This window comes from Brevundimonas sp. GN22, assembly GCF_054824005.1.
In genome coordinates this window covers 1-57,384 of sequence record NZ_JSYD01000008.1, presented here as the reverse complement: position 1 = coordinate 57,384, position 57,384 = coordinate 1, and the positions used below count along the sequence as shown (strand labels likewise).

The following is a 57,384-nucleotide window of genomic DNA, read 5'->3' as shown; positions in this document are numbered from 1 at the left end:
GAACGCCTCTTGTTCAGGAGTGTAGGCGAGATGCATCAGAACTTCGCCTGCTTGCCGGCGTCGACGAAGGCATCGCGGGCCTTCTGGCTGTCTTCGTGGGCATACATCTCGAGGGTGAAGCCCTGCTCGATACGATAGTGGTCGCTGGGGTTGAACGGCTCGATCAGGTTCAACGCCTGTTTGGCGATGACCAGAGCGGCGCGGCTCTTGGCGGCGATGGTCTCGCAGAAGGCGCGGGCTTCACGTTCCAGATCGGCCAGTGGCACGACCTTTTCAATCGAGCCCATGCGGTGCAGCTCCTCCACCGGAATCTTGCCACCGGTGAAGAAGGCCGCGCGGACCTTCTGAACCGGAGCCATACGCGATAGATAGGCCGCGCCGCCCATGGCACCACGGTCGATTTCCGGCAGCGACAGATAGGCCCCTTCGGCAGCGATCAAGGCGTCACAGGCACCGGCGATGTTCACGCCGCCACCGATGACAAATCCGTGCAGCGCACCCACGACCGGAATCTCGGCATCGCGAATGGCTTTGAAGGTGAGGAAGTTGTCGCGGTTCAGCTTGGCGATACGTTCCGGATGGGCCTGCATCTCCTTGATGTCCACACCACCGCAGAAACCGCGCCCCTCGGCACGGATCAGGATGCAGCGGACTTCCGGATCGGTGGCGGCTTGTTGGATAAGACCCGGAATGGATTCCCAGCCCGTGGTGTCAAACGCGTTGACGGGCGGGTGGTCGAACAGGATTTCAGCGATCCGGTCTTTGACGCTCAGGGTAATCGGCATCGGAACACACCTATGAAAGGTTAAATCAAGGGCGCAGGGCGGCGACGGCATCCATGCGGGCAAGCGCCTCTGACATGATGCGGTCGACCAGTTCGGCGCAGGTCGGAATTTCTTGGATGCGGCCACCCACAACGCCCGTGGCCATCACGCCCTCGACGATATCGCCATGCACGACAGCCTTCTGGATCAGCGTCGGCATGGTGGCGGCCATAAGAGCCTGTTTAAGGGGCTGGTCACCGTGGGCGGTCATGCCCTTGGCGGATTTGATCAGGTCGCCGAGGCTGGCACCGGTCTGGCGCTTCATGATCATTGCAGTTTCGAGGGCGCGGACCCACATGGCCAGCGGGCCGGACTTCTCGATCTTGTCCATCAGCGGGGTGCGGATCATCCGTTGCGGAATGCCGTCCAGCTTGGTCGTGACGACGATCTGGTCGGTGCCTGCCTTGAGATATGCGGCCTTGGTCGTATCCGGCACCGGGCTTTCGGCAGTCAGCAGAAAACGTGTCCCCATGGCGATACCCACGGCACCGAACGACAAAGCAGCGGCCAGTCCACGACCGTCGGAGAAGCCCCCTGAAGCGATGACGGGGACTTTGACGGTATCCAGTACCTGCGGGAGCAACACAGTCGTCGGCACGGAACCAGTGTGGCCACCGCCTTCACCGCCTTGGACATTCACCATGTCGACGCCTAGTTGTTCCATTTTTTGAGCGTGTTTCAGTGCGCCCACAGTCGGGATGCACAGGATGCCAGCGTCTTTGAAACGACCGATCATTTTGGCGTCTGGGCCGCGGCCGAAGGAAACGGCGCGAATCTGTTCCTTGTTGGCGAGGATGAGATCGACGATCTGTTCCGCACCCGGCTGGAACATGTGGAAGTTCACACCGAAAGCCCTGTCGGTGCCGCGGCGCACCTGAAGAATTTTCTCGCGGGCTTCGTCCGGCGTCATGACCGCTGCGCCGAGGAAACCGAATGCGCCAGCGTCTACGCTGCCGATGACCAGCGAAGGCTCGGCCACCCATCCCATTGCTGTTTGGATGATCGGGGCCTCACACCCCAGCCGTTCCGTCAAAACAGTAGAAATATTCCCCCGAGCCACAGGCTACTCTCCTGACTTGGCAGCGGCAGCCTTGTTGGCCGCTGCCATGGACTTGGCATCCATGCCGCCGAGATTATTTCCCATCACCAGATCGGACTGGGCGTGGGCAAAGTGGTGCATGTGGAAGTGGGCGTCGGTCGCCGTGCGCTTGCCGCGCAGGTCTTCCACGTGGTTGAGCGCCTGCTTGGTCAGCCAGTTGCCCAGACGCGGACGGTTGGCGATCTCGTTGGCCATCGCCATCACATCGTCCATCAGCGCCTCACGCGTGGACAGGCGGTTGACCATGCCGAAGTTGTAGGCGCGCTCGGCCGGCATACGCTCGCCGAGCATGATGAACTCCTTGGCGATGCGCGGCGGGAGTTCGAAACCGTGGGCGAAATACTCGACCCCCGGAATGCCCATGCGGTTCACCGGATCCTGGAAGAAGGCGTCATCGGTGGCGACGATGAAATCGCACACCCACGCCAGCATCAGGCCACCGGCCACGCAAGCCCCCTGAACAGCGGCGATGGTCGGCTTGGCAATGTCGCGCCAGCGACGGCACATGCCGATATAGACCTCGTGTTCACGGGTATACAGAAACTCGGCAGCGGGCTTGTTGGTGTGATCGGCCACCAAGAGCTGGCGGTCCCAGCTCTTGGTGACGTCACGGCCCGGTGTGCCGATGTCATGACCTGCAGAGAAATGCTTGCCAGCGCCTGCGAGAACGATGGCGCGTACGTTGTCGTCGTCCACCGCCTGCCGGAAGGCAGCATCGAGCGCATAGGTCATCTGACTGTTCTGGGCGTTGTTGAAGCCCGGACGGTTCATGGTGATGACCGCGACGTGACCCTTGACCTCATAGAGGACGGGAGCGTCGGTTTCGTAGGTGATGTCCGCCTGGCGCGGCTCGGCAAAGCTGTGCAGGTCCATGGTTTTTAAGCCCTCGCGCCCGGCGGGTTGTCCTTCAGAATTTTCGACCGGACGTTCTTCGGATCGACCTTGTTCATGGCCTCCAGTTCGGCCTCGGTCGGTGCTGCCGTCACAGGAAGGTTGTCGAGACGTGCCAGTTTAAAGCCGGTGTTCTCCTGAACTTCCTCGAACGTCACGCCCGGATGCAGCGAGATCACGCGGATGCTGTTGTCAGGACCGCCGAAGTCCATCACGCACAGGTTGGTGACGATACGGCCCAAGGCCAGCCACGACGGTACCTTTCCGCCGAAGCGCTCGGGGTTGAAGCCCGGCGAGCAGACATAGTCCACTTCACCCGACACGAAGCTGCGCGTCGAGTGGTTGGTGAACATGAAGCTGTTCAGGTGGCTTGCGGTATTTCCCGGGAAGCCACGAGCACCCAGCATGGCTGACTTCGGCTTCTTGTGATCACCGATGACGCTGATGTTGGTTTGGCCAAAGCGGTCCATCTGGACGGGCGCGACCATGGCGTGGCGTTTACCGCCCCACAAGGTCGAGAACACGCGATCGTAGGGAATCCAGCCTTCGATTTCGACATCAGCGCTGGACTGGCCCGGACCGAGCGGTTCGGTCGTGTACCAGCATTCGCCATCGGTCGTGGCCAATTTGGGGTTATAGAGGGTCTTGCAAACGCCAACGGCTATGCGCGGCAGCGGACCAATTCCGGTGCCCATGATCTCGCCGTCATCGCGCCACGATTGGGCGGCGGCAGCAATCATCAATTCGGCCAGAGAATAGCTCATATCCGGTCCCCGATCAGTAAACAGGCTTGCGCTGGGCGCGGATGACGTCAGGTCCGCCGACAGCTGCGACATAGACCTCGTGAGGAACATCGACGAAGCGATCGTGATATTCGCGGTAGGCCCCCGGTTGGGACGCATCGACGTAGGTTTTCAGATGGCCCATATCGATGTGGTAGTCTGGCTCCGCGCTGGTTGGGTGGGCACCAAGTTCGACCTCTGCGACACCGGCGATCAGCGGGCGCTCGATGATGTTGAAACGGCTGTTGGCGCGCAAATCGAGTTCCGCGGTCGAGACCAGCTTTTCGGTGGTCACGAAGGTTTTCTTTGCGGCACGGGCCAGCAGTTCATCGAATAACGGATCGGGTGATAGGGTCAGCACATTTCCGCGCTCGTCCGAGCGGTGGACATGCAGCAGGGCTGCGTCCAGATGGATCGCCGGCATGGCCAGCAAGGTTTCACTGTCCTCGAACGGGCTCTGAACGGTCTTGGACAGTTCCGGCTGTTTCACCAGATCGGTACCCAGTCCGATGCGGCTCGGCAGGAAGGGCACGCGCATGGCGGCGGCGCGCAGCCCCAGTTGGTACAGGCCTTCGTCCAATTCCAAAACGTCAAATTGTCCGTTCTGGCGGGCGGCACGGAAGTGCGGCTCCAGCGGGATCTGGTCCATGCTGACGAAGGAGAAGATCAGCTTCTTGATCTTGTTGTTCGCTGCGAGCAGGCCGATGTCCGGACCACCATAGGCAACGACCGTCAGGTCTTTCAGCTTGCTGCGGGCAATGGCACGCACCAGTGCCATGGGCTTGCGGCGGGTGGCCCAGCCCCCGATGCCGATCGTCATGCCGTCTTGGAGTTGGTCGACGATCTCGTCGAGCGTCATACGCTTGTCAGCCATAACTTAGTCCTCGGCCTCCCAGGCCCATTTATGACCCCAGGCGCTCACAGCCATGCTGGTGGTTGGCACCCAGGTTTGCGGATCGATCGCAAGACCGTTCCAGCCGTATTCGAGATCGAAACCGCCCGGCGTCTGCACGTAGAAGGACACCATCTTGTCGTTCACGTGCTGTCCCAGAGTGGCCGAGATCGGGATCGCACCCTTGCTCTTCAGCGCGCGGTCATAGGCGCGACCGACATCGGCCAGATTGGCGACTTCGAGCATGATGTGGACAGCGCCGTTCGGGCTTTCCGGCATTTCGCCGAGGGCCAGCGAATGGTGACGGCCGTTTTGGGCGTGCATGAAGGCAAAGCCGACGCCCGGATCTTCACGGCCACCACCTTGCAGATAGAAGCGGCCCAGATCGGTGTCACGGAAGCCCAAAACGTTCTTGTAGAACTCGTGCACGGTCGTGAAGGAGGGGGCGGTCAGAACGACGTGACCCATGCCCAAGTCGCCATTGTCGCCGGTCACAAAGCCGCTGGTGCCAGCCTTGGAGCTGAACGGCGCATAATCCACAAAACGACCGTGGTAGATTTCGAAAGCGTGACCGTCCGGATCGGTTGAACGCACGATTTCGTAGGTCTGGCGGGCGCGTGCTTCCAGAACATCCACGCGCTCGACAGGACGACCGGCGGCTTCAAGGGCGGCGACAGCAGCGTCGAAGCTGGCCTTGTCTGCGAATTCCCAGCCCGGAGCGATGAAACGGTCCTGATCGCCCTTCTGGATCCAGAAGCGATAGGGGCGGTCATCGATGCGGAACAGCGCGACATCCGGGTTGGGGGAGGCAGCCTCCATCATGCCCAGGAAGTCGACGGCAAAACTCCGCCAGCGGTCGAGGTCTGTCGCCTCGACAACGATATATCCCAAAGAGCTTACGGCCATGCGTCGAACCTCCCCGTGGTTTGATCGGCGATTTTTCTACCGAACACTTGCTTGACGATTTGCGTATTAAACAATATCGCTTTTTACGCAATATGAAAGTTCTATCCGCTTTTATGCAGAAGGATGCAAGTCAGATGGTCAATAACTCTGCACCTGTGACAGCCAATATGAATGAGGATGCGGCAGCGGTGCCGACGGCGGCAGAGTTGGTCGAGCGTGCTCGCGCTCTGATCCCGGCCATCAAATCGCGTGCCGCCCAATGCACGGCGGAACGCCGCGTCCCCACCGAGACGATTCGCGATATCGAAGCGGCTGGCCTGTTCAAGATTCTCCAGCCCAAACGCTGGGGCGGCTATGAGATGGAACCGAACGTCTTCTTCGACGTGCAGAAACTGCTGGCGCAGGGCTGCATGTCGACGGGTTGGGTCTATGGCGTTGTGGGTGGCCACCCGTATGAACTGGCCCTGTTCCCGCATCAGGCTCAGGTCGATGTGTGGGGCGAAGACAACACCGTCCTGATCTCGTCGTCCTATCAGCCGGTGGGCAAGGTCGAACGCGTCGAGGGCGGCTATAAGCTGTCCGGCCACTGGGGCTTCTCGTCGGGCTCGGAGCACTGCAACTGGGTGCTGCTGGGCGCAATGATCCCGCCGGCCAATCCGGGCGATGCGCCGGACATGCGTACCTTCCTGCTCCCGCGCAGCGACTATCGTATCGAAGATGCCTGGTACACTTTTGGCCTTCAGGGCACGGGCAGTCAGGACATTGTTGTCGAAGATGCCTTCGTGCCGGAGCACCGCACGCACAAGTCGGTCGACGGCTTCCTGTGCACCAACCCCGGTCAGGTCGAGAACGACGGCCCGCTTTACCGCCTGCCTTGGGCGCAAGTCTTCTTGCGTTTGGTCTCGACCTCGGCGCTGGGGGCCACGACCGCTGCACTCGATGCTGCGACCGAAATCATGGAAAGCCGCATCTCAACCAATACCGGCAAGGCTTCGAAGGCCGATCCTGTGCTGCAAGCCGCGATTGCCCGCGGCCGTGCGGAAGTGGACGAAATGGAAACCGTCCTGCGCCGCAACATGGACGTGCTCTACGGACGCTCGGTGGCTGGCGAGGAAGCGACCATGGAAGAGCGCGCGCGCTTCCGTTACCAGTCGGCTTCGGTGGCCCGTCGTTGTGCGGACATCGTGGACACGCTGCTGCCGCTGCTGGGTGGCCGCGCCATCTATATGCACAGCCCGCTAATCCAACCGTGGCTCGACCTGAACGCAGCCCGGGCACACGTCGCCAATGATCCGGGCAATATGGCTGCAGACGTGATCGGCACCCGTGCCGGTCAGCCGCCATCATTCATGTTCATCTGAGGACAGCCATGACGCGCGCAGCCATCACGCGTGCCGTCCACAAAGTCAGTGGCGGCTATGAAATCTGTATTCAGGAAGCTGGCTCGGGCCCGGCCGTGGTGTTCATCCACGGCAGCGGTCCCGGCGCCTCGGGCCTGTCGAACTTCCGCCAGAACGTGGACGCGTTCGTGGACGCCGGTTTCCGCGTCATTCTGCCAGACATGATCGGCTACGGTGCATCGTCGAAGCCGGAGGGTCTCGACTATACGCTGCACCTGTTCACCGACACCCTGTTCGAGGCGCTGAAGGCCCACGGGATCGAGAAGGCCACTCTGGTCGGAAACTCGCTCGGCGGCGGTGTGGCAATCCAGATCGCTCTGAATGATCCGGCATTTGTCGATCGCCTGATCCTCATGTCGCCGGGTTGTATCGAAGAACTGCCCGTCTACTTCGCTATGCCGGGTATCGCGAACATGCGTAGCGCATTCGGCAGCCCCGAGTTCAGTATCGCAGACCAACGCCGTCTGGCCGAAAGCCTTGTTTTCGATCCGGTGCATGTCACCGACGAATTGGTGGCAGAACGATTCGAGGTGGCCCGCATCCAGCCCAAGGATGTGCTCGCCCGTATGAAGACGCACAATCTGCGCGACCGTCTGCACGAGCTGAAGATGCCGATCCTCGGCTATTGGGGCTTCAACGACCATTTCATGCCGCTGTCGGGTATCGACTACTTCCTGGCCGACTGTGACGACGCTCGCTTCATGACCTTCAACAAGGTCGGGCACTGGGTACAGGTGGAGCGCGCAGAAGAGTTCAACCGCTATTCCATCGAGTTCCTACATGGGTGAGCCAGCGATGACTGCGGACCAGCTCTCGGGCGGCCTCAAAGAGGCGATGCGGCGACTGGCTTCGGCGGTGGCGGTCGTCTCGGCCCGCAGCCGTGATGGAGGTTCGGTAGGCATGGCAGCCACGTCGGTGACGTCGCTGTCGATGTCCCCGCCGTCGCTGCTGGTCTGCATCAACCGTCAGGCCGGATTGCACGCCAGCATGTTTATCGGCGCACGGTTCAACGTGAACCTACTGGGTGTTCAGCACCGCGAAGTCGCCAACGCCTTCGGTGGCTCCATGGCGCGGGAACTGCGCTTTGGTGTCGGCGAATGGAGCAATGACATCCAAGACCTACCGGCTCTGAGCGACGCGCAGGCCGTGGTCGGATGCGAAGTCGATCGCATCGTCACCTATGGCACGCACTCCATCGTGATCGGTGCGGTGCGGGAGGTCCGCGTTTGCGGCGAATGCCACCCCCTGATCTATCAGGACGGACGTTATCTATGAGTAAGCATCTTGATTTCGCAGGACAGCTTCACAAGGCACTACGCGACGGGGACGTGATTACGCCCCTGATCGAACAGGACCCGTCGCTGACGATCGATGACGCCTACGCCATCTCGCTTGAGGTGCTGAAGCGCCGCACCGCCGAGGGCGAGAAGGTCATCGGCAAGAAGATCGGCGTCACCTCCAAGGTGGTGCAGGACATGCTGGGCGTGAACCAGCCTGACTTCGGCTTCATGACCGACCGGATGTATGTCGAGGGCGATATCGATATCGCCGCGCACAAGCTGATCGCACCGCGTGCCGAGGCCGAGATCGCCTTTGTGCTCAAGTCGTCACTGAAAGGTCCGGGCATTACCGAAGCCGACGTTCTGGGCGCGACCGAGAAAGTGATCGCCTGTTTCGAGATTGTCGACAGCCGCATTCAGGACTGGAAAATCGGGATCGTCGATACGGTCGCGGACAATGCTTCGTGCGGTGTGTTCGTACTAGGCGATGAACACAATGATCCGGCCTCGCTGGACCTGCCCAACCTCAAGGTTGTGGTGAAGAAGAACGGCGAGTTCCTGTCTGAAGGTTATGGTTCTGCGGTGCAGGGCTCTCCCCTGACGGCAGTGGCATGGCTGGCCAATACTCTAGGCCGATATGGCGTCACGCTGGATGCAGGCGATGTGATCCTGTCGGGATCGCTGGTGCCGCTGGCAGATGCCGTGGCCGGTGATGAATTCGAGATGGAATTGGACGGAGTCGGGCGCTGCGTCGCCCGCTTCCGCTAGGGGCTTAGGCTCGAGGGGATAGTTATGAGCAGAGTTAAATGCGCGATCATTGGATCGGGCAATATCGGCACGGATCTGATGGAAAAGCTGATCCGCTATCCGAACAATCTGGAACTGGCCGCTGTGGTCGGTGTCGATCCGGCCTCTGAGGGTCTGGCCCGCGCCCGCGCCCATGGCGTGTTCGCCACCCACGAAGGTCTGGCCGGTCTGGTCGCTTCGGAAGTGTATCCCGAGATCGGTGTCGTGTTCGACGCCACCTCGGCCTACGCCCACAAAGAACACGACGAGCGCCTTCGCGCCGATGGCAAGCTGGTGGTCGATCTGACGCCTGCGGCTATCGGTCCGTTCGTCGTTCCGGCTGTGAACGGTGGCGACAATCTCGACAGCGGCAACGTCAACATGGTGACCTGCGGCGGTCAGGCGACCATTCCGATGGTGGCGGCTGTCAGCCAGGTCTCAAACGTGCGCTACGCCGAGATCATCGCGTCGGTGTCGTCGCGTTCGGCTGGTCCGGGTACCCGCGCCAATATCGACGAGTTCACCCGCACGACCGCCCGCGCGATCGAGAAGGTCGGCGGTGCCGAACAGGGTAAGGCCATCATCATCCTGAATCCGGCCGAACCGCCGATGATCATGCGTGATACCGTCTTCACCCTGTCGGACGGGGCCGATGAAGAGACCATCCGCGCCTCGGTCGAGGCCATGGTCGCCAAGGTCAGCGCCTATGTGCCGGGCTATCGCCTGAAACAGCAGGTCCAGTTCGAGCGCTATGGCGACAACAACCCGCTGACCATTCCGGGTCGCGGCCAGTTCAAGGGCATCAAGACCTCGATCTTCCTCGAAGTCGAAGGTGCCGGGGACTATCTGCCGCCCTACGCCGGTAACCTCGACATCATGACCGCTGCGGCCAAGGCCACGGGCGAGCTTCTGGCCGCGCGCCGCCAAGAGAAGGAGGTCGCGTAATGGGCTTCGACGTCAATAAAGACGCTCTGTACATTCAGGACGTAACCCTGCGCGACGGCATGCACGCCATCCGTCACATGTACGGTCTGGACGAAGTGCGCGCGATTGCCCGCGCTTTGGACAAGGCTGGCGTTCACGCCATCGAAGTCGCCCACGGTGACGGCCTGTCGGGTGCAAGCTTCAACTACGGCTTTGGTGCCCACACCGACTGGGAGTGGCTGGAAGCCGTGGCCGAGGTTCTCGAGAAATCGATCCTGACCACCCTGATCCTGCCGGGTGTCGGCACGGTCGAGGAGTTGAAGCGCGCCTATGACATAGGTGTGCGCTCGGTCCGCGTGGCGACCCACTGCACCGAAGCCGACGTGTCGAAACAGCATATCGGCATCGCCCGCGATCTGGGCATGGACGTCTCGGGCTTCCTGATGATGAGCCACATGATCGAGCCGGACGCTCTGGCCCAGCAGGCCCTGCTGATGGAATCCTATGGCGCGCAATGCGTCTATGTGACCGACAGCGGCGGCGCTCTGGACATGGACGGCGTCAAGGCCCGCTTCGAAGCCTATGACCGTGTGCTGAAGCCGGAAACCCAACGCGGTATCCACGCCCACCACAACCTGTCGCTGGGCGTCGCCAACTCCATCGTCGCGGCCCAGTGCGGCGCCGTGCGTATTGACGCCAGCCTGACGGGCATGGGTGCCGGTGCGGGCAACGCGCCGCTGGAAGTCTTTATCGCTGCCGCCGACCGTAAGGGTTGGAACCACGGCTGCGACGTCAGTGCCCTGATCGATGCGGCAGAGGACATCGTGCGTCCGCTGCAGGACCGTCCGGTCCGCGTCGACCGCGAGACGCTGAGCCTTGGGTATGCAGGGGTCTATTCTTCGTTCCTGCGTCACGCCGAGAAGGCCGCCGAGGACTATGGCCTGTCGACCAAGGACATCCTTGTCGAGCTGGGGCGCCGCCGCATGGTGGGTGGACAGGAAGACATGATCGTGGACGTGGCGCTCGACATGATCAAGGCCAAGGCGGACGCCTGAAGACTGGCTCTCGAATAAGCCAAGGGGAGGCTGGTATGCGTGAACAGGGTTGGTGGCCAAAGACTATCGAGGCCGCCGTAAATGCTAACGCACTCCAGCCTTCCGACTGGACGCACAGCGCAGACGTCGTTGTCGTCGGTTATGGTGGCGCAGGGGTATGTGCCGCGTTGGAGGCTGCTGAATCCGGTCTTTCAGTCATTGCGCTGGACCGCGGTAACGGTGGCGGGGCAACCACCATCAATGGCGGTGTTTTCTATGCTGGCGGTGGCACAACCACCCAGAAAGCAGCCGGCGTCGAGGACAGCGTCGACGCTATGTACGAGTATCTTAAGATCGAGGCTGGGGGCGTCGTCTCTGACGAGATGGTCCGCCGTTTTTGCGAGAACAGCGTCGATGATCACGACTGGATGGTCGCGCACGGCGTGAAGTTCAGGCCTGTTCTTTACGAGAAAAAGACCTCGTACCCGCCGACGACCTACTACCTCTACCACTCTGACAGCACGCTGGCGAAACGCTATGCGGACCAGATAAAACCTGCCGCGCGGGGGCATCGTGTCGATCTGCCACCGACGCGCGGTGCGCATGGGTATGGCGCGGGGTTGTATGACCCCTTGAAGGAAGCCGCCGATCTGGCTGGTGTGAACCTTCTGACAGAGACCATTGTCGAGGCGATGATTCTGGATGCATCGGGGGCGGTTGTAGGCGTCAAGGCGCGGCGTATCTCTGAAACGAAGCCAGCGCTGGCGCAGTGGCGAAAACTGCAAGCCCGTATCACCAAGATGGCCGCCTATCCTCGAACCTGGCCGGGTGCGAACTGGTTCGATGCGCAGGTGCTGAAGCTGTCCCGCAAGGCATCGGACATGATGCGTGAGCATGGCGAGACGCAGTACATCAAGGCCGCAAAAGGCGTGGTGATCACTGCGGGTGGCCATGTCTTCAACCGCGAGATGGTGGCCCATTTCTCGCCTGACTACATAAAGGGTTTGCCTCTGGGCACACCGGCAGATGACGGTTCGGGCGTCTGTCTTGGCGTGACCGCAGGTGGTGCAATGGTCGGTATGGACCGGATCAGCGCATGGCGGTTCATCAACCCGCCTTTCAGTTGGGCGCGGGCTCCGCTGGTGAACTCTGCGGGTAAGCGGTTTATTGATGAAACCCTGTATGGCGCTGCCATCGGCAAGGCCATGTGTGATGGCCGCGACGGCAAGGCGTGGGTCATTCTGGATAAGTCTCTGGTCAAGCAAGCTAAGGCTGAAGCCAGCGCAGAGGGCGTTCTGGACTTCCAGAAGTGGCCGGCTCTGATGGCGATGGTGCTGGGCGCGAAAAAGGCTTCAACGCTGGAAGCTTTGGCTCAGAAGATCGGGGTTCCGGCAGAGGCCTTGAAGCATTCGATCCAGCAGCACAATGCCGTCGCTAATGGCGAAATAGACCCGTTCGACAAGCGCAGTAGCGACGCAGTGCAGTTGGGCAAGGGGCCGTATTACGCGGTCAATGTATCGATTGATGCGCCGCTGTTCCCGCTTCCCACGCTGACCCTGGGCGGTTTGAGGGTGGATGAAGAAACAGGGCAGGTGCTGAATGAAAACGGCGAGCCGGTCGAGGGCCTTTACGCCGCCGGTCGCAGCGCACTCGGCATCTGCTCCAATCTGTATGTCAGTGGTTTGTCGGTCGCGGATTGCGTCTTTTCAGGCCGTCGTGCTGCGAAATCTCTGGCTTCGACCGGCAAGTGATCGCAATTTCGACAGGAACGCATTATGACCGCTAGGGTAAAGCAGGCCACCCGGCGGAGCAAAATGCAGATCAAAGACGGCAGCTCTTCCAACATTCCGGTGTTGGATGATCTCGATAACGGCATCATCAATATGCTTCGCGAGAATGGTCGTGCGACCAACCTCGAGATCGCCGAGAGCCTTGGCATCACCGCAGCGACGGTTTCAGCGCGCATCAAAAGACTGGAAGAAAGCCGCGCCATGCGCGTGGTGGCTGTTTCGGACTTTGCTGCACATGGCTACGAGGTCCTGCTGGCTGTCGGTATCAAGGTGGCAGGCCGAGACGTCGACGATGTTGCAGCAGAGCTGGGTGCTCTGCCGGAAGTCTTTTCAATCAATATGATGAATGGACGTTTTGATCTGGAGCTTCTGGTCGCGCTAAAGAATTTTGACGAGATCAGTGTCTTCATGACGGATCACGTGGCGCGTATCAAAGGCATTGCCGCCATGGACTCGGCGGTGGCCTATGATGTCGTGAAATTTGAATTCAATGTGGCCCCCCTATGAGCAAGCCCAGTCTCGACGATCTTGATTTCCGCATCATCGACGCATTCAGCCGTGATGCGCGTGTATCCAACCGTCAGATTGCCGCCGAACTCGGAGTGACCGAGGGAACTATCCGTACCCGTCTGCGCCGTTTGCAGAATGACGGAATGATCCAGTTCACTGTCGTCACCGACTTCCGCATGGCCGGTTCACCCAATCTGGTGATGATGTGGATTCAGGCCGAGCCGTCCAAGGTGCCGCAGCTTTCCAAACAGCTCTCGGAAATGCCGGAAATCGGCTCTGTCGTACTTTTGTTGGGCCGTTGCAGCCTTATGGCTACAGGTTTGTTCACCACGGTTGAGGCTGCTGACAGCATCGTCCGTCGTAAGATACGTCCACTGGATGGCGTGATCGATGTCGAGCTGTCGTGGTCCATCGGTACTCCCAAATACGATGCCCGATTGGCACGGATCACAAGACCCAATGTGAATTAATCCAAACAAAAAGGCCGCCAGATCTGCTGGCGGCCTTTTCTTTATTGTGTCGCATGGCCGGCAGCGGCCCATGCAAATGTCATGGCGGGACCGAGTGTCGAACCAGCGCCGGGATAAGAACCGCCCATGACCGATGCGGCAGTGTTGCCTGCCGCATACAGCCCTTCGATGGGGGCACCATTAACATCCACAACGCGTGCGTGCTCGTCCGTAGCCAATCCGCTGCACGTACCGATGTCTCCGGCATAGATCGGCACGGCGTAATACGGGGCTTCGTCCAGCGCGGCCAGTGTGGGGTTGGGGCTCACGCGCGGGTCGCCGTACATGCGATCATAAGCGCTGTTTCCGCGGCCGAACGCGGGATCATTCCCGGCAGCGGCATGGCTATTGAAGCCGGTCACCGTCTGTTCAAGACGCTGCGGGACCGCCCCGATCTGATTGGCCAAATCCGACAGGGTTCTCGCCTTTTTGACGGTTTTGGTGACGCCGGGAAGTTGTAGCCAGTCGGGAAGCAACGGGTAGAGGGGCCCCATGGGATAATGTCGACGATAGCGGCTGTCGAAGATCATCCAGAAGCGTGGTGCCGACCCGATCTTGGCCGCGTGGGCCATCATCTGCTCGCCGGCGATGTGATAGGAGCTGGCCTCGTTCATAAAGCGCTCCCCGTTTTGATCGACCATGATGCATCCGGGCAGAGCACGTTCGATGGTGCATAGCCGACCGCGTTGTTCTCCTGGCACGCGGAATACGGGCGCCCACCATGCGGCATCCATGCCCCGTACCTGTGCCCCGATGGCTGTTGCGGCCTTTATCGCATCGCCCGTATTGTTGGGTTGTGAGCCCGAATGGGTTGGGTCTGGCAGGTGCGGCAAGTGCTGCTGGCGTAGTTCGGTGTCGCGCTCCCATCCACCGGCTGTCAGGATGATGTTTCGCGCAGCGATGTTGATTGTGGCTCCGTCATGCAGGACCGTCGCGCCAATGATGCGCCCGTTTTCGGCCTTTAGATCCTTCAGCGAGGTGTCGGTATAAATGGCGACGCCCGCATCACGTGCTGCAAGGACAAGAGCTCCGACCAGTGCATTGCCTAAAGTCAGGAAGCGATCACGCGTCGATGTCAGCCTATAGGGCAGATCGAAGGCGTAGCGGGCCAGCATCTTCGCGAGAGTCTTGATCCAGCCTTTGGGGCGGTAGAGCAGGGCCGTCGTCTCGTCGAATGTCCAGTTGATCACACCGCCGAGGCTGGCCGCGGGAGAGGCTCTGCGCAAATTTCGGATGGATGTGTTGCGCACCCGCAGGTCAAGCGGCAACGGCAGGTGTGTGCGCCATCCCGTTTTACCCCCCTCTGCCTCGGGGTGATAATCGGGGTAGGGTAGAGGGATGTATTGGATGGGTGCCGATGCCATCAGCCAATCCAGCATGGCGGGGGCCTGATGGATATAGGAGCGGATCAGGCTGTCATGGCTCCAACCGGCGGCCAGGGCCCGTATGTAACGGAACGCTTCGTCATCGCTGTCTGCATGGCCTTCCACGCCTTTGGCAAGATTGCTGCACGGTATCCAGATGCCGCCGCCCGAGGTCGCGGAAGTGCCCCCGATTTCGGACGACTTTTCGATGAGAACTACACTCGCTCCTGATTGCGCGGCGCGTAAAGCGGCGACCAGCCCAGCAGCACCAGATCCGACGATTAAAACATCCGCTGCGTCGATGGTATCGATTCTGCGCATATGCCCCCCCTGCGGCTGTATAAATCTGTGGTTTGCAGACTTAACATGAGATCGAATACGCACTCGATCAATTTTCTTTTTTCTTGATCGATAGTGCGTATTTCTGCGGCCTGCGACGGTTTGCTGGTTAAATGTCGTTGATTTTTGAACGAAATTTCGCTGAACATCGTGATCGCGTGGGGTGGCTGAAGAGCCCGGATTTGCAATTGACATATTGCGCATAATTTCGGACTTTATTTTACGCATAACAAAAATAAAAATGCGGTTTGGGATTGTGTTTGCGATTTCAGGCGCGGCGACGGTTTTACCACTTGACGTTTTGGGAGCATGTCATGGCGGGCACTGAGGATTACGGTTTGGGACCCTTCACCTTTCCGCGTGGGTGGTTCGTAGTGGCCGAAGCCAAAGAGGTTACCAATAGGCCTCTGGCTGTGCGTTACTTCGGTCAAGATCTTGTTCTGTACCGCGGTGAGAGCGGCAAGGTGTACATGGTCGATGCCTATTGCCCGCACATGGGAACGCACCTCGCCAAGAATGACAGCTCCTATGTGGTTCAGGATCATGTCCACGTGGAGGGTGACAATATCCGTTGCCCCTATCATGCGTGGCGTTTCGGACCGGATGGCCGTTGCAACCAGATTCCGTATTCGAAAGCGCCCATTCCGGCAGCTGCGAAAATCCGCACCTGGAAGGTCGAGGAAAAGTACAACTGCATTTTCGCATGGCACGACCCCGAAGGTGGCGAGCCGGATTTTGACCTGCCAGTAATCACGCAGTGGGATGATCCCGCCTTTGTTCAATGGGATTTGGATCACCTGGGCGAACTGCCCTGCCATCCCAAGGAGATCATCGACAATATCTGTGATGTCGCTCACCTAGGCCCGACGCATGGCGGCCCGTGCGAGTATTTCCACAACGTCTTCAACGGCATTGAGGCGCGCCAATTCCAAGGCAGCTATCACCGCGATCTGGCACCGGGCGTCATGCTGGAAACCGACACCTTCTATACGGGGCCGGGCATCCTGCTGTCCTATTTCAACGGCGGATATCAGGTCATGTTCATCGCCCACACTCCGGTCGACGATGGCCGCGTGAAGGCTTGGCATGGCCTGCTGGTCAATTCGGGCAAGGAAAAGGCTGCGCCCGAGGATAAGGACATGCAGATTGCCTATCAGGCCGGCAGTCTGAAAGCCTTCGCTCAGGACTTCGATATCTGGAGAAACAAGGCACCGTGCATCACGCCGATGGCCGTGCCGGGTGACGGCCCCTATAGCAAGGCCAAGATTTGGTACCAGCAGTTCTACAATCCGCGCTCAGAGGCGGCCTCGTTCCAGGCCCGCGCAAACGGTACCTATAAGGTTCACGGTATGCCCGCGGTTCGCGAGGACGTCGCCTAACCCAAAACCCAAACCATCAGAGTGCTTTAGGGGGCTACGGGCCTCGATGATTTCGCACGCCTGTATCCCACCTTTTCGGGGCATGCGCGCAAGCCATTTTCGTCAAAAGCAAAGCGGTGATCAGCCGCGAACCAAGGCCAAAAATAAGGCCAACCGGAGGGATGAGATGACGACCAGGAAGCAGAATAGAACCTATTTGCTCGGAGGCGCGGCAGGCATTGCCGTTCTGTCGGCACTCCCTGTTCAGGCCATGGCGCAGGAAGAACAGGATACGGCCACGGTCGCTGATGTGGTGGTGACGGCGACCCGTAACGCACGCTTGCTCAAGGATGTGCCAATAGCGGTCGATGTGGCGACAGGCGAGAAACTGGAACAGCTCACCATTCTCGATGTGAAGGATGTCCAGCAGCTTTCGCCGGGCCTGGAAATGAGCAACCGCGACGGTCGCTCGAACACCGCTTCGCTTCGCGGCATCGTCTTTGACCCAGACTCCGGCACGCAACCTTCCGTTGACGTCTATATGAACGAGGCTCCGGTCGATCCGCAGCTGATGTTCGCGGCCATGTATGATCTGTCCCAGATCGAGGTTTTGCGAGGTCCGCAGGGTATCTTGCGTGGCCGTACAGCGCCGGGCGGTGCCATCACCATGATGACGCGTCGTCCTGATCTTGCCGAGGTGGAAGGCTACTTCCAGGCTACCGCTACGGATCAGGAAGCCTACAATCTGCAAGGTGGCGTCTCTATCCCGCTGGTCGAGGACCGCCTGGGCCTGCGTCTGGCGTTCGTTGAAGATCGTAATGCGGTCAACTACGTCCACAACGTCACGCGTGACGACTCCTCCGAGGGGGAGGCCAAGAGCTTCCGTGTCTCGTTGTTGGCCAAGCCGACTGAATATCTGACCGTTAACCTCAGCTATCAGCATCTGGAAACCGAACAGCGCCAGTATCTTCAGGTCATCGGCTCGGGTGCGGATCTGCCTGCGGGCGCGCTTCCGGAAATGGGTCTGGTTCGTAACGGGCCAATCGCCGGCGTAGAGGACCGGATCGCAGTCTCTGACGGCCCGTCCTCCTTCGGTCGCGATGTCGATCTGCTGACCTTCTCTGTCGATTGGCAGATGGCGTCGGGTACTTTGTCGCTGGCGGGTGCCAAGACGGACGCCTTCCTGAACCAGCGTCTCGATTTCGACAGTGGCAATGCCGTGCCGGGCTATGACGAGCATCAGGCCGTCCTGTCACCAACCGACTCCAAAGCCATCGAGTTGCGCTATGCGTCCGAACTGGCCGGCCCGTTCAACTTCCAGTTCGGTGCGGGCTACAGCAGCCATAAACAGGACCCTGCTGTCGTTCTGCAGCGTACAGACTATCTCATCAGTGGTTTTGGTGACGGGGCAGGGGGCGTAGCCTCGACGTTCCCGCACTACACCATCAGCCCGGTCAATGTGTATATCGAAACACCGAACGATGTGGCCAGTAAATCGGCTTTTATCAGCGGTGTTTATGATGTAACCGATCGCCTGCAGGTGAATGCTGGCATCCGCTATGCTTTCTACAACCTGTACCAGCAAAGCATGCTGACCGTGAACGCTGGCGGTCTGGTGGTGATGGATGCTTTCCCCACCCTGCCGGCGGACGATGCCCGCCGCTCCGTCGGGGCGACCACGGGCGGTGCGAGCGTCGTCTATCGCTTCAATGACGATATCAGCGGTTACGTCAGCTATGGCCGATCGTTCAGACCGGGTGTGGCTGCCGTTGGTAACACGGCGCCGCTGGAAGACCGTCTGGTTGTGACCAAGGACGAGACGTCCAACGCTGTGGAACTGGGTGTAAAAGGCACTTTGTTCGACCGTCGCTGGAGCTTTACGGCCAACGCCTTCTATCAGGTGTTTGACGACTATATCGGTCGCACCCCCGGCATGATCCGGATGGCCAGCGGTCGTAACGGCGTGATCGATAGCGTGCTAAAGGTGAATTATAACGCCGACGCCATCGTGAAGGGCTTCGAGACGACAATCTGGGGCAAGCCTACCCCGGACTGGGATGTTTCCGTCTCGGCCAGCTATTCCGACGCAAAGTACGATGGTGCCCAGATCCCGTGCAACGCCGTGGACGGGTCAGGCAACATCATCGTTCCGGTCGGTCAGCAAGCTACTTTCTGTGATGCTGACGGAAAGATGGGTGACCAGTCGCCGTTCCAGCTGTCGGCCAATACCGAATACCGTTTCCAGCCCATCGGCACGGTTGAGCCGTTTGTCCGTGCCCTTGCACAATATGCGACCGGTTTTGACTCCGACATTATCGACTACAGCTACGACGACTTCACCAATGTCAGCCTCTACCTGGGCCTGCGCGGTGAGGCCGGTTGGGAACTGTCGGTGTTTGCCAAGAACCTGTTCGACGAAGCTGTGGTGCGCTCGGCCAGCGACAGCATCCACGCCAAACAGACCAATGTCCTGAACCCCGACTACAGCTTCTCGGCTGGTCCGTCGCTTGTCTCGGGATATCGCAATGTTGTCGTCAACCCGCCGCGGGAGATCGGTGTCTCGCTACGGCTCCGTTTCTGACGAAACCCCTTCAACCCAGGGCCCGATCCTTTTCAGGATCGGGCCTGCCATTTGAACCAACAACCATGCCTCAAGTAACCTTCATCGAAGCCGACGGAACCGAACGGGTAATAGACGTCAGCGAGGGCGCAAGCCTCATGTCCGCTGCGGTTCAGAATAATGTTCGGGGCATTGATGCCGAATGTGGCGGAGCCATGTCGTGTGCGACCTGCCATGTTCACGTCGATGCGGATTGGATCGATCGCGTCGGCCAGATCGAAGGCGACGAGCGCGAGTTGGCCAGCTTCTCAGACGATTTCGATGAGGGGTGCTCGCGTCTGTCCTGCCAGATCACGGTGAGCACGGCGCTTGAGGGATTGAAGGTACGGATTCCGTCGTCGTGATGGATGTCGATCAGCGTACAGGTCAGGACAATGGCACAATGACCCGCTTCAAGCGCGAAATCCTGCCGCGAACCATTCCAGAGGCCGTGCAACGTGCTTCTGCCCTATGGGGGGACTTTCCGGCCATCATTGAGAACGGACAAACCCATAGCTTTAACGAGCTCTGGGCTGAGGCACGACGATGTGCCGCCGCCTGCATGGCGCATGGGATAGTTGCTGGCAGTCGCGTAGCGATCTGGGCTCCGAACTCCCGCCAATGGATCGTAGCGGCTGTCGGTGCGCAAATTTGTGGTGCGGCCATCGTTCCTCTCAACACCCGTATGAAGGGAAAAGAGGCAGGTGATATCCTAAGACGCGCGAGGGTTTCGGCGCTGTTCACGGTCAGCGGTTTTTTGGGCTTTGACTATCCGGCCCTGCTGGCGGACGAGGAAACACCTGATCTGAAACATACCGTCCTGATTCAGGACGGTATGTGGGAAGAGTTCCTTTCAAGCGGAGACGGGGTTGATCGGCAGGTGATCGACAGGGCTCTGAACGCTGTCACGCCCGGTACTATCAGCGACATAATGTTTACGTCGGGGACCACTGGCGCACCAAAAGGCGTGCTCACCGCTCACGGGCAGGTCGTGCGCATGTTCAGCGACTGGGCCGAACGCGTGGATGTGCGCGAAGGTGACCGGTTCATGATCGTGAACCCGTTCTTCCATACCTTTGGGTATAAGGCTGGATGGGTGGCCAGTCTGGTGCGTGGGGCGACCATCCTGCCGATGGCGGTGTTTGATCCGGCCAAGCTGGCGGACATTATCGAAACCGAGCGCGTGACCTTTATTCCCGGTCCGCCGACCATCTATCAGATGTTGTTAATCGAGCAGGAGAAAGCTGGGCGCGACTTCTCTTCGCTCCGCGTGGCCGTGACCGGTGCCGCGCCTGTACCGCCTTCGCTCATCTATCGAATGAAGAACGAGCTGGGCATGGAGCGTGTGGTCAACGGTTACGGCATGACCGAGCACGGCTGCGTTTGCATGACCCCAGCGGAGGCCTCGGTCGAGCAGATATCCGCCTCGATCGGCACGCCCATTCCGGGCGTTGAAGTCATTTGCGCCAACGAGAATGGGCAGGAGGTTCCGACAGGTGAATCCGGTGAGTTCTGGGTGCGCGGCTATGGGGTGATGCGCGGTTATCTGGATGATCCACAGGCGACGGCCGAGACGATCACCACTGACGGTTGGCTCAAGACCGGCGACATAGGTCACAAGGATGCGGAGGGCTATCTCTACATCACCGACCGAATGAAGGACATGTACATCTCGGGCGGGTTCAACTGCTATCCCGCCGAGATCGAAAAACTGCTGAACGACCACCCCGGTATAGAGATGTGCGCGGTTGTCGGCATGCCGGACGAGCGTCTGGGCGAGGTGGGCAAGGCGTTCGTCATCCCACGCGCCGGTGTCGCGCTAGACCCGCAGGACGTGATCGGCTGGGCGCGGAATGCGATGGCCAACTACAAGGTGCCACGAAAGGTTGTGATCGTGGATGATCTGCCTAGAAACGCCGCCGGTAAGGTCCTTCGCAATGTGCTGAGAGATTTGGGCGCATGAGCGGGGGGCAACAGGACAGCAGCGATCTGTTGCGCCGTATCGATCGGTTGGAGTCTCTCGACGAGATACGGCAGTTGGTCGCTAAATACAGTCTGGCCCTCGATATGCGGGACTCAGACGCGTGGGTGACGCTGTTCCCCGAGGACGTGCAGGTTGGCGGTGGAAAGTCAGGTCGTAAAGCCCTGCGGGACTGGTTCGATGAAACCATGGGCCAGCAGTTCGACGGGACGTCACATCACATCGGCGGCCATGTGATTGAATTTATCGATCCCGATAATGCACAGGGGATCGTCTATTCCAAGAACGAGCACGAGACCGGCGCGGAATGGATCATCATGCAGATGATGTATTTCGATCGCTATACGCGCATCGATGGCCTCTGGTACTTTCAGCGCCGCCTGCCGCTCTATTGGTACGCAACCGATCTGAACAAGCCGCCGATCGGCAGCCGCAAGATGCGCTGGCCGGGCCAGCCGCCCTATGAGGGCAGTTTCCACGACCTTTTCCCGTCATGGAAGACGTTCTGGGAACGGGCGGGCAAACCCCACGATGCGCCTGTCGCCGATCCCGCGCCGCTTGAAGGTTTTATCGACGCTATGCGCAAGGACCATCCGCTGCCACGTCCGAGGGTAAGATGATGGCTGGTCTGTTTGATCCGGTCGATCTTGGTGCGATCCAGCTTGCGAACCGCATCGTTATGGCACCGATGACCCGTGACCGTGCGGGGGATGGTGATGCACCGACGGATCTGATGGTCGAGTACTATCGCCAGCGCGCTTCCGCGGGTTTGATCATAACCGAGGGCACTCAGCCATCTGCCGCCGGCAAGGGCTACTGGCGCACACCCGGCATTTACACGCCCGAACAGGTAAAGGGATGGTCGCGCGTTGCCGATGCCGTTCATGCTGCAGGCGGAAGGATCGTCGTCCAGCTCATGCACGTCGGTCGCGCGGCAGTAGCGGCTAACAAGGATGCGGATGCCGAGACGGTGGCTCCATCGGCTGTACGTTGTCCTGACATGATACCGGGGCCGGATGGCGTGCCCCAGCCGTGCGTGCTGCCGCGCGCCTTGGAAACTGCGGAAGTGCCGCAAGTGATTGCCGAATATGTCCAGGCAGGGCGCAATGCCATTGATGCAGGGCTGGATGGCGTAGAACTACACTGTGCCAGTGGCTATCTTCCGATGCAGTTCCTGTCTTCGAACACCAATCTTAGGAAAGACCAATACGGCGGCAGCGCCGAAAACCGCGCCCGCTTTGTCGTGGAAACCCTGACCGCACTGTCTGAGGCGATTGGGGCGGAGCGTATTGGCTTTAGGATATGCCCCGGAATCACGCTGAATGGCATGGCCGATGCCAATCCGGCGGAAACGTACGCTGTACTGCTGGATGCGGTGAATGGACTAGGTCTGGCTTATTTGCACTTGATAGACTTGCCGCAGCCCGATCTCGACGCGTTGGCCCTCGCCAAACGGCACTGGACCAGACCGTTGATCCTGAACAACAGCCGGGGGATTGAGGATAATAAGGCCCGCCTGGCAAGCGGCGAGGCCGATGTCATTTCACTGGGGCGTGGCTTCATCGCAAACCCTGATCTGGTGCAGCGTCTGAAACATAACCTACCGCTCGCCAAGCCGGATCGCGCAACACTGTACACAGGCCTGGGCGATGATGCGCGGGGCTATACCGACTACCCGGGGGCGAACTGATGACGGGTAGACTGCACGGCAAGGTCGCGGTCATTACCGGAGGCGGGCAGGGCGTCGGGGAAGGTATCGCCAGAACCTTTGCTGCGGCGGGTGCCAACATCGTCATCGCCCAGCGCAGTGAGCAGCAGGCGCAGATGCTATTGGGCGAGCTTGCCTCAGCCCATGGTGCCAGAACGCTGTTTGTCCCGGCGGATGTCACGGTGCGCCAGCAGGTCGAGGACATGATCTCCCGTACCACTGAAGCCTTCGGGCGGCTGGATGTTTTGGTGAACAATGCGGGAGCCAGTTCACCGGAGCGGCTGGAGCGCATGACGGATGAGACGATGGACCGTTCGTTTCGCCTGAACTATTGGGCCGTCTTTTGGGCCATGCGGGCAGCCTTTCCAGTGATGAAGGCGCAAGGGGCGGGCCGGATTATAAATATGGGATCGTTGAACGGTGTGAACGCACACATGTTCACGGCTGACTACAATGCATCCAAGGAAGCTATGCGCGCGCTCAGCCGCACCGCTGCTGTGGAATGGGGGCCGCACGGGATCACAGTCAACGTGATCTGCCCGTCTGCCACAAGCCCTCAGGCCAAGGAGTATTTCGAGCAGAACCCTGAAATGATGGAACATCTGGTATCGCAGATACCGGCAGGACGCTTGGGTCATGCGCATGGTGATATTGGCCCACTTGCACTGTATCTGGCCAGCGACGAAAGCGGGTTCCTCACAGGCAACACACTTTTTGCAGACGGCGGTGCCCACATCAATGGATTGCCGTGGCGTCCGGCTGTCGCGGACTGAGGGACTAAGCGGGACCCTGCTAAAAAAAGGCTGCGGACCGAAATCCGCAGCCGATAGTCGAGGGGAGGAAAGTCAGAACGCGTAGCGTACGGTGGCGTAAATGCGCCGCGGCGGGTTGTAATAGGCCTCGATGAAGCCAAATGATCCCGAGCCGTCATAGCCTTCCTTGATCACGCGCTCATCGGTCAGGTTCTGGCCTTCTATGCCGAAGGAAAGGCCGTTGTCGGCGCGAAAGTTCAAGCTGGCGTTGAGCAAGGTGTGGGCTTCACCCTTCAGCAGCGGCTGATTTTGGGTGTCGCTGTATTGCTCGTCCATATAGGCGGCATCGACGCGGAAAGTGGTATCGAACTGGCCTATGCGGCCTGTAAACACAGCGCCGAGGCTGGCGGTCCACGGTGTCGTGTGCTTCAGCTCGAGGTCGCTGTAGTCGAGGACGTTACCGTCTGCGTCACGGCTGAAATATTCCTCATAGGCGGCATCCAGATAACCAACAGCGCCTTCGAAGGTCAGCCAGTCGTTCGCGATATAGCGGCCTTCGGCTTCGATACCCCAGATGCGGGCCTTACCGGCATTCTCGGTGCGAACCACGACGCCACCCAGCACCGGATAGGACACGTTGACCTGCATGTCTTCGTACTGGTTGTAAAAGGCGCTGATGTTCAGGCGCAGGCGACGGTCGAACAGGTCGTTCTTCAGACCTATTTCGTAACTGGTAAGGATTTCGGGGTCGAAGCTGCCGATCTCGGCCTCCGAGGTCGGACGGCCGTTGAAGCCACCCGAGCGGAAGCCTTGCGAGACAATGGCGTAACCGCGCACCTCGTCGCTGAACTCATAGTTCAGGCTGGCCTTCGGGGAAAAATTGGTCCAGCTTTCATCGAGTTGATAGCCCGGTACGCCCGGGATGAGCGGAACCTGCGCGAAGATGCGCCGGGCTGTTTGGTCAAACTCTTTGGATTCGTAGGTCAGGCGGCCGCCGACATCTAGCGAGAGTTTGTCGTTCAGGCGGATGGTCGCGTTACCAAACAGGGCGGCGTTGTCGGTTTCCTGCGTCTGATCGAAGTTGACATTGAAATCGAGTCCTGCAGCCATTTCCGGATCAAACTGGGCTTCCAGCAGACGCGGATACAGGCCCCATGCGGTGACCAGAAGCGTTTTCTGGCGCGAGCGTTCGTGGAAGAGATAAAGGCCGCCCAGCGTGGTGACCTTGCCGTCAAATAGCTCGTGAGACAGCTGGAATTCCTGCGAGAACTGGCGGCTGGTGATGTCCTGACGGTCGCCAGAATAGTTGGTCAGCGACGCATCGCCGTCACGAGCGAAGGCCACACGGCTGTAGCGTGCGGCGGAAATAGACTTCAGATCGCCACCGAATGCCGGGAAGTCGAGTGTCAGCGTGACCGAGCTGGCATCGGCATTATCGATATTCAGGATCGGAGTAACATCAGCCCGATCAATGTTGGATGGCACATTGCAGCAGGGTTCGACAAACGTGGAGTAAAGTTCCGAGAAGAAACCCGGATAGAAGGCGATCATATTGTTCGGCGCTGCATTTTGGCGCTGACGATAGCCGTCAACGCTCAAGACAGCATCGAAATCGCCCTTGGTCCAGCGCAGGGCGGCGCGACCGGCGATCTGGTCGGTGTTGCCCTTTGTGCCGCCGCTGTCCATCTCCTGCCAGCCGTCGCCCCAACGGCCCAGCGCCGAAACCGACATGGCCAGATCGTCGGTCAGTGCCAGATCGTAAGACCCGCGCAACTGGACGTGATCATAACTGCCGACCTTGAGGTCAGCTTCGCCGGAGTTCGAACCTGTCGGCTTTTGCAAAACGACGCTGATGGCACCGCCGATGGTGTTTTTGCCGAACAGCGAGCCTTGTGGACCGCGCAGGACCTCTACGCGTTCGATACCCATCAGCGAGGTCAGCGCGCCGAACGGACGGCCTTGATAGACGCCATCAAAGAACACAGCCACAGCGGGATCGGACGTGACGATATAATCGTACTCGCCAACACCACGGACGTATGCCGACATTTGCCCCGATGACCCGCCCGTGCCCGGCGTAAAGGTCAGGTTCGGCGTCATTTGCTGGATATCGGTAATCGAGCTGTAGCCTCGTGCGTCCAGTCCTTCGCCGGTTACAGCGGTGACGGCGATCGGAACATCCTGAAGATTTTCGGAGCGGCGGCGTGCGGTAACGACGACGTCGTCAACGATGGCTGCGGCCTGGGGATCGCTTGACGCTTCTTGGGCGATGGCGGGTGCCGTCATAGCGAGCATGGCTGCCGGCGCGGCCGTTACGAGACGCAGTCCTACATTGAAACGGGTCAACATGATGATATTCCCTCCCTATCCCATGCGTGTTTTGTTATTGCGTTTTTTGTGTCTCTTATTGTGACGCATATCAACAATATAATTTAGCTCCAATGTATGTATGCGTGGTAATCCGGTTCAAGTCATCTGCATGTGAATGGCCGCGGAGACCGATAAGAGGAGGAAAGTATGGGGTCGGGTAAGGTAGCTGTCGTAACAGGGAGCAGTCGCGGAGCGGGCGCAGGTATCGCGCGGGCTTTGGGGCGACAGGGTTATACGGTCTATGTGACGGGCCGCACGGTCGTCGAGGGGCAGGCACCGCTTCCTGGCACTATCGGCGCAACGGCGCAGGCAATCACAGAGTTGGGTGGCAAGGGGATTGCCGCCGCTGTCGACCACCGCGACGACGCACAGGTGAAAGCGTTGTTCGAGCGGGTTGAAGCGGAGCAGGGGCGACTGGATCTGCTGGTCAACAATGCCACAGTCATCGATGATGAACTGATTACCCCCGGTGGCTTTTGGGAGCGCCCGCTCAGCCTCGTCGATATCCTCGATGTCGGTCTTCGGTCGTCATACGTGTCGAGCTTCTATGCTGCGCCGCTGTTGATCCGTACCGGTGGCGGATTGATCGCGTTTACGTCGTCATTCGGATCGGTTTGCTACATGCACGGTCCGGCATACGGCGCGCAAAAGGCAGGCGTAGACAAGTTCGCCGCAGATATGGGCGTGGACCTCAAAGAACACGATGTTGCGGCAGTTTCTTTCTGGATGGGACCACTGGCGACGGAGCGTACTGCCAAATCCTTGGCGGAGCGGCCTGACCAATACGAAGGCTTTATGGTCAAGGCCGAAACACCAGAGTTCACGGGCGAGATCATCGGCGCTGTTCACCGCGATCCAGCTAGAATGGAGATCTCAGGCCAAACGCTGATAGTGGCCGAAGCCGCCCTCAAGTACGGCATCAAGGACAGTGATAACCGCCAGCCGCCCTCCTACCGCGAGATGCTGGGCGAACCCCGCATCCCTCATCCGGCCATCGTTCGATAATCAGGCTGCAGGGGCAGGCGGCGGTACCAGCAATGCGCCGGTGACGCTTCCTGCTTCAAGCCTGCCCTCGACTACAGTTCGTGCCTCGGTACAGGACACGGAAATACGCCAACCGTCACTCGTACGGCGGTATTCGTCGTAGTAGAACATGGACATCACGCGGAAGCTGTTGCCGCGCGGGTCGAATGTGCTGAAGCCCAAATTCCATCGTGCTTTTGCGCTGTCTGCGGACAGGACTTCGATCTCTGCGTTATGGCCATGATGGCTGTCTGCAATCTGGGTTGTAACGGCCAGTTCGGTGAAAATGCCGATCAACTGGTCGAGCGTGAACTGCCCCATACCCGTGAAATCGATTTTGGGATCTTCGGTAAAACAGGCGCGGACGGCCGCGACATCCTTGGCGTCGCAGGCATTTAGATAACGGGCTTTGAGCTTGCGGATTTCGGACTCCGCTTCCAGCCTGGCCAAACGCTCTTCGATAGACATTTTCCCTCACGACGCACTGCGCCGTTATGGGCGCTATGAAGGGATATAGCACTTCACTAGTTGATTGCGTAGACCGGAAGTAATTCTGCTACGCAACTAAGGGCGCGTCATCGCAGAGTGCCAGAGTACGACCAGTTCGTCGATCAACTGGCTCTTGGCCACAGGCCAATTACCGTTCACTGTATCCATCATCGCACGTTCCAACTGCACGATCAGCAGGCGAGCACGAAGAAGCGCGGTTTCTTCCGAACAGGCGAATTGGCTGCCATCGCCCACCAGAACACGCGCAAACTCTTCCAGCTGAGTGAACTGTGGGCTGCGGAAGAAACCGGCAAAATCGCGTACCAGAGAGCTGACTTCGGCCTGATAGGCCTTCCACTGTTCATAGGCTTCGGAGAGCCAGGCCCGTAAGGTTTCCGGTGTGATTTCCTTAAGCGTGTGGATGCTCTGATAGAGTTGCGAGGCGCGCTTGAACATCTCGTCCACCACGGCGCGGGTGGCATCGTTCTTGTCTGTGAAGTGCGAATAGAAGGTCGCCCGTGCAACGCCGGCCTCCTGCAGGATATCCTCGACCGTCATGAGGTTCAGTCCGCGCTCTGAAAGCACGCGACTGGTGGCGGCCAAGATCATCTGGCGAGAGCGTGCGCGTCGGGTGTCCGTCGATTGCCGTTTTTCAATCGCCATGAATTGAGTGTCTTTACCTGCGTGATCCGGAGCGAGGTGACTTAAGCGATATTTTTCTAGACAGCTATATGAAAACTACATTTACATACAAATGTATAGATGTGTGCTGCCAAGGCATTCGCAGTTGAAACGGGGTAGGGATGGATTTTACCAACAAGGTCGTACTTGTGACAGGGGCCGCATCGGGTATCGGCAGAGCGACGGCAGAACGCTTCGCGAAGGCGGGGGCGGTGTTAGCGCTGGCCGACATCAACATGGAAGGGCTGGCCGACACGGTCGCCCTGTTGGGTAATGGCGTGACATCCAGTCTGCATGAAGCGGATGTATCCGATGCAGGCCGTTGCTCTACGCTGGTCGAAGAGGTGGTTGCGCGTCACGGCAAGCTGGATGTGCTGGCGAATGTGGCCGGTATGCTCGACTGGTCACCGCTCGGCACCTACACGCCAGACCGTTGGAACAGGATTATGGCCGTCAATGCGGCCAGCGTCTTTTTCCTCAGTCAGGCGGCTGTCCCGCATCTGAAGTCTAGCCAAGGCAACATCGTCAATGTGGCATCGGCCGCCGGACTCGTCGGCATCGCCTATAACTCGGCCTACTGCGCCAGTAAGGCGGCGGTGATCGCGATGACCAAGGCTATGGCGATTGAGCTGGCCGCCGATCAGGTGCGGGTGAATGCGGTCTGTCCGTCAGGTGTGTCGACGCCTATGATCATGGAGGCGGGCCTGCCTGAAGGGGCCGAGATGTCCCTGATCGCCCGTTCGGCTCCCAAGATGGGCCGTTTCATCGAAGCGGACGAGGTTGCGGCTTCGATCCTCTATCTGGCTTCTCATGATGCACGGTCCGTTACCGGAGCGGCACTGCCCATAGACAGTGCCCAGACCGCAGGTTGATACGAAAAAGGCCCGGAGCAATCCGGGCCTTATGTTTATTTGACCAGCTTGAAATGGTCCGGGTCCGGCTTGCGGGACGCGTTCCAGTAGTCGACCAGTCGGTACGGCCAGGACATGAAATTCCGGCCCTTGGAGTTGTTGTAGTAGCTGTTGGCCTTCGGATGGGTCCAGATCATTTGCTGCATGCGTTCGTCGATCTGGTTGTTCCAGTTCTCGAACGCCTCATAGGTCGGCTCGATACCGTCAGCCCCTTCGGCGACCACGCGATCCAGACATTCGATGATGTAGTGGATCTGCGCTTCCGACAGCATGTTCTGGCCAGCGGCATGGTTCGGAGCACTGTTCGGTCCAACCGTCAGGAAGAAGTTCGGGAAGCCGGGGTGCGTGACGCCAAGGTATGAGCGCGGATCTTCGTCGCCCCAGATCTCGCCGAGGTTAGCACCGTTCGGACCGACAACTTCCAGCGGGCCAAGCGCCTTGGCGGTGATGAAGCCAGTCGCGAAGATGATGATGTCCGCCTCGATCGACTGGCCATCCTTGGTGACCACGCCGGTTTCGGTGATTTGGGTCACCTCGGTGTTGATCAACTCGGCTTTGGGATCACGCAGCGCATCGAAATAGCCGGTATCGAGCAGCAGGCGTTTCGAGAAGATCGGGAAGTCCGGCAGCAGCTTGTCGAACAGATCGGGTCGTCCCTGATCGGTCGTCTTGGCCTTCAGATAGCCGACGGCGATGTTGTACATCATATCGTTGACGGCCGAGACCGAGGTCGGGTGGTCCTTCCACTCGGGGTCCTTCAGCACATTGATGAACAGGCCATCGCCCGCGAACCAGAAGACGCGGAAGCGGAACCACTCGCGGTATTTTGGAATGTGACGCATGGCGAACAGCACGCCATCGTTCACTTGCTCGGAGATTTCAGGATTGAGCAGCAGCCAGTGCTTGTCGCGCTGCAGGATCGTCAGGCTCTCGACCTTGTCGATGATGGCTGGCGTGATCTGGATGGCGCTGGCCCCCGTACCGATCAGCACAACCTTCTTGTCGGTCACATCGATCGAAGGGTCCCAACCGGCCGTATGCACGGCGATGCCCTTGAACTGGTCCAGACCTGGGATTGGTGGCAGACGCCAGCGGTTCAGCGGGCCGTGGGCGTTGATGACGGCCTTGGCGGTCAGGGTCTCGCGGGTGCCGTCGCTCTTTTCGACAAAGACATTCCAGCGCTTGGCGGCCTCATCCCAATGGCAGGCGAGAACCGTGGTGCTGAAACGGGTCTTGGAACGGATGTCGTATTTGTCGGCCACGCGCAGCAGGTATTCCTGCATCTCGTGGGCCTTCGGATAATAGGTCGTCCAGTCCGGATTGATCTCGAACGAATAGCTGTAGAAGTGGCTCGGCGTATCGACACCGCACCCCGGATAGCGGTTCTCGTACCAAGTGCCACCGACGTCCTCGTTTTTCTCGATAAGGACGTGGTCATAGCCGGCTTCGGTCAGCTTGATCGACGCGGCAATGCCTGTGAGGCCCGCACCGATCACCAGCACATTAAAGTCTGCCGGAGGGGCTTTTCGGCCCGCGGTCTGCAGGCGCGGAGCAGGGCGCTCAAAACCCATCTGCTCGATCAGCATCGGCACGCTTTCAGCATCCACCGGCTCGCCAACCGCGACCGACATCATGCGGCGCATGGTTTCGGCATCGAGATCCTTGGCCTGCGGTGCATCCTTGGACGTCAGTACCGTAAACAGGCGCTCTCTCAGGTCGCGCGCCATATCATCGGGAACAGGCTTCTGGTCCGGCGCATACGGCGTGGTGATGTAGGGGCTGAATTGATCCAGTAGCGACAACTCGCCGGTCAGATGGACATAGACCATCAGCAGGGTCGGCAGATGGGCAGCCTCCAAGCTGGCGCGCAGTTCTGGAGTCGCAGCCAAAGGCAATTTGGGTTGGTTGTCGGCAGTCATGTGAGTCTCCCCGAAACACTAACTGAACATTTGTATGAATTATGTTTGGGGCGCAAGCGATCATTGCGGCGATGCCGCTAGTTCAGATTGCGCCTTGCGGTTTAGATGTGGTCGGGTCTCATCAGGGCGTCGGTGCCGCCGTCGCAGTAGAGTATCTGACCCACCACATAGTGGCTCTTGATCGTCGCCAGATGCACAATGGCCTCGGCGATTTCTTCGGGCTCTGCATAGCCTTCAACGGCCATCGGATTGGACTGCGCAACAACGGCGGACATATTCTCGTCGGCCAGAAGCGGGGCCGTCATAGCTGTTTTGACGACGCCGGGCGCGATTGCGTTTAAAAGCACACCGGAGCCGGCCCATTCTGCAGAGACAGCCGCCTTGCGAAGCCATTTCGCCAGCGCCAGTTTGGATGTCAGATAGACGGTCCATGGATTGTCGGCGAGGCGCTGTTTGGCCAGTGTTTCGTCGCCCGCGAGACAGGCTTCAACCACGGCTTCATCTCCGCCCAGCAAGGCCGAGGTCGAGCATAGCGCGACGGCACGGCCACGGCCGCTGGAGGCGAGCAGGGGACGCAGTCCTTCCAGTGTCGCCACTGCACCGAAGTAGTTTACGGCCAGTGTCGTCTCGGCAATATCGGGCCGTGACAGACCGGCGGCAGCGACGACGCCATCAAGGACACCGCCTGACAAGGAGGTCGCCTTGGCTACCAGCTCCTCACGTCCTTCGGAGGTCGAGAGATCGGTGCCAATGTCAGCGTTGGCCAGATCGGCGGTTATGACCTTGTGGCCCAAGGCTGTGAGTGCCTCGGCGGTAGCCCGCCCGATACCAGAAGCCGCGCCGGTGACGAGATAGGTACCCATTAGCCAAACTCCACGACAGAAAGGATGTGGTTGGTGACGTCCGGCCAGATGTAGTCCAGCTCGATCACCAGTGCGTCGCCGGTCGGGCCGTTGATCAGCAGATCGGTCTCGATGAAGGCCTGAACGCCGTTGCGGCCATAGGCCTGACGGGTGACACCCTTGAACACGGGCGATTCATCGAGGCGACCATCAACGGCCTCGTCACCGGCCAGCGGACGGTTGTAGGAAACGGTGATGCGGCCCTTCAGCAGCGGATCATTGCGGGCGGCATCTTCCAGCGTGGACATCGTCTGTTCGATGTCCTCGAGGCTGTCGGACAGTACGCCAACATGGAAGGCATATTCCGGGTCCTGGACCATGGCGGCGCGCAGTTCGGCCACGACCGGATTCTCGTCGGGCTGGCCAAAACGCAGGGCGCTGTGCATGGCATCGAAGAAGGCGCGCTGGGCCGGCGGGCAGCACGACAGATAGACAATACCGTCGCCGCGGGCGTGGTGTTTTTCCGAAATCACGAAGCGGTAAAACGGTCCGGTCGGCAGCGGCAGTTCCTGCGTCTGGACGAAGCCCAGAAGCCTCAGAAGATGGCCCGCAGCGGCGGCATCTTCGGGCTTTGGATAGTGCAGTGCCATATGGCCAAGCGTGCGTGCCGCCTTTTCCTGAGTCGTCACAATCCGTCCCCTCGACTTATTTGAACATTTGTATGATCTTTGCTTGATCGCGCGTTGTTCGGCAAGAGTGGCTGCGCAATTTCTGAGCGTGCCGTAGGCTTTATTGGAGAGTGGGATGCACCTTGCGCTGGACCATCTGACGGTCACTGACGCCTATCCGTGGGAGGTCGCCGCACTGGCGGGCCAGAACGGCTTGCAAGGGTGCTGCCTGTTTCTGGAGTCCATGAGCGTTCTGCCGCTTATGCCGACCTACAGTCTCATAGAGGATACGGATGCCCTGCATCGCACCCGTGAGGCGCTGGAGACGCATCAGGTCACGCTTGATCTCGTCTATCCCTTTACGGTGACCAGCCGCACCCAGACGCAAGATTTCGACAAGGCGCTCAAGACCGCCGCAGCGTTGAAGGCGCGGGCGATAAACCTGTTGGTCTATGACCGCGACAGCGAACGCGCCGCGCGCTCGGTGTCCGCCTTGGCCGAGGCTGCTGGGCAATACGGCATGGAGGCCGTGATCGAGTTCTATCCGGCCTCGGCCATCAAAACCCTGCAACAGGCCCACGAACTGGTCGAAGCGGCAGGGCAGGGCAATCTGGGCATCAATGTCGATATTCTGCACCTCTATCGTTCCGGCGGCGCGATAGAGGACCTGACCCGTTTCAACACCCACATCCGCTTTGCCCAACTGGCTGACGGCCCACTTTTACCTCCAGAAAACCTTGAGGTGGAAGCAGCGCAATCGCGTCTAGATCCGGGGCAAGGTGAATTCGATCTTGTAGGTTTTGCACAAGGGCTGCCACCAGTGCCCGCCAGTTTTGAATCACCAGGGCAGATGGAAGCGGCTCAATCCAGTCAGCGTCTGCAAACTATGACAGAGTTTGGCCGTTCACTTGGAGTGAACAGCTAAGGTTATCATCCGGTTAGGGCGGGTGATGCAGCCCTGCCCGAACCGGATGACGTTAGCCCCCTATAAGGGGGCTCTCTTCCGCCAAACGAGACTGGCGCGCTCGTATTGGTGGGGGAGATCTTCATGACCCGTCAATTCTGCAAGGGTATGATGGGGCCAGTTGGGGTTATCGAGAACAGCCCGCCCGACAGCGACCAGATCAGCGGAATGATTATCGATCACTTCAGCAGCGGCCTCAGCGTCTTTGATCAGCCCTACGGCGATAACCGTTGTATCAGGATTTTTGCTCTTCACCGTTTGTGCAAACGGGATTTGGTAGGCGCTCTGGGCGCTGATCTTAGCCATCGGATCATTGCCACCGGATGATATGTGCAGCCAGTCATAATCTACGGCCGATAGTTGCTGACCAAAGATTGCTGCCTCTTCGGGCGTAATGCCATGCTCCGACCAATCCGAGCCATTCAGCCGCGCGCCAAGTGCCTTGCTGTTCGGCCAAACATTGCGGACAGCCTGCGCAACCCTAAGCGGGAACCGCATACGGTTTTCGAGACTGCCACCGTATTCATCACTGCGTGTATTAGCGATGGGCGACAAGAAACTGCTAAGCAGATAGCCGTGCGCAGTATGAAGCTCGAGAGCGTCAAAGCCAACTTTATCGGCACGGCGAGCGCAGTTTTCAAAATCAGACACCAATCTGTCCATATCGCTATCGGTGATAGCGTGAGGCACTGGCCAGCCTTCGGAGAAGGGAGTGTCGGTGGGGCCTAGAACTGGCCATGCCCCATCTTGCCTCGAGAGTGGCTTGCCGCCGTTGATCCAGAGCGCCGAGGTTGAGGCCTTGCGGCCAGCATGGCCAATCTGGATACCTATGGGCGTTTGGCAATAACTCCGCGTCGCTGAAAGCAGGCTGGCAAAAGCCGCTTCCTGCTCGTCATTCCACAGGCCAAGGCAACGGTCGGAAATACGGCCCTCTTCGCTAACCGCGGTGGCTTCCATGATAGCCAACCCTGCACCCGATAGTGCGAGCCTGCCGAGATGCTGAGCATGGAATGGCCCAGGCACACCGTTTTTAGCAGAATACATGCACATGGGGGCGACGATGATCCGGTTGGATATCGTGAGCGGGCCGATCTGATAGGGTTGGGCAATCTTGGACATGTTCTCTAGCTTACCTAGAAGATCAACCAGCCTTCAGGCGGGCCAGTTCATCGGCTGACAAGACGATAGCCGAGGCGGCGATGGTTTCCTCAAGCTGCTCGATCGACGAGGCACCGACGATCGGCACCGTCTGGAGCGGCTGGCTGGTCAGATAGGCCAGAACGACATCGTTGACGCTGACGCCCTTGGCCTTGGCGATCTCCTGGATGACCGGCAAGCGGGCGCGGTTCGCATCGTTCAGATACATGGCCTTGAGGTCGTCGCGCAGAGCATCCTCACCGGATTGGTCCAGCTTGGCGAACACGCCACGGCTCTGGCCCGCATAGGGGACCATCGGCAGATCGGCAGAGTGAACCTTTTGAAGTCCATCCTCATAATAGAAGCCGTAGCCAGCGGCGGCAGCACCTTCGGCGTTCGGCGTGGCCAGACCCCAGAAGGGCTGGACGGCGGCAAAGCCGTCATGGCCCAGCGACTTGGCATAGGCTTGGGCCGCCTCGATACGTTCCGGCGACCAGTTCGAGGCACCGAAGTAGCGGATACGGCCTGCCTTCTGATGGGCGATCAGGGCATCGATGATCGGCTCGACCGGAACGGACGGGTTGTCCGCGTGAAGCCAGTAGAGGTCGATGGACTCGACGCTCAGATGCTCCAAGCTTTCGTTCAGGTCGGCGGCGATATCTTCCGGCGTGATCCGCGGACGCCAGTCACCCACGCGCATGTCGAAAAAGCCGCCCTTGGTGGCGATGACCAGTTTCGAACGGTCCTGACCCTTCAGCCATTCACCGATGGCGCGTTCCGAGGCACCCTTCGGGGCGTCGGGGATCCAGTCGCCATAGGAGCGGGCGGTGTCGATGAAATTGCCGCCCTTGGCGACGAAGGCGTCCAGCAGGGCGGTCGACTTGGCCTGATCATAGGCGGTGCCGAACATATTGGTGCCGAGGCAAAGGGCGCTGACGGTCAGATCGGTGCGGCCGAGTTGGGTTTGTTTCAGCATGGTTGTCTCCGAAATCAGGCCTTGAGGCGCGGGGTTTCGACACCGGCCAGACGGCAGGCGTATTCAAGAAGCGAGGAATAGTCTTTGTCGTGCAGGTCGCTGGCGCGCGCGCCGCCGAACACGGCATGTGCCGCCGAACCGACGGGCAGGCCGACGCGGTTTTCCGCCGCCGCATTGATGGCTAGCGTCATGTCCTTGAACGCCAGATCGACGGTGAAGCCGGGCGCGACATCGCCGGTCAGCACCTTGGTCGCCAGCGCGATCTGGAACTGGCCGTTGGTGGCGGTGGTGGCCCCTGTGACGTTCTTCATGGTCTCGATGTCGAGACCCAGCTTGGTGCCGAGGGTCACGGCCTCGGACACGACTTGGGCGGTCGTCAGCAGCATGAAGTTGTTGATTACCTTCATGCGCTGGCCCATGCCCACGCCGCCGCAACGGTGGATGGCAGTGCCCATGGCGTTCAGCAGCGGCTCGACCTTGGCGAAGGTCTCATCATCGCCGCCGACCATGAACAGGCTTTCGCCGCGCTCGGCGTGCGAGACCAGACGACCAACCGGCGTGTCGATGAAGTGAATGCCCTTGGCCGCGCAGGCCTCGGCCAGCCGGTCGGTGCCCTTCGGGTCGATGGTGCTCATGTCCATCAGTACCTTGCCCGCAGGCAGGATCGACAGAACCCCCTCGGTGCCCAGAACCACAGCCTCGACATGCTGCGTGGCGGGCAGCATGGTCACGACGATGTCGGCCTGTGCGGCGGCATCGGCAACCGATTTGGCAGCGCTGGCACCCAGTACGACCAGACGTGCAACCTTGGCCGCGTCGATATCGTAGGCGACCAGATCAAAACCTTTGCGGGCGAGGTTCGAGGCCATGGGAAGGCCCATGGCACCTAGACCGATAAAGGCAACTTTTCCAGAAGCGGACATCTCAAACCTCCCCGTGGTTGGTGTAGGTTGTCTTCATTTCGGTGAAGAACTCGGCGGCAGCCGTACCTTGTTCGCGGCCACCGAAGCCTGACGGCGCTCGTCCGCCGAACGGGGCGTGATATTCGACGCCCGCGGTCGGGGCGTTGATCATCACCATGCCAGCCGGAGACTGGCGGCGGAAACGCTCGGCAGCGCGCAGGTCGGTTGTGCAGATGCCCGAGGACAGTGCCAGTTCGCAGTCGCGTGCCGTTACGATGGCTTCGTCCAGATCGGCGACCTTGATGACGCCTGCGACCGGACCGAACACTTCTTCACGGTTCAGGTGCATATCGTTGCGGGTGCCGATGAACAGGGTCGGGGCTAGATAGTGACCGCGATAGCCGGTCTCGACCTGCTCGCCACCGGCCACCAGCTCGCAGCCGTCGTTCAGGGCCGATGTGATGAACTCCATGTCCTTCACCAGCTGTGATCCCGTGGCGACGGGGCCAATCTGGCTGCCTGCCTCGAGGGCGTGGCCAACCTTCAAAGCCTTCACCTTGGGGATCAGCTTTTCGACGAAAGCGTCGTGGATGCCCTCGGTCACGATCAGGCGCGAGGAGCCGGTGCAGCGCTGGCCTGTCTGGCCCCATGTGCCTTGAAGGGCGACTTCGACGGCCAGATCGAGATCGGCATCGTCCAGAACGACCAGCGGGTTTTTACCGCCGAGTTCGAGTTGGCATTTGGTCATGGTTTCGGACGCCTGTTTCAGCAGGTCCTGACCTGCAGGCGTCGAGCCGGTGAAGCTGAGCGCGTCGGAACCGGCCAGCAGCGGCGGCACCAGAGAACGGCCCGAACCATTCAGCAGGTTGATCACGCCCTTCGGCAGGCCGGCCTGTTCCAGGGCTTGGCACAGCAGGACCGCACAGCCCGGCGTGAAGTTGGACGGCTTCAGGATACAGGTGTTGCCATAAGCCAGCGCTGCCGCAATCTTCCATGCCGGAATGGCGACCGGGAAGTTCCAAGGCGTCACGATCAGGCAGACACCGACCGGCTCATAGTCCACGCGGATGCTGTGGCCGGGACGAAGCGAGGGCAGGGTGGCACCCGGATGGCGCAGGCATTCGCCCGCAAAATATTGGAAGACCTGAGCGGCGCGGATCGCTTCGCCGACAGCCTCCGGCAGGACCTTGCCTTCTTCCAGAGCCAGCATGCGGCCCATGTCGTCAGCAGTCGCCAGCAGGATGTCGCCGGTCTTGCGCAGGATGTCGGCGCGGGTCTGGATATTGGAGCGGCTCCAGCCTTCCAGCGCGGTGCGGGCGGCGGCCAGTGTTTCCTCGGTGACACTCGTGGGCGCGGCGTAATAGGTGCCGACGTGGTGGTCCAGATCGGACGGACTGAAGGTCTCGAAGGCCGTGCCGTCATCGCGCCACTGACCATCAATCAGGTTCAGGCCGATAAAGGGTTTATCGCTCATCGGGCGGTTTCCTCGACTATGCCTTGTGTGGCAAGTTCTCTTATTTCTTCGTGGGTTAGTCCAAGGTATTCGGACAAAACCTTAACCGTGTCGCTGCCGCGCACGGGCGGGGCATGGCGGTAGGTGGCCGGCGATTTCGACAGCTTGGCCGGGAAGGCGAGGGTGCGCACTTCTTGTCCGTCGCGATCGAAGGTTTTGATCAGATCGCGGGCCTCGACCTGCGGGTCGGCCAAGGCTTCGGGGATCGAGTTCACCGGACCGCCGGGCAGGCCGTTTTCCTTCATGGCCGCCAGCAGTTCGGCACTGGTCCATTTGGCGATGGCAGGACGGAACAGGTCCTGAAGCGCACGGCGGTTGACGCTACGCCCGCTGTTGGTGGCAAAGCGCTCGTCGGTGCCCAGTTCCGGCAGGCCAATGAGTGTGCAGAAGTCGCGGAACTGTTTGTCCGTGCCGACGGCGACCAGCACATGGCCATCGCTGGTGGCGAAATCCTGATAGGGCACCACGTTCGGGTGCTCGTTAGCCAAGCGCCCCGGCACCATGCCGCCGTTCAGATAGTTGGAGGCTTGATTGGCCAGCAGGGCCATCTGGGTATCCAGCAGGGCGCAGTCGATATGCTGGCCTTCGCCGGTGCTGTTGCGATGGTTCACTGCCGCCAGAATGGCGATGGTGGCATAGAGCCCCGTGAACAAATCACTGACCGGAATGCCCACCTTGGTTGGCGCGCCGCCTTGGTCGTCAGGGAAGCCCGTGACGCTCATCAGGCCGCTCATACCCTGCACGAGGAAGTCGTAGCCGCCACGATGGGCGTGCGGACCAACCTGACCAAAGCCGGTGATCGAGCAATAGATCAGATCCGGCTTGATGGCCGACAGGGCAGCGTAATCCAGCCCATAGCGCGACAGGGCGCCAACCTTGAAATTCTCGACCACGATATCGGCCTTGGCGACCAGTTTGCGGATGATGTCCGCGCCGCCTTCGGTAGCCATGTTGATGGCAATGCCGCGCTTGTTACGGTTTGCCGCCAGATAATAGGCGGCGTCACCCGACCCGTCGTCGAAGAAGGGCGGGCCCCAGCGTCGGGTTTCATCTCCGACGCCGGGCAGTTCAACCTTGATAACCTCGGCACCGAGGTCGCCCAGAATCTGGGTCGACCACGGTCCGGCCAGAACCTTGGACAGGTCCAGCACAGTCAGCCCGTCGAGCGGGCCCTTGCAGCCCGTTGCGGTCATTTGGCGCGCTGGTTGAAGCGACGGCCGGCCAGTGCGGCGGCAATGTTCACCTTCTGGATGTCGATCGAGCCACCGGCGATGCCCCAGCCCCATGCGTCACGGAAGCGCTGCTCGGCCTTGTATTCCTTGGAATAGCCATAGCCGCCCATCAGCTGCATGGCCTTGCCGGTCACGTCGCGTACCATCTCGTTGGCGAAGCATTTGGCCATAGAGCTGCCTGCAACATCCGGGAAGCCGGTGCCGATGTCAGCGACAGCCTTGTGGATCAGCAGGCGCGAGGCTTCGACCTGCATGGCCATTTCGGCGATCTTCATCTGCACGGCCTGGAAGTCGATCAGCGACTTCGAGAAGGCCTTGCGCTCTTGGACATATTCCAAGACCTCTTCATACGCGGCGGCAGCGATGCCCAGAGACATGGTCGCGTTGCCGCAGCGCTCGAGGCAGAAGGCCCCCATCAGGCTGCCGAAACCGCCAGCGGGCGCGACGAGGTTCTCGATCGGCACCTCGACATTATCCAGCATGATGTCGGCGCTATAGACGCCGCGGAAACCCATCAGTTCCTCACGCTGGCCATAGGACATGCCCGGCGTGTTGTGATCGACATAGACAGCGCCGATGCCCTTTGCACCCGGGGCATCGCTGAGCTTGCAGTAAACCAGATAGCCGTCCGAGCGACCGCCACCAGACGACCAGCGCTTCAGACCATTCAGGATGATCTTGTCACCCTTGATCTCGGCGCGGGTGGTCAGGTCGGTCAGGGCCGTGCCCGCATCCGGTTCGGACATGGCGATAGCCACCACATGCTCGCCACGGCAGACAGCCGGCAGGATACGCTGCTTCAGCGCTTCGGTGCCCAGATGCTCGATGGCTTTGACCGGACCGACGCAGCTTTCAAAAATAGGGAAGGCCATGCCCGAATGGACTTTTGCGAACTCTTCCAGCACCAGCAGGGCCTCGAGCGCGCCGAGGCCGAGACCGCCGTATTCCGGCTTGATGTTAATGCCCATGAAGCCCATTTCGCCGAGCTTCTTCTTCCAGTCCTTGGAGAGCGGCTCACTAGTGCGCTCGATCTCAAGGGCGACGGCTTCCATTTCGCCTCTGGCGAATGCAAGGGCCGTGTCACGCAGTGCGGCCTGATCTGGCGTCAGCTGAAAATCCATAAAACCCCTCCTTGAAAACCACAGGTAGGTTTAAGCGGAGAAGATTCAGGTTTCTAGAGACAATTTGAACAAATGTGCAGTTTTATGCGTAGCCTTATAGCTCGACGCTAGCCAGAAACTCGTCGATGGCCTCTTGGGAGAAGCCAATACCGCGCGCGCAGAAGCGGACCAGATCATCGATTCTCGCCTCCGGCGTGCCGGAATAGGCTCCTATGCCGCCATTGGCGCTGGCCAATGTGACCGACGTTCCAAGGTGCTCCAGAAACATGATGATGTTGTCGGCCGATACGTCATCATTCTGAAGGTGGCCATCGGCCTTGGCCTGAGCGATGGCCGATTCCAGCGGTGACCGCCCAAGACGCACAGCTCTACGATACGCGAGGCGTGCATAGTCTCCGTCGGCTGTCAGGTTTGCGGCCAGAATGCGGACTCGTTCGACATGGTCGTTCTCGCCGTTCACGCACACAGTGAAATAGGCCTTCAGCATGGACAGGATACCGAACGCTCCGGAGCCCTGTAGACCCATGGAGGCATAGGCCGAGTTCTGCTCCAGGATAAGGTTGCGTAGTACTTCGCGATGTAGCGCAGCCTTGCTGCCGAAATGCCTGAAAATCAGCGCGTCCGAAATTTTGGCCTCGGCAGCGATCTGCATGGAGGATGCTGAGAGGCCGTGGCGCGCATAAGCACGTCGTGCGGCGGACATGATCTCGGTTCTTCGGTCGGCGGCGCTCAGGCGTTTTCGGGACATTTGTTCAGGATATCGACGCGAGCTGCTCGCGCATAGCCCTCATTGTCATGAAGAATAATGTTGCGGGAACGCTGATACCTTGATTACAACATAAGTAAGTAACCACTTACTAAATAGGGAGAGCGTCAATGGCTTTTGATCCGAATGCCGTGCTGCGGCCGGTCTCAGAACCGAGAATTCTGGAAAACGTCTATACCGAGGACCAGCACCGTCGTTTGCTGGAAGTTGCGCGTAAGGAAGGGCCGTGGAGCCTTATTCTGGCGCAGCACTTCAAGTCGCCCGAAGAGGTTATCGCCACCATGTCCGGCAAGCTGCCTGAGGGTGTGACGCCGACGATGGATATGTTCCTGACGCCATGCTTCCGTGGCCACTTCGCCGAGGGCGGCGTGGTGCTGCATGATGGCATTGAGGACGCGTTCTACAACAAGAAATTCCTCGACTACGCCAAGTCATACTGGAACGCGCAATATGCCCATCCGACCCTGATGCTATTCAATATCCAGGGCGCGTGCCACTCGGAAGATCCGGGGCACCTAGACGGTGTGTCGTTCCGTGGCATGTCCTATCAGGACACTCCGGTCTGGCTGCTGAACATCATGGGCAAGTCAGGTCTGTTCAAAAACTATATCCGCAAGATGGCTCAGGTCATTACCTGGTATTATCAGGGTTCGGAAGGCGGCGGTTTTACCTACTGGCCTGACGGTCCGCTGAATCAACCCAAGCGTCTCGCGGCCCCGATGTGGAACAAGGGCGTCGTGGTGCAGAACGAGCTGATGTACCATCGCGGCGAGGCCAATGGCCCGATGGAATTGCGCCGTCCCAAGGGGCTGGCTCTGCACTCGCTGTTCGGTGCCGATCCCGATGTCGCTGATGGTTGGCAGATCACGACCGACGGCGAGGTCATCCAGAAGGTGCCGGCGTCCGAAATGCGCTTCCTCGTTCACTGGAACGGCGAGGTGTTCATGGACATCCAGGACATGCGCCGCACGCTTGAACACAAGGATGACCTGACCCGCGATCAGGTGTTCGACACCTTCATCAAGGATCTGCGCAGCCGCGGTGTCGAGATCGAGGTTCCGTCCGATCCGCTGACGGATCAGGTCTTTATCGGCACGCTCATCGCCAACTACGATGTCGGTGTGCCGCGCATCTATCCGCCGGAAGCTCCGGGTCCGATGCAACTGGCCGCTTAATAGCGGCCAGTTGGCTCAGGTGGTCACGCTTGATGAGGTAAATGCGTGATCACCTGGGTCGTATGGATATTGGAATATGGAGAGCTGACCGACTTGATCTGGTTGTAGAAAAAGTGGCCGCAGGCTGCCCAGATGCCGATGACGATCAGGATGAACAGCACGACGGCGGTGGCGCGCACGGATGCTGGCTCGCAAGCGTAGCTTTTCATTTTTAATCCTCCCTGGGGCCTCTGATGGGCCCATTCAGAAGGGTACGACACTTCAAAAACGTGGTTCTGTAAACAGAAATTACGAACATTTGTATTTTTCTGTACATTTATATGGTTTTTATCAGTAGGTAGATTTCAACGATCTGCGCACGTTGTATGGGGGCTTGAATGGCGGAAGTGGACGTATTGGTCGTCGGTAGTGGTGCAGGAGCACTAGCCGCAGCCAACCGAGCTCTCGACAACGGCCTGACCGTCAAGATCGTTGAAAAGACGGAATACTGGGGTGGAACGTCCGCTATATCGGGCGGTGCGCTGTGGCTTCCGGTTAACGGCCAATACCCTACGGATAGCAGGGCGATGGCCCGCCAATACATGCTGTCATGCATCGGTGAGGGCGCAGACGTCGACCGGGTAGACGCTTATCTTGATCGCGTCAGCCAGACGGTTTCGTTCTTGGGCAGCAAGGGCGTCGCTTTGGCCGCGAATAACGAATATCCCGACTACTGTCAGCATTTCGAAGGCGCGCTTCCGGGCGGGCGCACGATGGACCCGCAGCCTTATGACGGAAAGCGTCTAGGCGAGCACTTCCATACACTGCGGGATCAACTGCCCTTCATGAAGGTGTTTGGCCGCATCTCGCTATCCAATCCAGAAGGCCGTTTGCTTTCCACACGCCGCAAGGGATGGGTGAAGCTGCTGCTATCGATGAGCACGGCGTATTGGTTCGATATTCCGTGGCGGCTAAAAACATCGCGTGGCAGTCGCCTGACCATGGGATCGTCGCTGGTGGCACCGTTGGGCGAGGCCCTGTTCAAGCGCGGTCTGCGGATTGATCTTCAACATCGTCTTCGCTCGATCGAGCGTGATGGGAGCGACTTCCTTGTGACCCTCGACACGCCGGAGGGACCCAAGACGGTTGTCGCCGCCAATATTATTCTGGGCTGTGGCGGGTTTGAACATAACGCGGCGCTAAGGGCTCGCTATATGGCCGAGGGAGCCCTGCCTGATCACAGCGCTTCGCCTGCCGGCGCGAATACAGGCGATGCTCTATTATCGGCCCAGAAGCTTGGCGCTGCTGTCGTGAATGCCGGGAATGCCTGGTGGGCGCCTATCGTACGTGGTCCGATGGCGGGCGTGGAGGATGCGCCTTACGTCCTGTTCATGGAGCGGGCCTCACCCGGCGGTATCATCGTCAACAAACGGGGCATGCGGTTCACCAACGAAGCCAAGTCGTACAACGACTTCGGTCTGGACATGATTGCAGATCAGGAGCGTACGGGCGGCACCTCGGATGTCTGGCTGGTGTTCGATGCGGGCTTTCGCAAGCGTTACATGGTCGGGCCGTTGATGGCGGGCAGCATCCAGCCGGACAAGGCGCTGCCGTCAGGCTGGCTTGGTCGCGTCATCTATCGCGCGGATTCAGTGTCAGAACTCGCCGGCCAGATTGGCGTGCCAGCTGCCGCACTGGAACAGACCGTAGCCCGGTTTAACGAGCATGCGGTCGATCACGTCGACCCTGACTTCGGGCGCGGCGACAATGTGTATGACCGCTATTTCGGAGATGCGAACTTCGCTAATCCGAACATCGCACCTCTGGCGCACGGTCCGTTCTATGCGATGCGCATTATGCTGGGTGATCTTGGCACGAATGGCGGTTTGCGTACCGATCGGGATGCCCGCGTGCTGGATGCCAGAGGCGTGCCTATCGAGGGCTTGTTTGCCATCGGGAACACGGCCGCATCGGTGATGGGCCAATCCTATCCGGGCGCAGGCGGGACCCTTGGGCCAGCCGTCAGCTTCGGCATAGCAGCAGCAGATGCTGCTGCATCACGACACCATTAAAAATAAGGGGAGATTTCCGGTGGCTGCTCAGCTCGACCCACAGATTGCTCAGCTTCTGGCGCACGCGCCGCCTTATCCGGGAGCGCGTCATATCCCGTTGGACCAGTTGCGCGAGTATATTCGCCAAACAGCAGCCGCCACGCCCACCTATCAGGCAGAGCTTGCCAGTGTTCAGGATGTCAGCGTGCGCGGACCAGATGGCGATGTGCTTGCACTGCGACTGTACACGCCGACGGGGGAGGGGCCGCATCCGGTGACCCTGTTCTTTCACGGGGGCGGGTTCGTCATGGGCGACCTGGACAGTCAGGATATGATCGCGCGAGCCCTGGCTGAAGCAGCGGGTACGCTGGTCGTCTCTGTCGACTATCGACTAGCTCCGGAGCATCCTTATCCCGCTGCTCCTAAAGATGCAGAAGCGGGCCTGAAATGGGTGGTCGCCAACATCGACCAGTATAATGGCGACGCTCAGCGTATAGCCACGGCGGGTGACAGTGCGGGCGGCGTGCTGGCGGCGGTGACGTCGATCATCGCCCGCGACAACGGCATCCCGATGAGAGCGCAACTGCTTTTTTACGGCTCCGGTGGCTTCCCGTTCGAGCGCCTGCCGTCCTGGCACGAGTTCAAGGACGGAACCCTGCTAAATGTCGACGACATCGACTTCTTCTGGGAAGTCTATGTACCTGAACTCCAGACTGTAGGCCGCGAGCCTTTGGCCAGTCCGCGTTTTGCTGATCTGGCGGGTTTGGCTCCAGCCTATGTCATGACTGCCGAGCTCGATCCCACGCGCGATGACGGTGAGGATCTGGGGCACCGCTTGAGAGACGCAGGCGTGGAGGTGGTCATCGATCGCGTACCGGGTGCCATCCACGGCTTCCTGTCGTTCCTCGGCGCGGTCGATATCAGCAAAAGTGCCATCGATCGTGCAGCATCATGGCTGCGCCAACAATTCGCTTAAATAAATAGGGGAGGCATCGGTATGACCGAGCAAGAGGCTTTTTCGGGCGGTGTGGCCGTCATCACAGGGGCAGGTGCGGGGCTGGGCGAGGGCTTGGCCCGCCGCGCAGCCGGCTTGGGCATGACTGTTGTTATGGCCGACATTGACGAAGAGCGTGTCAAACGTGTCTCGGACGAACTCGTTTCTCAGGGATTAAAGGCTGATCCTATCAAGGTCGACGTCTCGCGCGCCGAGGAGCTGGATCGCCTCGCCGCCTATGTTCACGAAAAGCATGGCGAGGTGCGTCTGCTGATCAATAATGCGGGCATCGAGACCATCGGTAACAGTTGGGAACTACCCGCCGAGCTGTGGGACCGTACCTTGAATATCAATTTGCACGGCGTCATCCACGGCGTTCGGGCCTTCCTGCCGAAGATGCTCGAAAACAGCCAGAAGTCTTATGTCGCCAATTTGGCGTCGGTCGGCGCGTTTGGACAAATGCCGCTACAGACCGCCTACATGGTCACCAAACACGGCGTTCAGTCGTTTACGGAATGTCTGTATCTGGAGCTCGAACTGCTTAAAGCTAACGTTCAGGTCAGCTCGATTATCCCTGGCATGGTGAAGACCCGCATTTTCGAAGACGCGCGTCCTTCAGCCGACCCGAAGGCTGCCCATCACCAGAGCGTCATGCGCCATATGATGGCGACCTATGGAATGGATCTCGAGGAAGCCTGCAAAGTCATTTTCGCGAAGATGGCAGCTGGTGAGTTTTGGGTGTCCACCCAGCCAGAGATGACGGCTAATATTGCCTCCAACCGCGCTCGTTTCCTGAGCGAGCAGTCGTTCCCCAATCTGACCGAAGAGACGCGCGGGCTAATCGAGGCATGAGGCGGCGGAATCGGGCATGGCTTGTTTTTTGTCCCAACCAGAATTGACGTTAGATTTTTTGTAAGTCAGCACTTACATAACTTTGGTTGTCGGAAGGGAATTCGCATAGTTCCTTTCCGCAACTCAGTGTCAGCTCGTTGAAAAAAATAGAAAAATATTACTACGAAAATTTCCATACAAATGTATTGTATAACGTCGGTTCGCGTATATAGTTCTTCTCTCAGCGATTGATAACAAGCGACCGAAGAGTTGCCCGAAGCGCTAGGGGAGGAACCTAAATGCAATCCGAATTGAATGCTAAATCGCGCCTGCTGTGTGGAGCAGCATGTGCAATTCTAGTGGGAGGCGTTGCCTTCCCGACCATGGCGCAGGAGCAGGACATAGCGACGGTCGCTGACGTAGTGGTCACTGCCACTCGTAACGCTCGCATGCTTAAGGACGTCGCTATCGCGGTCGACGTCGCGACCGGCGAGCAGCTCGAGCAACTGGCCATTCTGGATGCCAAGGATGTCCAGCAATTGGCTCCGGGCCTGCAGATGGCAAACAAGGATGGTCGATCCAATACTGCGACCCTGCGAGGCATTGCCTACGATCCGGATTCGGGCACGGTCCCATCTGTCGACATCTATTTCAATGAAAACCCTGTTGATCCGCAGCTGGCTCTGACCGCGCTGTATGACGTTGGTCAGATCGAGATCCTGCGTGGGCCGCAAGGGGTTCTGCGCGGACGTACCGCTCCGGGTGGTGCAATCACCATTGCCTCGCGCAAGCCTGACCTCGGCGGCATCGAGGGCTATGTTCAAGGCACGGCAACCGACCAGGATGCCACCAACTTGCAGTTCGGCGTGTCTGTCCCGCTGGTTCAGGACCGCCTTGGCCTCCGCATCGCGGCTTTGGATGACCGCAATCCGGTCAACTATGTCCATAATGTAAACCGTGACGAAGACTCCGAGGGGCACACCCAGAGCTTCCGTGTTTCGTTGCTGGCGCTGCCGACGGACAGCTTGACGGTCGGTCTAACGTATCAGCGCCTGACGTCTGACGAGACCCAGCACTCTCAAGTGATTGGCAATGGCGCATTCCTTCCGACCGGCCCGCTGCCGTCGATGGACTTCGCTCCCAATGGTCCGGCCGCAAGTATCTCTGACCGTATCGGTGTGTCGGAAGGTCCGACGCGTTTTGAACGTGAGTTCGACCTTTTAACCGCATCGCTGGATTGGCAACTCAAGAATGGATCCCTGTCGCTAAACGCATCGAAGCTGGATGCCGAGCTGAATCAGCGCCTCGACTTTGATGTCGGCAATGCCGTTCTGAACTACGACGAATCCCAGATTCTCTATATCCCGTACGATACCAGCTACGTTGAGTTGCGTTACGCGTCGGAACTGAACGGTCCGTTCAACTTCCAGCTGGGTATGAACTATTCGCGTCAATACTCGGATCCAGTCTATGTGAACCAGCGTACCGATACGCTGATCAGCGGGATGCCGGCATTCCTGATGGATCTGCCGCCGGAGTACGGAGTGATTTCGACCTTCCCACTGTATTCGATCTCGCCGGTGGACGTGTTCATCGAGTCGCCGACGCAGCTGGAGAACACCTCCTATTTCGCCAGCATGACCTACGACATAACCGATCGTCTGCAGTTTAACGGCGGCGTTCGCTATACCGACTACACGTCATACCAGCAGAGCTTCCTGACGGTAGACGCGGGCGGTCAGATCGTCCTTGATAACTTTCCGACGCTGCCGGAAAACAGCGCGCGCCGAGAAGTTGATGCGTGGACCGGCGGCGCCAGTTTGGTCTATCAGTTCACCGACACCATCAGCGGCTACGCCAGTTATGGCCGCTCGTTCCGTGCCGGTTCGGCCGCAGTGGGTAACACCGCGCCTCTGGAAGACCGACTGGTCATCACCAAAGACGAAGTCTCTGACGCCTACGAGCTGGGCCTGAAGGGCACGGCCTTCGACCGTCGCCTCAGCTTCACGACCAGCATTTTCCAACAGACCTTCGACAACTACATCGCACGTACGCCGGAAATGATCCGTATGGCGAGCGGTCGTAACGGCATTGTCGATAGTGTGCTGAAGGTGAACTACAATGCTGATGCCGTGGTGCGGGGCATCGAAACGACTTTCTGGGGCAAGATCACCCCTGACTGGGATGCCTCGCTGTCCATGAGCTATACCGACGCCAAGTTGGATGGTGGTGAGCGCCCCTGCAACGCACTTGATGCCCAAGGCAACATCTTCGTGCCGATCGGCCAGCAGGCCTCGTTCTGCGAAGCGGATGGCAAGATGGGCGACCAGTCGCCATTCCAACTGTCGGCGAACTCCGAATACCGCTTCCGTTCGTTCGGCAGCGTCCAACCCTTTGTGCGGGGTCTGGTTTTCCATAACCCGGGCTTTGACTCTGACTTGATCGACTACAAGTACGAGGATTTCACCAATGTGAACCTCTACCTGGGCATCCGCTCGGACAAGGGTTGGGAACTTTCGGTGTTTGCCAAGAACCTGTTCGACGAGGCCGTTGTCCGTGGGGCTTCGGATAGCAATCACATCAAACAGACCAGCGTCCTTCAGCCCGATTTCAGCATGATGCCGGGACCTTCGATCGACTCTGGCTACCGCACAGTGACCGTCAATCCGCCGCGTGAAATCGGCGTGTCGCTGCGCTTAAGCTTCTAACTTCCCTGCCAAAGTCTGTCCTTAAAGGGCGGGCCCCTCCCACCTTGATGGCTCGGCACCGAACACGATGCCGAGCCACTTTTTTGAATGTGATGGAGATACCCAATGTCACTTCCTCCCCACACCTTTAACTTCACCAAGCTTCTGGTTGGCGATCTAGATAGGTCTGCGGCTTTCTATGAAGCCGTCTTCGGCCTTCAGCGGTTGGCCGTGGTGGAAGACGCCATTGCAGGGCGGGCTATACGCGAAGTCATGTATCAGCCGACCCAAGAAGGCGGTGCAACATTCGTGATCCTGAGTTTTCTCGATGCGCCTGAGCCGGTCATGGGCGAAACCATCACAGGTTTCACTGTCGCTGACCTCGACCAAACACTGAGCGATGTTATGGCAAACGGCGGCGCTATTGCCGATCCCGTGCGAGAAATGCCGGAAATGGGTATTCGGGTAGGTTTTGCCCGAGATCCTGAAGGCCACCTGATCGAAATCGTGCAGATGCTGGGCTGATAGCGAAGAGCGATGATGAACCGGTTTCAAGGCAAGCGCATCGTTGTGACCGGGGCCGGTTCAGGCATCGGCCGCGCCACCGTGATCAGATTGGTCGAGGAGGGAGCCGAGGTCTTTGCTGTCGACCAGTCTTCCGACGGACTGGTCGTGACTAGTGATAGTGCAGGGAAGGGTGTGGTAAGCCATGCCTTGTCAGTGACCGATGAAACGGCTGTCAAAACGCTCTTCAAGGAAATCGGCGAAAGCGGAGATCTGCACGGGATTGCCAATCTGGCGGGTGTACTGGCAGCCACGCACACCGATCAAACCAGTGTCGAGGCGTTTCGGCAGATCATCGACGTAAACCTGATAGGTACTTTCATATGCTGTCGGGAAGGGTTGCCACTGTTGGAGAAATCCGGTGGGGCGATCGTCAACGCGGCTTCGACGTCATCGTTCTTCGGGCATCCGTTCATGGCGGCTTATTCGGCCTCAAAGGGCGGGATTGCATCGATGACAAAGGCGATCGCGTGGGAATATATAAAGCGCGGTGTGCGGGCGAACGCGATTGCGCCAGGAGGGATAGCCACGGCCATGACCGAGGCTATCCAGCGCAACTTTCCGGACGATGTCGATATGTCGTTGTACATGCACCTGAGCCGGCCTGACTTTCAGGTGGGACAGCCAGAGCAAGTCGCCAGCGTCATCGCCATGCTGCTGTCCGAAGATGCCGCCTTCATGACCGGCGAAATCGTTCGGATAGACGGTGGCGTTCACGCATAGCTCTCGCAGGTTCCTATGTGTGAAGTCAGTGTCCTCCCATATTGCTCCGGTGCGCTGGAACGAATTCTAAGCTGACGTTTCGTGAAATGGCCCTTAGGCGCAAAAGGGCAGGGGCGTTTGCCTCAAAGCGGACCTTCAGAGATTCTGAACCTGACTCATGTCGGACCTTGGGAGCGTTCGCTTACGGCACCAGAACAAGCATCTAGAGCAAGATGTTCGAACCGTTCGCCGCGCTATTTTTGTATAGCTACGTCGTTGGGCTCCGGACCGCCTGTCAGGGTAACAGTTTGGTCAACAGAACTCGGCCTACCGGGCCTAGACGCTTTCTCATCCGATAGAATCGACCCAGCGTCATAACTCATAATCACTGGACGCATAATGGGATTCTCCGATCTCTTGGCCATATTGGGCGCTGTCGGCTTAGCCGCCATGCTGGATGTTGCCGTTAGACCGGCCCAAAAGCAGGCGTTCAGCGCTTGGCTCGGCCGTCTAGCTTCGCGTGCCGGGAAGATCGGCTACGGCGGCTCGGCTTTTCTTGATAAAGTCTTTGGAAAGCCGGTCTTCTCGCTAAAGGCGGTCCCCCGCTACGCGCTGATTTCGCTTTGCTCCATTGCCCTATCGTACACGTTTGCGGTCCTCAGCTCACCTCCGCACGTTCAGCCTCTCATCACGATGTTCCCCGACGGGATGACGGCACTAAGTGCGACGATCCTGGCGATCTGCTTTATCGCCGCGATCATCGGAGATATCTTCTCGTATGCACAAACACGCTTGTTCGTCCGGACAATAGACCGATCGCGGAATTCTGTCGTTACTGCCGGACTCGTGCCTGCGGATATCATCGTAAGCTTGGCGATATTCTTCACGACGTTCACAATAGCGCGGCTGCTTTGCGTACTTGCAGTGCTGAGCGTCGAGCCGACCCAGAAGTTAACTCATACCGAGACCTTTGCGCCGGGACTGCTAACTGCTGCACTGGCAGAAGCAGAAGTCGAAATCGGCAGCGATGCACCGCCCATTTCGAGGTTCGCGATCCTGATCGCGAACGGGAAAACGGAAGCGCAGCTTCGTCTCGTGTCCCAGGACGTGCGGCGGAATTTGGCCAGACAGTTTTCACGGCCTGATGCGCTGGAGACAGTCTCATATTCGTCGAAGAGGCATTGCCCCGCCGGCCGTGAAGCTCTCCTCGCTGGCGCTGAGGCGACGAAGAACAGCCAAGACCTGTTCCGCAGTGTGATGGCCGAGCAAGCACAGAGGCGGCCTATCACTGTGGACGTGGATCGGATCGTGGGCCAGATGGGGACGGCTTTCTATGCGGCAGTTGGTCGGGCCGCGGAGGATCAATGTCTTCTGGAGATTACAGAGATCAAAGCAAGCCAGACGGCCGCCGCGTTCATTGGTTCAGCCGGCCCCTTCAACGCCCTGAACGCGGCGTTCGAACGCACCCTCTTCGACGCCTACTCGGTCGTCGGCTTCAAGTTGGCCCCATATGTGAGCTTCGATCCCTACTCTTCGGCCCCGGCATACGCCGCTAGCCTCAAGACGCAGGTCCAGAACTCGTTCTTAGGGGCATTTCCGATCGATACGGATCGCGCAATGTTGTCGCAGTATTTCGACGACGAGATCGCAGCGCCTGAGGGCAAACTAAACGTTCCGTTCTCGCCGATGGTGGCGTCGGCTTTGACCACCTCGGCCTTCCTCATTCTCTACCTTTTAAGCCTTGGTATCGCTGGCCTTCGGGCCAGCGCGGTTGCCCTGATGCAGAAGGTCGCGCCAGCCTTCGACACCGAGCGAGCCGTCTTCACGACTCTCACCGTGGCTGTTCTGGCCGCCCTCATCTCATTGGGGACGGTTGTGTGGCTCAGCCAGGCCCTTTGGCGCCTGTTACTCGGCTATTGAGGTAGGCCGGAATGCAGCCGTTCACGGCAGAACATCATGCTTCATAGAGCCACGACATTTGTAACCGTCACCGGAGCGAGTGCCGGGTTTGCCGAGCAGATGGAGCATTCCTGCACAGCCGTAAGCTTCGGCAAATGTCTGCTTGTCGACCGATGAGGAAAGACCGCTTCTGGCGCATTTGCGAAGCACCTCACTTTGGAGTGGACTTCGCCCGTGAACAGAGCGGTAGTCCATTCATGACCTCTGATGATTTGTACCAAGGCATGTTCGATCGCGATGATGCGCTGGAGGCGAAGTTTCGATTGGCTGTGTTCGCCGGACATTTGGCCGAGTATGCTGTGAGCCTCTCAACCGACCTTGATCTGCTGGAACTATCCAGCGCGGCTGGGTGCCTACAAAGCTATCTGCAAGACGCCAAAACGTTGGCCGAAGCCATGGAGGTGCTGGATCGCCGCTCGCGACCTATTCTTCCAGGGCCACCAACTCGCTCAGCGTGATCTCAAGGCCAGCAGCCAGCTTTTCCAGAACGGTAATGGTGGGATTGCGGATACCGCGCTCAACACCCGAGACATATGTACGGTGCAGGTTTGCGCGATGTGCAAACTCGTCTTGCGACCAGCCCTTGGCTTGGCGCAGCTGCTGCACGCGCAATCCGAGTTTTTTGCAAACATCCATAGGCGCAGATGCGGGCAATGCATCTGATCGGGCGACAGACGATGAGTCTCATTTTGGTTGACTTGTCAGCGGCTTCTGAGCGACCAGCGTCACCGTGTTGAGACTTATAGGGTTCGTTGCGGATCCGAGTAGAGCTCATCGGTGGTTAGTAGCCGAGCTGTGATCTGATCCATGGGGGATTTATGGAATTTATAATCGAAACCGCATCGTTTGTGATGCTGACCATGGTGCTGGTTGGAGTTGCCCTGATTGTGAAGCCGTTCTGGTTGATCAAAAAGCGGTGGCAAGGATTGCTGGTGATGTTGGGCGGCTTTGTAATGTTTGGAGTGCTGCAATCCCTTCCGATGAAACGCCCGGACCATATTGCGCCTGCTGATTGGTCTGAGAGGGTACAAGTCTGCAAAGAAGCCGCTGCCTTAAGAAGCTGCCCGACGAGCGATAGCGAAGTGGATGAGGCCCGCGCAGCGATTGCCCAGGCGGCTGAAGAAAAGGCGCAAACAGAAGCGGAGCGCGAACGCTTGGAGTCTGAAAGAACGCAGCAAGCACAAACTGCCTCGCACACCGACACGGGCGAGGTGGACTACAATGATCAGGCGCGCCAACAAACCTGGATCGCCAATACCGAGCGTGCCGTCAAAGCGCAGATGAAAGATCCTGGCTCGGTGCGCTTTAGGAACTCTCGTTTCAATGTCTATGACGACAAAGTGCCGGTCGTTTGCGGCGAGATAAATGCTAAGAACGGGTTCGGTGGCCACACGGGTTTCCAAAAGTACATTGCGTCTGGCGATAGCTTTGGTCCCTTCCTCGAAGAGACCATGTCAGCAAACGAATTTGCCAAGAGCTGGAACGAGTTCTGCGTCAAATAGAGGACATTTAACATTCAGCAGCGGCGTCTTTAGACGCCGCTGTTTTCGTTTCAACGCGGCCGAGGCCCGTCACGACGTGCGTCGGGATCCTTGAGGATATTGCGTCCCTGACGGCTGGGGGCCCAGTTGAGGAACTGGCTGAGACTATCGACCTGATCGTCATAGCGGGCGGCAGGAAAGGTCTGCATCTCGCGATGGAGATCATCAAGCCAAGTCGCTGAGCGCGGCAGTTTGGCAAAACCGGAATAGAGCCGCTCTACTGATGCAAAATACCGCTCGGCCTTGGGCAGGGTAGCGTTGATGCCAAGCCGCATACAGGCACGGGCATGAAACTGGGGATCGCTAATCCCGCGCATGTCTCTTGCGAGGTCTTCCAGCAGAGCCGGTCCCACCGAAGACTTCTCGACCAATATGGCATCGGCCTTCCAGAGTTTGCGCTCAAGCCGCACACGGGCCAACAAGTCCGGATAGAGTAGGCGCTGGCGTATCACATCGAGCAAGAGCCAGCTTGTGCCGTCATGTCCCCAGATGGTGCCGACCGAATAGTCGGCCTTGGGATCACTGGAGGAGGCCAAATCCCAACTGTGCACCACCTTGTTGAGACGGGTGCGTGGTGGGGCCTCATCGTAGAACTGGACCTTGTCCCATTGCAGATAGTCACCCTCCAAAGGAGTCGGGTTCTGCTGGTACTGGGCTTCAAAGGCACGCGGGCCCATCTCGGCCTTGAGCTGGTCGAGGACTTCGCGTGGTTCACGCTGTGGATTGAGCACATCGCCAATCCGCCGGCTATGGGTTCGGCCCCGTGACAAGGGAATGATCTCGTCGCGCATGGCAATGGCAGGAAGGTCCAGATGACGATATCCGCCCTTGCTGCTGAGGTGAGCGGAGACATCATCTTCATGCAGTCGCTGCTGGATGGCGATGACGGCACCGGTCTGTTTGTTATCGAGACGGCTGAGCAGGGTCTCGTCGACAAACCGCTGCGCCTTGGCCCGCGCTTCCGGATAGGACGCGTCCTGGGCCTTCATCAGGTCATCGATAATGATCAGGTCGGCCCCGATGCCTGTGACTGTGCCGCCGACGGCGGTGGCAAAGCGATAACCGCCTTGGCGCGTGCCAAGGTCAGCTTCTGTATCGCGGATGATGGAGGCGGCAGTTTGTGGAAAGACCTCGCTATACCAGCGCGACTGGATCACCTTACGAAAACTGCGCGACAGGGCAGCCGACAGCTCCTGCCCGTAACTGGCGCAGATGATGCGGGTCTCGGGTCTCTGTCCCAGCAACCAGGCGGGGAACGCTACCGTGGTCATGATCGACTTCAAGTGACGAGGTGGCACAGTGATCTGCAGACGACGCTCATGGCCTTGGGCTACCTCGTGCAAGGCTTGGCACATGGCTGACAGATACCAGCCCCGCGACAGGGGTGTGTCCGAGTTGAGATGATGAAACACGAGTTCGAGGAACACCTCGAACTCGCGCCTGGCCAAGCTGTGCACCATGATATCGGCGGGCAGGGGAAGCGCACTCATGATGCGCCCCCTTCACTCGAGGAGGAGACAAGATCGGCCACATAGGCGTCGATGATCTCGTCATAACTCGAGGGCTGGATCTCGCTGGGGCGATGCGCCTTGGTCTCTTCCTGCAGCGAAGTGGGACCTTCCGCCTCGATCTTGAGCAGGGTCTGGAAGGCCTTGGGGCAACCTTTGACGGCCTTGTCGACCTGTTGGCGTACCGCGATCTGGCGCTTGGACATCTTCTTGGTCAGGCCATCGACGGTGACAGCGACCTTGCGGTCCAGTTCTTCACGCAAGAGGGTGGCCATATTGCGGGAACCCTTGGGACGGCCTTTGGGATTACCGCTCTGACCCTTGGCGTATTGATGGGCCTTGGGCGGCCGGGCAAAGCCGACCGTATAGTCTGTGAGGGCATGGGACATGACACATCTCTCCCATCACGCGGCCAGGGCCCGGGTGCGAACACGCACACGAGGCTGGGCAGGCGAGGGCAAAGACGCGTCTGCCTTTGCTTCGCTCGGCACCACGCTCAACTGCGGTTGGGCTTGCGATAGCTCTTCACGCTCATGGCGCACCTGCTGAAAGGTCTGACCGGTGGAGGCCAGGATGGCAGCGCGGCCCGTATAGTCCTGCCAGCGCTTGACCCCGACATCGACATAGCGGGGGTCCAGTTCACTGGCGCGGCCGCGGCGACGGCTGGCTTCGGAGGCGATGATTGTGGTGCCGCTGCCGCTAAACAGATCCAGCACCACATCGCCGGGGCTGGAGCTATCGAGGATGGCATCACGGATCAGCGCCATAGGTTTGACCGTGGGATGCATCTCACGGGCCTTGGCCTTCTTGGCACCAAAGCCGTTGACGCCCTCATAGGCCCAGACATTGGCACGGTTACGCCCGTGCTTGCCCAGTTCGACGCGGTTGAGGTGCGACGCTCCAGACTTGCGGAACAGGAAGATCAGCTCATGGCGTGAGCGATAGAAGCTACCCATACCGCCAGACGTCTTGTCCCAGACGATCAGGTTCAGCAGTTCCATCTTTGCATGGTCGGCTGCGGCCAAGGTGTGGGCCATATGACGCCAGTCCATGCAGAAATAGCACAGACCGCCCTCCACCAGCGCTTCGCTGGAGCGGAGAAGGACTTGGGTTAGGAACTGGGTGAACTCGTCATCGCTCATCTCGCCAGAGGCCATGACGAACTCGTCGTGCTTGCCTGAGCCGGTGATATGACCGGCCACCTCGACATTATAGGGGGGATCAGTGACCACCACACGCACCGCATCGCCTTGCAACAAGGCGGCCATGGTCTCGCGCGCTGTGGCATCGCCGCAGTAGAGCCGGTGATCACCGAGCAGCCACAGATCCCCTAGGCGGCTGACCGGCTCAAGGGGACGATCGGGCAGGGCATCGGCTTTATCGCCCCCGCCATCACCTTCCAGGATCAGGCTGTCGATGCGGGCTGAAGATAGGCCGGTGACCTCAAGGCTGAACCCGAGATCGATATTGGACAGGTCTTGCAGTTCAAGCCCCAGCGCTTCGGTGTCCCAGCCAGCCAGTTGTCCGAGCTGGTTCTCGGCAATGCGGAAGACCCGCAACTGATCCGCACTGAGATGGCGGACGCGGATGCACGGCACATCCGATAAGCCCAGTTTGCGAGCGGCTTCCAGACGGCCATTGCCGGAGATGATCTTGCTGTCCTGATCAATCAGGACCGGCACCAGAAAGCCGAACACCTCGATGGCCCGGGCCAGGGCGGTAATGTCGGAGGCTTTGTGAAGTTTGAGTTTGCGACCTTCCGCGATCAGGGCAGCGATCGGTAGATACTCGATCGACAGCTGAATGGAGGCGGGAAGGTGCGGGGTGTTTAGATCATTCTTGTGTTCTACCTCGGAGGTCATGATGAGGATCCTTGGATACAGGCGTGAGAGCGCGCACCCGCAAAGCGGGCATCACGTGCATTCTCAGCAGGATGGAGGGGGATATTGCGACGGCAGGCTGGCAACACCGGCTGCGTGGCGTCTATGGTCATGGCTTCGAGTACAGCCCGATACGGCAGAGCTGGGAAGCGGCCCAAGCTTTGGCAATGGGGGCGGTAAAATCTTTTTGAACATCGGTGGACTAGCGCTGCAATCGGAGCGTTAGTGCAGGTGTTCCGCCCGGCCAAGCCGGGCTCGGATCAGTAGGGGC

The 57,384-nt window shown here is 59.3% G+C and carries 55 protein-coding genes (1 of these 55 only partly in view); 29 read left to right on the top strand and 26 right to left on the bottom strand.

Annotated elements, in window-relative coordinates; all coding sequences use genetic code 11:
* The 7 genes in view from OB03_RS01315 to OB03_RS01285 are tightly spaced (at most 25 nt apart) and all read right to left on the bottom strand, a layout consistent with a single transcriptional unit that may run on beyond the window.
* On the bottom strand, positions 1-36 hold the beginning of the coding sequence (locus tag OB03_RS01315) for an acyl-CoA dehydrogenase (RefSeq protein WP_461342975.1). It extends 1,119 nt beyond the left edge of the window; the window shows 36 of its 1,155 coding nt (coding positions 1-36); it begins with the start codon at positions 34-36; the stop codon falls past the left edge of the window.
* On the bottom strand, positions 36-785 hold the full coding sequence (locus OB03_RS01310) for an enoyl-CoA hydratase family protein (protein ID WP_461342974.1): 750 nt from the start codon (positions 783-785) through the stop codon (positions 36-38). Before OB03_RS01310 ends, OB03_RS01315 begins: the two co-directional genes overlap by 1 nt.
* Before the next feature lie 25 nt (positions 786-810).
* Positions 811-1,884, bottom strand: a complete 1,074-nt coding sequence (locus OB03_RS01305) for an NAD(P)H-dependent flavin oxidoreductase (RefSeq protein WP_461342973.1) — start codon at positions 1,882-1,884, stop codon at positions 811-813.
* Positions 1,885-1,887: 3 nt separating this feature from the next.
* A complete protein-coding gene (locus OB03_RS01300) occupies positions 1,888-2,796 on the bottom strand; it encodes an enoyl-CoA hydratase (RefSeq protein ID WP_461342972.1) in 909 nt (302 codons plus the stop codon).
* Between the two features lie 5 nt (positions 2,797-2,801).
* Positions 2,802-3,578, bottom strand: coding sequence for a CoA-transferase subunit beta (locus tag OB03_RS01295; protein ID WP_461342971.1), 777 nt, complete (start codon positions 3,576-3,578; stop codon positions 2,802-2,804).
* Positions 3,579-3,591: 13 nt separating this feature from the next.
* Positions 3,592-4,470: a CoA transferase subunit A gene (locus tag OB03_RS01290; RefSeq protein ID WP_461342970.1), complete on the bottom strand. Its 879-nt coding sequence runs from the start codon at positions 4,468-4,470 to the stop codon at positions 3,592-3,594.
* A 3-nt stretch (positions 4,471-4,473) separates the two neighbouring features.
* Positions 4,474-5,394 carry a VOC family protein gene (locus OB03_RS01285; RefSeq protein WP_461342969.1) on the bottom strand — a complete coding sequence of 307 codons (921 nt, stop codon included), beginning with the start codon at positions 5,392-5,394 and terminating at the stop codon, positions 4,474-4,476.
* Positions 5,395-5,528: 134 nt separating this feature from the next.
* On the opposite strand from OB03_RS01285, the gene OB03_RS01280 reads away from it, so the two are divergent.
* The 9 genes from OB03_RS01280 (at position 5,529) to OB03_RS01240 (ending at position 13,588) form a co-directional block, all read left to right on the top strand.
* Positions 5,529-6,755, top strand: coding sequence for an acyl-CoA dehydrogenase family protein (locus OB03_RS01280; RefSeq protein WP_461342968.1), 1,227 nt, complete (start codon positions 5,529-5,531; stop codon positions 6,753-6,755).
* Positions 6,756-6,763: 8 nt separating this feature from the next.
* Entirely contained in the window at positions 6,764-7,582 is an 819-nt protein-coding gene (locus tag OB03_RS01275; RefSeq protein ID WP_461342967.1) for an alpha/beta fold hydrolase, read from the top strand.
* Positions 7,575-8,069, top strand: a complete 495-nt coding sequence (locus OB03_RS01270) for a flavin reductase family protein (protein ID WP_461342966.1) — start codon at positions 7,575-7,577, stop codon at positions 8,067-8,069. The genes OB03_RS01275 and OB03_RS01270 overlap by 8 nt, the downstream gene beginning before the upstream one ends.
* On the top strand, positions 8,066-8,842 hold the full coding sequence (locus tag OB03_RS01265) for a fumarylacetoacetate hydrolase family protein (RefSeq protein WP_461342965.1): 777 nt from the start codon (positions 8,066-8,068) through the stop codon (positions 8,840-8,842). The genes OB03_RS01270 and OB03_RS01265 overlap by 4 nt, the downstream gene beginning before the upstream one ends.
* Before the next feature lie 24 nt (positions 8,843-8,866).
* Entirely contained in the window at positions 8,867-9,805 is a 939-nt protein-coding gene (locus OB03_RS01260) for an acetaldehyde dehydrogenase (acetylating) (protein ID WP_461342964.1), read from the top strand.
* Entirely contained in the window at positions 9,805-10,839 is a 1,035-nt protein-coding gene (dmpG, locus tag OB03_RS01255) for a 4-hydroxy-2-oxovalerate aldolase (protein ID WP_461342963.1), read from the top strand. Before OB03_RS01260 ends, dmpG begins: the two co-directional genes overlap by 1 nt.
* Before the next feature lie 35 nt (positions 10,840-10,874).
* Positions 10,875-12,569, top strand: coding sequence for an FAD-binding protein (locus OB03_RS01250; RefSeq protein WP_461342962.1), 1,695 nt, complete (start codon positions 10,875-10,877; stop codon positions 12,567-12,569).
* A gap of 63 nt (positions 12,570-12,632) precedes the next feature.
* Positions 12,633-13,115, top strand: a complete 483-nt coding sequence (locus OB03_RS01245) for an Lrp/AsnC family transcriptional regulator (RefSeq protein WP_461342961.1) — start codon at positions 12,633-12,635, stop codon at positions 13,113-13,115.
* Positions 13,112-13,588, top strand: a complete 477-nt coding sequence (locus OB03_RS01240) for an Lrp/AsnC family transcriptional regulator (RefSeq protein ID WP_461342960.1) — start codon at positions 13,112-13,114, stop codon at positions 13,586-13,588. The genes OB03_RS01245 and OB03_RS01240 overlap by 4 nt, the downstream gene beginning before the upstream one ends.
* Before the next feature lie 41 nt (positions 13,589-13,629).
* On the opposite strand, the gene OB03_RS01235 is transcribed toward OB03_RS01240, so the two are convergent.
* Positions 13,630-15,312 carry an FAD-dependent oxidoreductase gene (locus tag OB03_RS01235; protein WP_461342959.1) on the bottom strand — a complete coding sequence of 561 codons (1,683 nt, stop codon included), beginning with the start codon at positions 15,310-15,312 and terminating at the stop codon, positions 13,630-13,632.
* A 332-nt stretch (positions 15,313-15,644) separates the two neighbouring features.
* Between OB03_RS01235 and OB03_RS01230 the strand changes: the two genes are divergently transcribed.
* The 7 genes from OB03_RS01230 (at position 15,645) to OB03_RS01200 (ending at position 23,749) form a co-directional block, all read left to right on the top strand.
* Positions 15,645-16,709: a Rieske 2Fe-2S domain-containing protein gene (locus tag OB03_RS01230; RefSeq protein ID WP_461342958.1), complete on the top strand. Its 1,065-nt coding sequence runs from the start codon at positions 15,645-15,647 to the stop codon at positions 16,707-16,709.
* Positions 16,710-16,875: 166 nt separating this feature from the next.
* Positions 16,876-19,269 carry a TonB-dependent receptor gene (locus OB03_RS01225; protein ID WP_461342957.1) on the top strand — a complete coding sequence of 798 codons (2,394 nt, stop codon included), beginning with the start codon at positions 16,876-16,878 and terminating at the stop codon, positions 19,267-19,269.
* 65 nt (positions 19,270-19,334) lie between these two features.
* On the top strand, positions 19,335-19,652 hold the full coding sequence (locus OB03_RS01220; RefSeq protein WP_461342956.1) for a 2Fe-2S iron-sulfur cluster-binding protein: 318 nt from the start codon (positions 19,335-19,337) through the stop codon (positions 19,650-19,652).
* Positions 19,652-21,250 carry a FadD3 family acyl-CoA ligase gene (locus OB03_RS01215; protein WP_461342987.1) on the top strand — a complete coding sequence of 533 codons (1,599 nt, stop codon included), beginning with the start codon at positions 19,652-19,654 and terminating at the stop codon, positions 21,248-21,250. The genes OB03_RS01220 and OB03_RS01215 overlap by 1 nt, the downstream gene beginning before the upstream one ends.
* 29 nt (positions 21,251-21,279) lie before the next feature.
* Entirely contained in the window at positions 21,280-21,888 is a 609-nt protein-coding gene (locus OB03_RS01210; RefSeq protein WP_461342955.1) for a nuclear transport factor 2 family protein, read from the top strand.
* The gene (locus tag OB03_RS01205) at positions 21,888-22,958 is read left to right on the top strand and encodes an alkene reductase (protein WP_461342954.1); all 1,071 of its coding nucleotides are present in this window, start codon (positions 21,888-21,890) and stop codon (positions 22,956-22,958) included. Before OB03_RS01210 ends, OB03_RS01205 begins: the two co-directional genes overlap by 1 nt.
* Positions 22,958-23,749 carry an SDR family NAD(P)-dependent oxidoreductase gene (locus tag OB03_RS01200; protein WP_461342953.1) on the top strand — a complete coding sequence of 264 codons (792 nt, stop codon included), beginning with the start codon at positions 22,958-22,960 and terminating at the stop codon, positions 23,747-23,749. Before OB03_RS01205 ends, OB03_RS01200 begins: the two co-directional genes overlap by 1 nt.
* Positions 23,750-23,821: 72 nt before the next feature.
* Here the strand turns inward: OB03_RS01200 and OB03_RS01195 are convergent, their stop codons facing one another.
* Positions 23,822-26,077, bottom strand: a complete 2,256-nt coding sequence (locus OB03_RS01195; RefSeq protein ID WP_461342952.1) for a TonB-dependent receptor — start codon at positions 26,075-26,077, stop codon at positions 23,822-23,824.
* Positions 26,078-26,245: 168 nt separating this feature from the next.
* Between OB03_RS01195 and OB03_RS01190 the strand changes: the two genes are divergently transcribed.
* Positions 26,246-27,103, top strand: a complete 858-nt coding sequence (locus tag OB03_RS01190; RefSeq protein ID WP_461342951.1) for an SDR family NAD(P)-dependent oxidoreductase — start codon at positions 26,246-26,248, stop codon at positions 27,101-27,103.
* On the opposite strand, the gene OB03_RS01185 is transcribed toward OB03_RS01190, so the two are convergent.
* Together OB03_RS01185 and OB03_RS01180 are read right to left on the bottom strand one after the other, a co-directional pair.
* On the bottom strand, positions 27,104-27,589 hold the full coding sequence (locus OB03_RS01185) for a nuclear transport factor 2 family protein (RefSeq protein ID WP_461342950.1): 486 nt from the start codon (positions 27,587-27,589) through the stop codon (positions 27,104-27,106).
* Positions 27,590-27,685: 96 nt separating this feature from the next.
* Positions 27,686-28,273 (bottom strand): TetR/AcrR family transcriptional regulator, encoded by a 588-nt coding sequence (locus OB03_RS01180; RefSeq protein WP_461342949.1) that lies wholly within the window; start codon positions 28,271-28,273, stop codon positions 27,686-27,688.
* 140 nt (positions 28,274-28,413) lie between these two features.
* Between OB03_RS01180 and OB03_RS01175 the strand changes: the two genes are divergently transcribed.
* Positions 28,414-29,163, top strand: coding sequence for an SDR family NAD(P)-dependent oxidoreductase (locus tag OB03_RS01175; RefSeq protein WP_461342948.1), 750 nt, complete (start codon positions 28,414-28,416; stop codon positions 29,161-29,163).
* Positions 29,164-29,198: 35 nt separating this feature from the next.
* On the opposite strand, the gene OB03_RS01170 is transcribed toward OB03_RS01175, so the two are convergent.
* The 3 genes from OB03_RS01170 to OB03_RS01160 form a co-directional block, all read right to left on the bottom strand.
* Entirely contained in the window at positions 29,199-31,121 is a 1,923-nt protein-coding gene (locus OB03_RS01170) for a flavin-containing monooxygenase (protein ID WP_461342947.1), read from the bottom strand.
* Between the two features lie 101 nt (positions 31,122-31,222).
* Positions 31,223-31,984 carry an SDR family oxidoreductase gene (locus OB03_RS01165; RefSeq protein WP_461342946.1) on the bottom strand — a complete coding sequence of 254 codons (762 nt, stop codon included), beginning with the start codon at positions 31,982-31,984 and terminating at the stop codon, positions 31,223-31,225.
* Complete coding sequence (locus OB03_RS01160) at positions 31,984-32,652, bottom strand: hypothetical protein (protein ID WP_461342945.1); 669 nt, start codon at positions 32,650-32,652, stop codon at positions 31,984-31,986. Before OB03_RS01160 ends, OB03_RS01165 begins: the two co-directional genes overlap by 1 nt.
* Before the next feature lie 115 nt (positions 32,653-32,767).
* Here OB03_RS01160 and OB03_RS01155 point away from each other — a divergent pair, with 115 nt between their 5' ends.
* The gene (locus OB03_RS01155; protein WP_461342944.1) at positions 32,768-33,556 is read left to right on the top strand and encodes a sugar phosphate isomerase/epimerase family protein; all 789 of its coding nucleotides are present in this window, start codon (positions 32,768-32,770) and stop codon (positions 33,554-33,556) included.
* A gap of 60 nt (positions 33,557-33,616) precedes the next feature.
* Here OB03_RS01155 and OB03_RS01150 read toward each other — a convergent pair whose 3' ends face one another.
* The 7 genes from OB03_RS01150 to OB03_RS01120 form a co-directional block, all read right to left on the bottom strand.
* Complete coding sequence (locus OB03_RS01150) at positions 33,617-34,714, bottom strand: NADH:flavin oxidoreductase/NADH oxidase (protein ID WP_461342943.1); 1,098 nt, start codon at positions 34,712-34,714, stop codon at positions 33,617-33,619.
* A 22-nt stretch (positions 34,715-34,736) separates the two neighbouring features.
* Complete coding sequence (locus OB03_RS01145; RefSeq protein WP_461342942.1) at positions 34,737-35,708, bottom strand: aldo/keto reductase; 972 nt, start codon at positions 35,706-35,708, stop codon at positions 34,737-34,739.
* A 14-nt stretch (positions 35,709-35,722) separates the two neighbouring features.
* Positions 35,723-36,631, bottom strand: coding sequence for an NAD(P)-dependent oxidoreductase (locus OB03_RS01140; protein ID WP_461342941.1), 909 nt, complete (start codon positions 36,629-36,631; stop codon positions 35,723-35,725).
* A gap of 1 nt (position 36,632) precedes the next feature.
* Entirely contained in the window at positions 36,633-38,084 is a 1,452-nt protein-coding gene (locus tag OB03_RS01135) for an aldehyde dehydrogenase family protein (RefSeq protein WP_461342940.1), read from the bottom strand.
* Positions 38,081-39,316, bottom strand: a complete 1,236-nt coding sequence (locus OB03_RS01130) for a CaiB/BaiF CoA transferase family protein (RefSeq protein WP_461342939.1) — start codon at positions 39,314-39,316, stop codon at positions 38,081-38,083. Before OB03_RS01130 ends, OB03_RS01135 begins: the two co-directional genes overlap by 4 nt.
* Entirely contained in the window at positions 39,313-40,476 is a 1,164-nt protein-coding gene (locus OB03_RS01125) for an acyl-CoA dehydrogenase family protein (protein ID WP_461342938.1), read from the bottom strand. The genes OB03_RS01130 and OB03_RS01125 overlap by 4 nt, the downstream gene beginning before the upstream one ends.
* A gap of 94 nt (positions 40,477-40,570) precedes the next feature.
* Entirely contained in the window at positions 40,571-41,224 is a 654-nt protein-coding gene (locus tag OB03_RS01120) for a TetR/AcrR family transcriptional regulator (RefSeq protein ID WP_461342937.1), read from the bottom strand.
* A 128-nt stretch (positions 41,225-41,352) separates the two neighbouring features.
* Here OB03_RS01120 and OB03_RS01115 point away from each other — a divergent pair, with 128 nt between their 5' ends.
* Entirely contained in the window at positions 41,353-42,417 is a 1,065-nt protein-coding gene (locus OB03_RS01115; RefSeq protein WP_461342936.1) for a hypothetical protein, read from the top strand.
* 23 nt (positions 42,418-42,440) lie between these two features.
* Here the strand turns inward: OB03_RS01115 and OB03_RS01110 are convergent, their stop codons facing one another.
* A complete protein-coding gene (locus tag OB03_RS01110) occupies positions 42,441-42,626 on the bottom strand; it encodes a hypothetical protein (RefSeq protein WP_461342935.1) in 186 nt (61 codons plus the stop codon).
* Positions 42,627-42,794: 168 nt separating this feature from the next.
* Between OB03_RS01110 and OB03_RS01105 the strand changes: the two genes are divergently transcribed.
* The 8 genes from OB03_RS01105 to OB03_RS01070 all read left to right on the top strand — a co-directional run bounded on the left by OB03_RS01105 (position 42,795) and on the right by OB03_RS01070 (position 52,642).
* Entirely contained in the window at positions 42,795-44,468 is a 1,674-nt protein-coding gene (locus OB03_RS01105; RefSeq protein WP_461342934.1) for an FAD-binding protein, read from the top strand.
* A 19-nt stretch (positions 44,469-44,487) separates the two neighbouring features.
* On the top strand, positions 44,488-45,423 hold the full coding sequence (locus tag OB03_RS01100) for an alpha/beta hydrolase (RefSeq protein ID WP_461342933.1): 936 nt from the start codon (positions 44,488-44,490) through the stop codon (positions 45,421-45,423).
* 21 nt (positions 45,424-45,444) lie between these two features.
* Entirely contained in the window at positions 45,445-46,293 is an 849-nt protein-coding gene (locus OB03_RS01095) for an SDR family NAD(P)-dependent oxidoreductase (protein ID WP_461342932.1), read from the top strand.
* 278 nt (positions 46,294-46,571) lie between these two features.
* A complete protein-coding gene (locus OB03_RS01090) occupies positions 46,572-48,980 on the top strand; it encodes a TonB-dependent receptor (protein WP_461342931.1) in 2,409 nt (802 codons plus the stop codon).
* Between the two features lie 105 nt (positions 48,981-49,085).
* A complete protein-coding gene (locus tag OB03_RS01085) occupies positions 49,086-49,484 on the top strand; it encodes a VOC family protein (protein WP_461342930.1) in 399 nt (132 codons plus the stop codon).
* A gap of 15 nt (positions 49,485-49,499) precedes the next feature.
* Positions 49,500-50,246: an SDR family NAD(P)-dependent oxidoreductase gene (locus OB03_RS01080; protein WP_461342929.1), complete on the top strand. Its 747-nt coding sequence runs from the start codon at positions 49,500-49,502 to the stop codon at positions 50,244-50,246.
* Positions 50,247-50,624: 378 nt separating this feature from the next.
* Positions 50,625-52,145, top strand: a complete 1,521-nt coding sequence (locus OB03_RS01075; RefSeq protein WP_461342928.1) for a hypothetical protein — start codon at positions 50,625-50,627, stop codon at positions 52,143-52,145.
* A gap of 236 nt (positions 52,146-52,381) precedes the next feature.
* Positions 52,382-52,642, top strand: a complete 261-nt coding sequence (locus OB03_RS01070; protein ID WP_461342927.1) for a hypothetical protein — start codon at positions 52,382-52,384, stop codon at positions 52,640-52,642.
* Here OB03_RS01070 and OB03_RS01065 read toward each other — a convergent pair.
* Positions 52,608-52,790, bottom strand: a complete 183-nt coding sequence (locus OB03_RS01065; RefSeq protein WP_242915531.1) for a helix-turn-helix domain-containing protein — start codon at positions 52,788-52,790, stop codon at positions 52,608-52,610. The two genes, OB03_RS01070 and OB03_RS01065, sit on opposite strands and share 35 nt — an antisense overlap.
* A 212-nt stretch (positions 52,791-53,002) precedes the next feature.
* On the opposite strand from OB03_RS01065, the gene OB03_RS01060 reads away from it, so the two are divergent.
* Positions 53,003-53,686 (top strand): hypothetical protein, encoded by a 684-nt coding sequence (locus OB03_RS01060; RefSeq protein ID WP_461342926.1) that lies wholly within the window; start codon positions 53,003-53,005, stop codon positions 53,684-53,686.
* 50 nt (positions 53,687-53,736) lie between these two features.
* Here OB03_RS01060 and terL read toward each other — a convergent pair whose 3' ends face one another.
* The 3 genes from terL to OB03_RS01045 are packed head-to-tail and all read right to left on the bottom strand — an operon-like array spanning position 53,737 to position 57,095.
* A complete protein-coding gene (gene terL, locus OB03_RS01055; protein WP_461342925.1) occupies positions 53,737-55,215 on the bottom strand; it encodes a phage terminase large subunit in 1,479 nt (492 codons plus the stop codon).
* The gene (locus OB03_RS01050; protein ID WP_461342924.1) at positions 55,212-55,622 is read right to left on the bottom strand and encodes a DUF5681 domain-containing protein; all 411 of its coding nucleotides are present in this window, start codon (positions 55,620-55,622) and stop codon (positions 55,212-55,214) included. Before OB03_RS01050 ends, terL begins: the two co-directional genes overlap by 4 nt.
* 15 nt (positions 55,623-55,637) lie before the next feature.
* Positions 55,638-57,095, bottom strand: a complete 1,458-nt coding sequence (locus OB03_RS01045; RefSeq protein WP_461342923.1) for a site-specific DNA-methyltransferase — start codon at positions 57,093-57,095, stop codon at positions 55,638-55,640.
* Positions 57,096-57,384 lie beyond the last annotated feature (289 nt).

Coding starts and splice junctions, on each gene's coding strand:
- OB03_RS01045 (WP_461342923.1), bottom strand. CDS start 57,095: ATGACCTCCGAGGTAGAACACAAGAATGATCTAAACACCCCGCACCTT.
- OB03_RS01165 (WP_461342946.1), bottom strand. CDS start 31,984: ATGGGTACCTATCTCGTCACCGGCGCGGCTTCTGGTATCGGGCGGGCT.
- OB03_RS01190 (WP_461342951.1), top strand. CDS start 26,246: ATGGGGTCGGGTAAGGTAGCTGTCGTAACAGGGAGCAGTCGCGGAGCG.
- OB03_RS01185 (WP_461342950.1), bottom strand. CDS start 27,589: ATGTCTATCGAAGAGCGTTTGGCCAGGCTGGAAGCGGAGTCCGAAATC.
- OB03_RS01245 (WP_461342961.1), top strand. CDS start 12,633: ATGCAGATCAAAGACGGCAGCTCTTCCAACATTCCGGTGTTGGATGAT.
- OB03_RS01285 (WP_461342969.1), bottom strand. CDS start 5,394: ATGGCCGTAAGCTCTTTGGGATATATCGTTGTCGAGGCGACAGACCTC.
- OB03_RS01080 (WP_461342929.1), top strand. CDS start 49,500: ATGAACCGGTTTCAAGGCAAGCGCATCGTTGTGACCGGGGCCGGTTCA.
- OB03_RS01250 (WP_461342962.1), top strand. CDS start 10,875: ATGCGTGAACAGGGTTGGTGGCCAAAGACTATCGAGGCCGCCGTAAAT.
- OB03_RS01150 (WP_461342943.1), bottom strand. CDS start 34,714: ATGTCCAAGATTGCCCAACCCTATCAGATCGGCCCGCTCACGATATCC.
- dmpG (WP_461342963.1), top strand. CDS start 9,805: ATGGGCTTCGACGTCAATAAAGACGCTCTGTACATTCAGGACGTAACC.
- OB03_RS01170 (WP_461342947.1), bottom strand. CDS start 31,121: ATGACTGCCGACAACCAACCCAAATTGCCTTTGGCTGCGACTCCAGAA.
- OB03_RS01225 (WP_461342957.1), top strand. CDS start 16,876: ATGACGACCAGGAAGCAGAATAGAACCTATTTGCTCGGAGGCGCGGCA.
- OB03_RS01295 (WP_461342971.1), bottom strand. CDS start 3,578: ATGAGCTATTCTCTGGCCGAATTGATGATTGCTGCCGCCGCCCAATCG.
- OB03_RS01110 (WP_461342935.1), bottom strand. CDS start 42,626: ATGAAAAGCTACGCTTGCGAGCCAGCATCCGTGCGCGCCACCGCCGTC.
- OB03_RS01155 (WP_461342944.1), top strand. CDS start 32,768: ATGCACCTTGCGCTGGACCATCTGACGGTCACTGACGCCTATCCGTGG.
- OB03_RS01205 (WP_461342954.1), top strand. CDS start 21,888: ATGGCTGGTCTGTTTGATCCGGTCGATCTTGGTGCGATCCAGCTTGCG.
- OB03_RS01090 (WP_461342931.1), top strand. CDS start 46,572: ATGCAATCCGAATTGAATGCTAAATCGCGCCTGCTGTGTGGAGCAGCA.
- OB03_RS01105 (WP_461342934.1), top strand. CDS start 42,795: ATGGCGGAAGTGGACGTATTGGTCGTCGGTAGTGGTGCAGGAGCACTA.
- OB03_RS01290 (WP_461342970.1), bottom strand. CDS start 4,470: ATGGCTGACAAGCGTATGACGCTCGACGAGATCGTCGACCAACTCCAA.
- OB03_RS01220 (WP_461342956.1), top strand. CDS start 19,335: ATGCCTCAAGTAACCTTCATCGAAGCCGACGGAACCGAACGGGTAATA.
- OB03_RS01050 (WP_461342924.1), bottom strand. CDS start 55,622: ATGTCCCATGCCCTCACAGACTATACGGTCGGCTTTGCCCGGCCGCCC.
- OB03_RS01135 (WP_461342940.1), bottom strand. CDS start 38,084: ATGAGCGATAAACCCTTTATCGGCCTGAACCTGATTGATGGTCAGTGG.
- OB03_RS01085 (WP_461342930.1), top strand. CDS start 49,086: ATGTCACTTCCTCCCCACACCTTTAACTTCACCAAGCTTCTGGTTGGC.
- terL (WP_461342925.1), bottom strand. CDS start 55,215: ATGAGTGCGCTTCCCCTGCCCGCCGATATCATGGTGCACAGCTTGGCC.
- OB03_RS01235 (WP_461342959.1), bottom strand. CDS start 15,312: ATGCGCAGAATCGATACCATCGACGCAGCGGATGTTTTAATCGTCGGA.
- OB03_RS01175 (WP_461342948.1), top strand. CDS start 28,414: ATGGATTTTACCAACAAGGTCGTACTTGTGACAGGGGCCGCATCGGGT.
- OB03_RS01200 (WP_461342953.1), top strand. CDS start 22,958: ATGACGGGTAGACTGCACGGCAAGGTCGCGGTCATTACCGGAGGCGGG.
- OB03_RS01130 (WP_461342939.1), bottom strand. CDS start 39,316: ATGACCGCAACGGGCTGCAAGGGCCCGCTCGACGGGCTGACTGTGCTG.
- OB03_RS01215 (WP_461342987.1), top strand. CDS start 19,652: ATGGATGTCGATCAGCGTACAGGTCAGGACAATGGCACAATGACCCGC.
- OB03_RS01145 (WP_461342942.1), bottom strand. CDS start 35,708: ATGCTGAAACAAACCCAACTCGGCCGCACCGATCTGACCGTCAGCGCC.
- OB03_RS01275 (WP_461342967.1), top strand. CDS start 6,764: ATGACGCGCGCAGCCATCACGCGTGCCGTCCACAAAGTCAGTGGCGGC.
- OB03_RS01195 (WP_461342952.1), bottom strand. CDS start 26,077: ATGTTGACCCGTTTCAATGTAGGACTGCGTCTCGTAACGGCCGCGCCG.
- OB03_RS01115 (WP_461342936.1), top strand. CDS start 41,353: ATGGCTTTTGATCCGAATGCCGTGCTGCGGCCGGTCTCAGAACCGAGA.
- OB03_RS01265 (WP_461342965.1), top strand. CDS start 8,066: ATGAGTAAGCATCTTGATTTCGCAGGACAGCTTCACAAGGCACTACGC.
- OB03_RS01095 (WP_461342932.1), top strand. CDS start 45,445: ATGACCGAGCAAGAGGCTTTTTCGGGCGGTGTGGCCGTCATCACAGGG.
- OB03_RS01240 (WP_461342960.1), top strand. CDS start 13,112: ATGAGCAAGCCCAGTCTCGACGATCTTGATTTCCGCATCATCGACGCA.
- OB03_RS01260 (WP_461342964.1), top strand. CDS start 8,867: ATGAGCAGAGTTAAATGCGCGATCATTGGATCGGGCAATATCGGCACG.
- OB03_RS01120 (WP_461342937.1), bottom strand. CDS start 41,224: ATGTCCCGAAAACGCCTGAGCGCCGCCGACCGAAGAACCGAGATCATG.
- OB03_RS01060 (WP_461342926.1), top strand. CDS start 53,003: ATGGAATTTATAATCGAAACCGCATCGTTTGTGATGCTGACCATGGTG.
- OB03_RS01140 (WP_461342941.1), bottom strand. CDS start 36,631: ATGTCCGCTTCTGGAAAAGTTGCCTTTATCGGTCTAGGTGCCATGGGC.
- OB03_RS01075 (WP_461342928.1), top strand. CDS start 50,625: ATGGGATTCTCCGATCTCTTGGCCATATTGGGCGCTGTCGGCTTAGCC.
- OB03_RS01310 (WP_461342974.1), bottom strand. CDS start 785: ATGCCGATTACCCTGAGCGTCAAAGACCGGATCGCTGAAATCCTGTTC.
- OB03_RS01070 (WP_461342927.1), top strand. CDS start 52,382: ATGACCTCTGATGATTTGTACCAAGGCATGTTCGATCGCGATGATGCG.
- OB03_RS01125 (WP_461342938.1), bottom strand. CDS start 40,476: ATGGATTTTCAGCTGACGCCAGATCAGGCCGCACTGCGTGACACGGCC.
- OB03_RS01180 (WP_461342949.1), bottom strand. CDS start 28,273: ATGGCGATTGAAAAACGGCAATCGACGGACACCCGACGCGCACGCTCT.
- OB03_RS01280 (WP_461342968.1), top strand. CDS start 5,529: ATGGTCAATAACTCTGCACCTGTGACAGCCAATATGAATGAGGATGCG.
- OB03_RS01300 (WP_461342972.1), bottom strand. CDS start 2,796: ATGGACCTGCACAGCTTTGCCGAGCCGCGCCAGGCGGACATCACCTAC.
- OB03_RS01230 (WP_461342958.1), top strand. CDS start 15,645: ATGGCGGGCACTGAGGATTACGGTTTGGGACCCTTCACCTTTCCGCGT.
- OB03_RS01270 (WP_461342966.1), top strand. CDS start 7,575: ATGGGTGAGCCAGCGATGACTGCGGACCAGCTCTCGGGCGGCCTCAAA.